The sequence below is a fragment of the Pseudodesulfovibrio senegalensis genome, assembly GCF_008830225.1.
Taxonomy (GTDB): domain Bacteria; phylum Desulfobacterota; class Desulfovibrionia; order Desulfovibrionales; family Desulfovibrionaceae; genus Pseudodesulfovibrio; species Pseudodesulfovibrio senegalensis.
In genome coordinates, this window is record NZ_WAIE01000003.1 from 170,008 (window position 1) to 225,443 (window position 55,436).

The following is a 55,436-nucleotide window of genomic DNA, read 5'->3' on the forward strand; positions in this document are numbered from 1 at the left end:
TTGTATTCCTCGGCGTCGAATCCCTTGACCCGGGTGAAGGCGAAGTCCCTGCCGAGCATGCCCGGCGCGCGGTTCAGGGCGATCATGGCCGCCTCGATGGCCAGCGTGCCCGAGCCGCACATGGGGGCCACAAAGGAACCTCCCTGCTCTGCGGCCTCGCGCCAGTTGGAGGCCAGCACGCATGCTGCGGCCAGTGTTTCCTGCATGGGCGCCTTGTGCGGCATGCGGCGGTATCCCCGGCGCGAGAGGCTCTCTCCGGTGGTGTCCAGATACAGGGTGGCCTGATCGTCCCGCCAGTGCAGGAACAGGCACACGCCCCGCGACTGGTCCGGGCCGGAATCGGGCCTGCGGCCCGTGCGCTGCATGAAGCGGTCGGCCACCGCGTCCTTGACCCGCACGTTGGCGAACCGGGAGTCGTTGACCGTGTCGTTGTATACGCTGGACGAGACCGACACGTAGCCGTCCGCGTCCAGAAGGTCTTCCCACGGCTCCTTGAGCAGGGTTTGGTACAGTGCGTCGGCGTCGACCGCGCGGAATCGGCGCAGCTCGAAAAGCACGCGGTGGGCCGTGTGCAGGTGCAGGTTCATGCGCATGCAGTCCTGCATGGTCCCCTGTGTTTCCACGCCGTTGTCCAGCGTGCGGCCCGGCTCAAGGCCCAGCGCCTCCATTTCTTCGGCAAGGAACGGCGGCAGGCCCAGCGGGCAGGTGGCCAGTAGGGTGGCGGTGTTTTCAAATACGTTCATGGTGGGATGGCTCTTATGTTGTTCGCGGGGCGCTGTCCAGCCCGCATGTCGGGGCATGGAACGGGGTCATGCGCGCGGCGGTCCGTTTTGCGTGGCCGTTGCCTGTGGCGCAAAGGCCGTGAACAGGGCCAGCCACAGCAGCACGGCCGGTCCGGGCGAAAAGAAGAGGTTCGTGCTGATGCCCTGGGCAATGATCACGGCCGCCAGCGTGGCGCCCATGCGCGATGGCCTGAACAGGAGCAGCCCGGCAAGGCCCAGCGTCATGCCGCAGGGGAACAGCATGCCCCAGCCCATGGTCACGCGCAGCCAGAAGGGGTGCAGTTGGGCCACCATCAATCCCTGCAGGGGCGAGGTGTCGGCAATGGATTGCCACACGCCCATGAGTCCCAGCGGCGGCACGATGGCCAGCGGGGCACTCAGGGGAAATCCCGTGTACAGGCTTTGGGGATGGGTCAGCAGCAGTTGCGCGCCTTCAAACCATAGCCAGTATTCAAGGTATTGCGCATTGGCCGAGCCCATGCCCACTTGCAGCAGAAATCCCCCGAGGCAGAGCGCCAGACAGAGCAGGGAATAGGGCAGCCGTTTCCATGCGCTGCCGCGTCCGAAAAAAAGGTGCGTCCATGCGGCCGTGATCAACCCGGTGCGCGAAAGCGTGGCCGCCAGCCCGGCCAATATCCAGAATCGATGCCAGCGGGTGGCTTTCTGGTCGGTGTCGTCATTGCGGCGGGGCCGCAGCGACGCACTCATGGCGATGAGCAACAGGGTGGCCAGCGTGTCGTGGTCGCCCAGCAGCCGTTGGGGCTGGGAAAAGGCCAGCATGCGCAGGGTGTCGCAGACCACCAGCAGCCCGAGCCACCCGCCCAGCCGTTGCAGGGTGTCGCGGTGCGGCAGGCCCCACGTCCATGCGCAGGCAAGGGCCAGCAGCCCGAAGATCAGGGGGGAAATTTCCGTGAGCAGGGGCAGGGCGCGGACAACAGCGGGGTGTGCGGCCAGTGCCCCCCGGCCATGCAGCAGGAGCAGTGCCACGGCCCCGCAGAACAGCGCGGCCCCGATCCCGCCGAATATGGTCCGGCCGGTCGTGCGGGGGCGGGCGTCGCCTGTTTCCAGCAGCAGCATGACCACGGCCACGCCGCAAAATGCCAGCCACAGTCGCAGTCCGACCCCGGCGTATTGCGCGGCCTGACCGGCCATGAACAGGGCGGCATACAGCAGCGGCCCGGCCAGAAAACCGAGGGCGGGCGCGATCACGGCGCAGGATTGCCGGGAATTGTGTGATGCCGAATGGACCATGGCGCACGGTACCGCTTCAGGCCCGGCAGGTAAAGTTCAATGGAAAGGCTTTAGCGCAATCCCTCGGTGGCCTGCTTCACAATGCGTGCATAAGTGCCGTCCTGTTTCATGGACCGCAGGGCGTGGGCCAGCGGTTCGAGCAGGTCCTGGTGACTCTTGTGCATGTACAGAAACATGTCCCGCACGCACAGGGGCGGTGACAGGGCGCGGATGTTGTTGAGCCCCAGTTCATGAAGTATTTCGTAGCCGGTCAGTTTGGCGTACAGGACCACGTCGAGCCGGTCCCGGTCCAGCATCCTGAACAGGGGGGGCGCTTCCACCTGATGCGTGACGTCCGGAAAATCCTTGGTGTTGCATTCCAGTATTTTCCAGCCGTTGACCATGCCGATGCGCAGGCCGCGCAGGCTCTCCCAGTCGGAGATGGAGATATCCCGGTTGGCAAAGGCCACGAACTGCATCTGCATGTTGGGTTCGGGCACGCGCACCAGATTGGGAAAGTTTTCTTCCATGCCCGTGATGCGGTTCAGTTCGCCGTCCAGAATACCGTCGTTCACAGCGATCAGGGAACGCTCGGCGGTCGTGAATACGATTTTGGCCCTGATCCCGATCCGGTGGAACGCTTCCTTGACGATGCGGTCCAGCATGCCGGTCTGTTCGGGCGTGGAAAGGAGGTTGCGATAGGAAGTGCTGATGCGCACGGTTCTTTCGGCTGCATGCGCCGGAACCTGGGCGCTCAGCAAAAATGCTCCGGCAATGAGTGCGCAAACGAATCTGTTCATGGTTTCCTTGTGCGTGGCTACAGCTCTTGTTCCTTTTTCTGATAAATGGAAACGATGTTTGTAGTCTGCTCTTCAGGTCGGATTTGTGCCATTAGAAATATGGCAAAAGCGGCGCCTCACCGCTCGGAACGGTTTGGTTTTTGGGGCAGTTCAAAAATTTGAACCGTCCGAGTGCAACCGTTTGTCGTAAAAGCCTTGTCATGAGCGGGTTTTTTTTGAAAAAAAATTGTGACAATACCGAGTCGCCCGAATTCACGCACTTTTTTAAGGCATTTTGTTTTGATGCTAAACACCTGAAAAGTATCAATAAAACAGTTTGACATTGTCGTTAAAAATCACCTGATTTACCCAAAGGTCTAAATTGTTTGAAAATATTGTCCGATGGAAAGAAATAGCGTATGGTGGCATCGTGTTGCGTGGGACAAAGTGTTTGCAAAACTCTTGTTTCGCCCCTTTTTACAGGTTCGGAGGTAGGGCATGAAATCCAACACGCTGGCTGGCTTCAGCAAATCGTTTTTCGCACTCGTTGCAGCGGGCATGATGGTGTTCGGCATGGGGGGCTGTGCCGTTGTGGGACCGTTGCTGACCTGCGGCGGAGCCATCTTCACGCCGCTGCAATACGCGTCCACCGCCTACACCATCGGCGAGTTTTCCTATGAATATGCGGCCAACGACCGCACCCCCGACGAAGTGATCCAGAACAAGGTGGACACAATCGTGGCCGTGTTTGACGACGACGATGATGCCGAACTGGCCCCGGCCGTGCAGGACGGGCCCAAGCCGGTCATGGTGGCGGATGCCGAAGGCGAGCGCATGGACTCCTTCCTCTATTCTTCCGGTTCGTACAAGACACAGCGTCGCATCGAGATGCGCAAGCTCCAGATGGAGCGGCTGGAAACCCGCAAGATGGCCTTTCTGGAAGCGCGTGAAAGCGATCTCTCCCTGCGGCAGGGCCATGTGCGTGCCATCGACCTTGGTCATGGCGCGGACGGCGACGTGACGCTGGTCAACTGATATTTCCCGTTCCATTGTTTGCAGAAGCGGCGGGTCGGCATGTCGGCCCGCCGTTTTTGCGTGCGTTTGACCTTGTCGACTCCATCCGTGTAGGAAAACACGTATGCATGATGGGTTAATCAGGACATATTGCCGGAGCCTGCCATGAAGCGCGTGCTGGAACGGTTTGCGCTCGGGCGCAGGCGGGGCCGCATGGGCGAGGACGCTGCGGCCCGGTATCTGCGCTCCGAGGGATACCGCGTGCTGGAGCGCAACTGGCGGAGCGGCCGGCTGGAGCTGGACCTTGTCTGCCGCCACGGCGACACGCTGGTCTTCGTGGAGGTCAAGACGCGGGGCGCAGGGTCGCGCGGCACCCCCGCGGACGGGCTGGACCGGACCAAGATGCGCAACCTTGTGCGCGCCGCGCACCTGTACCTTGCCGAACATGAATGCTGGGACGAGCCGTGCCGGTTCGATCTGGTTGCCGTGCTGGAAACCGGGGACGGGCTTGAGCTCGACCATGTCCCGGACGCGTTTCAGGCCTGAGGCCCTGATTCTCCTTCCGTCCCGGCTGCATCAGTGGTACATCCTGTGCCCATGAGTTCCCACGAATCCAATATGTCGGGCCCCCGACTGTGGGTGGTGGCCACGCCGCTGGGCAACGCGGGCGACCTTTCCCCGCGGGCGGCCGAGATCCTTGCGCGCGCAGAGATCATTCTGGCCGAGGACACCCGGCGTGCAGGCCAGTTGTTCAAGCGGCTGGGCATTGAGCGCAGCGGCGAACTGATCAGTTTTTTCGAGCACAATGAGGAAAAGCGTTTGCCCCGTGTCATGGGTCTGCTTGAAGAGGGGCGGGAGCTGGCCATGATCTCGGATGCCGGAACCCCGCTGCTTTCCGATCCGGGCTTCCGGCTGGTGCGCGCCTGCCGCGAGCAGGGCATTCCGGTTTCCCCGGTGCCCGGACCGAGCGCGCCGCTGGCCGCCCTGAGCGCCTGCGGCCTGCCGCCCCTGCCCTTTTCATTTCTGGGCTTTCCGCCGCGCGGCGAATCGCGCATGCACCGTTTTTTCGAGGTGCACCGGGATACCGGGGCCACGCTGGTTTTTTTCGAGCGCAAATCGCGCCTTGCCGCATCGTTGCAGGCCGCGCACGAGGCCCTGGGTGACCGTGAGTTCTGCATTGCCCGCGAGCTGACCAAGGATTTCGAGGAATTCATCTACGGCAGGCTGGGCGCGTTGCAGGGCGTGGACACGGACCTGCGCGGCGAGATCACCGTGGTCGTCGGTCCGGCGGCAAGCACCGGCCCGGCCGACGAGGCCGAGGTGTTGCGGCTGGTGGAGCAGGAGCGCGAAGCCGGCGGCAAACCCAAGGAAATCGCGCGACGCGTTGCCGGGCGCGTGGAAGGGTGGACCGCCAAGGCCATCTATGCGCTCATGCGGTGAGGCCTGACCATGACAAATCTATCCCTTGAGCATATTGCGGCCACGGCCCGCAGCGGGCAGGCCCTGAGCGACGCGCAGATTCGCGCCCTTGTTTCGCTGGATCCGGAACGCCTGCCCCAACTGCTGGCCCATGCCCACGCCATCCGCACGGTCCGGTTCGGCAATCGCATCTCCCTGTGCGCCATCGTCAATGCCCAAAGCGGCCGCTGTTCCGAGGACTGTTCCTTTTGCGCCCAGTCCGCGCACCACGGCGGCACCGAAAGCCCGGAATATCCGCTGCTTTCGCCGCAGGAGATCGGCGGCGCGGCCCGCACGGCAAAAGAGCACGGCGCGCACCGCTTCGGCATCGTGGCCAGCGGCAAGTTCGTGGGCAGCGACCTGCTCAAGGGCTTTGCGGCCGCGGTCCGCGCGGTTGCCGCGCAGGGGCTTGTTCCGGACCTTTCGCCCGGAATTCTGGAGCCGGAACAGTTCAGGGTCTTGAAAACAGCGGGCCTGAAGGGGTATCATCACAATCTGGAGACATCGGCCAGCCATTTTCCCAAGGTCTGCACCACCCACGCCTATGACGAGGACGTGCGCGCGGTGCGGGCGGCCATGGATGCCGGGCTGCATGTCTGCTGCGGCGGGATTTTCGGCATTGGCGAAAGCTGGGAAGACCGTGTGGAGCTTGCGCTTTTGCTGCGGAGTATGGGCGTGCGCTCCGTGCCCATGAATTTTCTGACCCCGATTCCGGGAACGCCGCTTGCGCACCGCGAGCCGCTTTCCCCGGAAGAGGCGCTGCACATCGTGGCCCTGTACCGTTTCCTGCTGCCGGAAAGCGCGTTGCGCATTTGCGGGGGGCGGCAAACGGTCTTTGGCTCCGGGCGCAAAAAGGAGCTGCTGGTCTCCGGCGCCAGTGGACTCATGGTGGGCGATTACCTGACCACCACCGGAGCAGGCATCGCCTCGGACCATGAAGAAATATCCCGGGCCGGGCTGAGCGTGAACCCGACAGCAGTCTAAGGAGACGCCATGAATCAATCGCTTCTCGACATGCATCGTCTGGTGTGGGTGTCCCTGATGGCCGCTGTGGTGGCTGCCAGTTCCTATCTGGTCATCCCCATCGGCCCCATTCCCTTTTCCCTGCAGCCCGTGTTCGTTTTTCTGGCCGGATACCTGCTTGGTGCGGCGCGGGGATTTTTTGTCATGTGCCTGTATCTTGCCGCCGGGATCATCGGGTTGCCCGTGTTTGCGGGCGGCGCAGCCGGGGTGGGGCACCTGATCGGACCCACGGGCGGATACCTCGTTGGTTTTCTGGTCTCGCCGCTGCTCACGGGCCGGGCCAGAGCCGAGAGCGAAAACGGATCCGTGCGCTGGATTTCCGGGCTGTTCTGGGGCATTATCGCCATTATCGTGACGTATGGATTGGGCTTTGTCTGGCTCAAGACGTTTGCGGACATCACCTGGGCGCGCGCCTTTGCCGTGGGAGTTGTTCCCTTTGCGCCATGGGACATGATCAAGATAGCGGTTGCCGTGGGGTGCTGTCGGTATCTGCAAAAATATAACCTTGCGCCGCGCTAGGCGTCCAGCGGAGTCCACAATTCCATCGCTGAAGACCATGAACCGTTCCGGAACGGATTCCCTGACCTTCGCCATGGTGCGCTGTTTTGCCCGCTGCCTGCTGGCCGGGGCCGCGTTCAATACGCGCGGCATGCAGAACATCAGTCTGGTCTTCTGCATGCAGCCCGGGCTGGAACTCATTCACCCGGACCCGCGTGAATACCGCAAGGCCCTGCGGCGCTATGTGCGCCACTACCAGTCGCATCCGTTCTGGATGCCCTGTCTTGTGGGACTTTTCCTGCACATGGAGCGCGCCATTGCCGCGGGGCGCATGCCCGCAGCCGCTTTGGCCAAGGTCAAGGACACCACGGCCTACACGCTTTCGGCCATCGGCGATTCGGTGTTTGCGGGCAGCCTGCTCATTTTCTGGGCGCTGGGGACCATCTGTCTGCTGTTGCAGGGGCACACCCTGCTGCCATTGCTGGCCGGAATCACATTTTTCACGGGCTTGCAATGTTTTCGGGCCTATACGTTCATGGCCGGGTTGCGGGGCGGGTTCCTTTTTCTGGAACGCCTCCGGCATTGGGACCTCATCAACTGGGGGACCCGGGTCAAATATGCCAACGCCATGCTGCTGCTCTGGCTCTGGATGTTGCTCTGGCCGCGGCCGCTGATCTGGTGGCAGTGGCTGCCGGCCGTGGTCGGGCTGATGCTTTTCGGCCGTTTCGTGCGTACCGGACTGGTTTCGCGCGTACTGGCGGCCATGGCGTTTCTGGCGCTGGTGCAGTTTTACCCGCTGGTGCGGGAGGGTATTCTGGACATCCTCGGGGCCATGGGGTAGGCGACAATGGCCGCGAGGACAAACTGATGACAACAAGGTTATCGAGCATGGATGAAAAGAGTGCGGTGAATATGACGGACGGCGAGGACGGCGAAAGCCTGATCCGGGAGGTCGTGGTGGCCAATCAGCACGGCCTGCACGCCCGGCCTGCCGGAAAACTGGCGCAACTGGCCCAGACCTTTGCCGCCGACGTGGTCATCACTCTGGATGAGCAGGAAGTGGATGCCAAGAGCATTCTGGACGTTCTGACCCTTGCCGCAGGGCAGGGAGCCATCCTTCAACTGCGCGCTTCGGGCAGTGATGCCGCTGAGGCGCTGGACCGGCTGGAAGCATTGATTTCCGGACGGTTCGAAGAGGAGTAAACGTGGCGGGCAAGGTGATATCCGGTATTCCGGTCGCTTCGGGCATTGCCATCGGCAAGGCCATTTTCGTGAACCGCAGCCACAAGGCCACTCTGCCGAGGCAGACCGTGGCCCCTGCGCTGGTGGAAAACGAAGTGGAGCGTCTGGAGGTGGCTTTTGCGAACACCGCGGAAGACCTTGCCTCCATTCGCGGGCAGGTGCCGGACGAGCTGCGCGAATACAGCATGCTCATCGACACGCACCTGCTCATGCTCAAGGACCCCCTTCTTCTGGGCGCTGCCTGCGACTACATCCGTTCACTGAGTCTCAACGCGGAATGGGCCCTGGAAAAGGCGGTTTCCGACCAGGCCGACAAGTTCGGTGCCGTGGACGATCCCTACATCCGCGAGCGCATGCAGGACGTGCGCGTGGTGGCGGACCGCGTCCAGAGCAAACTGGCCGGGCGCAGCAAGGATTTCAAGGCCATTCAGGGCCGTTTCGTGATCATGGCCCACGACCTCAGCCCCGCAGACACCGTGGAGCTGGAAGTGGACAAGATCATGGCCTTTGCCACGGTGCAGGGCGGCAAGACGTCGCATACGGGCATCATGGCCCGCACGCTGGGCATCCCCGCGCTGGTGGGGGTTTCCCGGCTGGAGGACGACGTCAATGACGGCGACCTTGTCATCATCGACGGGCTTGGCGGCAAGATCATCGTCAATCCGGGCGAGGACGAGCTGGCCGACTACAACGAACGCGCGGCCCAGTTCGAGCAGTACACCCGCAAGATCCGGCGGCATTGCCAGCTTCCGGCCGAGACCATCGACGGGTTCCGGGTTCAGGTGCACGCCAACATCGAATTGGTGGAAGAGGTGGCCGCTGTTCTGGACAACGGCGGCGAAGGCATCGGCCTGTACCGTACGGAATATGCCTACATGAACCGCACCGCACTGCCCACCGAGGACGAACTGGTGGAAAAGTATGCGGAACTGGCGTCCATCATGGCTCCGCAAAAGGTGGTCTTCCGCACCCTTGATCTGGGCGCGGACAAGGCCATGAACCAGTACGGCGACCTGAACGAGGCCAACCCGGCCATGGGCCTGCGCGCCATCCGGTTCTGCCTCAAGCACCCGCAGTTGTTCAAGACCCAGCTGCGCGCCATTCTCCGGGCCAGCGCCAACGGCAACGTGGCCATCATGTTTCCCATGATTTCCGGCATCCGTGAGGTGCGGCAGGCCAAGGCGTGGCTGGCGCAGGCCAAGGCGGAACTGCGCCGGGAAGGTTTTGAATACGACCCGGAAATGCCCGTGGGCATCATGATCGAGGTTCCGGCCGCGGTCATGATTGCGGATTTTCTGGCCCGCGAGGTGGATTTTTTCAGCATCGGCACCAACGACCTGATCCAGTACAGCATCGGCGTGGACCGCACCAACCACCACGTTTCCTACCTGTACCAGCCGCTGCACCCGGCCACGCTCAAGTCCATCAAGCTGGTGGTGGACGCCGCGCATCAGGCCGGCATCGAGGTCAGCCTGTGCGGCGAGGTGGCTTCGGACCCGTTCTGCGTGCCCATCCTCATGGGCATGGGCATCGATTCCATTTCCTTGACGCCGCAGGCCATTCCGGGCATCAAGCGCATCATTCGCCAGACCAAGATGCGCGACTGCCGCGAGCTGTTGCGCAAGGTGCTGGAATGCCGCACCGTGCACCGCATCAACGGCCTGGTCATGGAAAATATTTTTAACGCGTATCCCGAGGAGCTGGCCTTTTTTGCCTCGCTGCTCGAAAATGACGAAATATCGGCCTGACGCCGAACACATATCATGAGCAAGAAAAAGAAATCAGTTGTCAAGCCCGGGCAGAAACTCATTGCCCAGAACAAGCAGGCCCGCCGTCTGTTTGATCTTTCCGAATTCATGGAGGCCGGACTGGTGCTGCAGGGGTGCGAGGTCAAGTCCCTGCGCATCGGGCGTGTGAACTTCAAGGACGGCTACGTGCGCTTCTCCAATGGCGAGGCGTGGCTCGTGGGCGTGCATATCTCGCCCTATGAAAACACCGGCGTGCTGGCCCAGCCCGATCCCGAGCGGCCGCGCAAGCTGCTGCTGCATTCGCGCGAGATCACGGCGTTTCAGGCCAAGGCCGAGCAGAAGGGGCTGTCTGTCGTGCCCACCAAGATGTATTTCTCGGCCGGGCGGGTCAAGGTGCAGATCGCGCTGGGCAAGGGCAAGAACGTGCGCTCCAAGCGCGACGACCTCAAGGCCCGCGACATCGCCCGAGACACGGCCCGACAGCTCGCCGCCTACAAGTAGCGGGTTCCCCCGGTATATTCCTTTTAGGACGCGGAGAGTGATCCGCTGAACCGGCTCTTGCGCCGGGGTGCACTGGTGCGCTGTTCTGTCTGCGGCGAACCGGGTGCATGCGGCAGTGTATCTTCCGTCTTTCCGGTCGCCCGGGGTGGCGGCATCGTTTTTTCCCGACCATGAGGGCTCCGCTTGAAGGCGCCCGTTCACGCGAGCCTGTTCCCGGGCCTCACCGTGCGGCAATGTCGCCGTTCGCCGGTTATCGGCGGATGATGAGGGTCTGGCCGGGATGGATGGTGCTTTTGCGGGTCAGGTTGTTCAGCCGCAAAAGCTTGGTCAGCGACATGTGGTATCGCTGGGCAATGCGCAACAGCGTGTCGCCCCGGCGCACCTTGTGCACCTTGCCCTTGTGCGCGGCCCGGTATTGTTCGATGAGCGGCTTGTAGCGTTCGGCAAAGCCCTTGGCCGCGCCTTCGGGAATGAAGAGCATGTGCGTGCCGTGGGGCAGGCGGTCGCGGATGAACTGGGGGTTGAGGTCGCGGATGTTCTTGTAGGTGGTGTTCGCGGCCTTGGCCACGAGCATGAGCGGCGTGTAGCCCCGGCAGCGCAGCCGGATGCGGTCGAAGCGGATGGGTCGGTAAAAATCCTGCGGCACCAGCCGGAATCCGTAGCGGTCCGGATTGGAGAGCAGCATCTTGGCCGCGATGGCGCGGATCACGTAGCGTTCGGTTTCCGTGGGCAGATGCAGTTGGTAGTAATCGCGGATTTCCTGTTTCTTGATGGCTTTTTCCAGCCCGTTTTCACCCATGTTGTAGGCGGCCGCCGCCAGCGGCCACGACTTGAACTGGTCGTGCAGGTCCGAAAGATAGCGGATGGCGGCCTTGGTGGCCGAATAGAAATTGCGGCGCTCGTCAACGTAGCCGTCCACCTCCAGTCCGTACTTGCGGCCCGTGGAGCGGATGAACTGCCAGATGCCGCGCGCCCCACGGTTGGAGCCCACGCTGAGCCGCAACGCGCTCTCGATGACCGGCAGGTACTTGAGGTCGTCGGGCATGCGGTTGGCGCGCAGCAGGCTTTCGATGTGCGGGAAATAGCGGCCCGTGCGCTTGATCCAGAGCAGGGTTTGCGCCCGGTCCCAGTGCATGAGCAGGATTTCCTTTTCAATGCGTTCGCGCACGTCGGGCAGTTGCAGGGGCACGGGTTCGCCGCAAAATGTCAGCGGCCCCTGTATGCGCGCCACGGATTCCACGGACGGAAACTCCGCGGCAACAAGGGCTTGCGCCAGACGGGAGTCGTTCACGGCAACGGACTGCTGGCCGAGGGCGGGTACGGTCAGCAACAGAAAAATCACAAGGGCCGAGAGCAGACGCGGCAACCTGAGCATGAAATATGGCTTCCTTACGGCCCGACGGCCGGGCCGTCGGGTTTACAGTTTCGATTTGAGCACAATGTCCGTAATGGGACCGCGTGAACGGTCGCCCTTGAGCACCATGTGCGCATAGTTGGGGTAGCCCCGCAGCTTGCGCACGGTCCAGTTCAGACCGTTGTTGGACTCGTTGAGGTACGGATTGTCCACCTGACGGGTGTCGCCCAGACAGATGCACTTGACGTTTTCGCCCATGCGCGTGAGCAGGGCGCGGGTCTCGCTGCGCGAAAGGTTCTGCATTTCGTCCACGATGACCACGGCGTTTTCAATGTTCATGCCCCGGATGAAGGCCACGGGCTGAATCTCGAACCGCTTGGGGTTGAGCTTCAGGTTGTCCGCGGTCGGGTCCGCGAAAATGCGGTTGGCCGGGCGCATGTCGTGCAGCTTGATGAGCAGGTCCTGAATGTAGCGCACATACGGCAACATCTTTTCCTCAATGTCACCGGGAAGATACCCCATTTTTGCGCCGATCTCCACCACGGGTTTGACCAGGTATATCTTGCGGAACTGGTTGTCCTTGCGCTCCAGGGTCAGGTACAGGGCCGCGGCCAGCGCCAGAAAGGTCTTGCCGTAGCCGGCCTCGGACTGGATGGACATGAGATCGATGCCCGGATGCAGCATGAGTTCCAGCGCAAGGTTCTGGTACACGCTTCTGGGCTTCACGCCCCAGACCTCATGCTGGTAGGCCACGGGATGCGGGCCGTCCGGGCCGTGGAAAACCGGGGTGCCGCTTTCCCATCGGAAGCAGTTGGGCTGCACTTCCCCGCCTTCGTCCACAAAGCCGGTAAACTGCTGGCTCATGGACCGGAACGGGTCGGAGTCGCGGTATTCCTCGCAAGGAATGCCATACACCTTGGCCTTGATCTGCAGGATGCGGTCATTGGTTATGAGAATGGCATCCTCGGGAGCCATGTGCATGATTTCCTTGAGGATACGGTCGTCCATCCACTCGTCGTCAAGCGTGATGGCAAAATCCGGCGAAAACACGCGCACGTCGTCGTCGTGGAGAATGGCGCGCACTGCCTGGGACACGATGTGCCCGATGCGCGGGTCTTTCTTGAGCTTGTCCAGTTCGCTGAGAACCGTATAGGGAATGTGGATGATGTTTTCCTGCCCGTTGCGCAGGGCAGTGATGCTTTTGGGATTTTCCAGCAGGACGTTGGTATCGAGGACAAAATTTTTCTGGGCCATTAATCCCCCGTCCGTATAACCGTTAGATGTTGCTTGCGGGTGACTCCTGACATTGTTCCGCGCCATGCGGTCATCTGTTCGCCGGGTTCCGTTCGCATCCTCCGTTTCGGTGTATGGAACCACTGTGCGCAGTTTTCGAGAAAAAGTCTAGATCATTGATAGGACACGTTCGGCGGAAATTTCATGGCATCCTCGTGACGAATGCGTCATAAGGAACCGGAGTGGCCACGCGGCCCTGTGCCGGGTGCGGTGGTTGCCCTTGCGCGCCACACCCTGTATAGGCGGGAAAAAACAAGGAGACTTTCCATGAAATACATGGCTCTGCTCAATAAGGAAAAACACGGATTCGGCGTGAGTTTCCCGGATTTTCCGGACTGTACGACCTTTGGCGCGGACGAGGAAGAGGCCGTGGACATGGCGCACGAGGCCCTGGCCATGTTTGTGGAGCTGCAGCTGGAGTCCGGCATGGACCTGCCCGAGCCCATGAGTAAACAGGACGTGTTGGACCTGCCCGGAACCGGGGACAAAAAGATCTTCGGCGTCGAGGTTTCGGACGACGGCACGGATTTCGAAGCCGTGGAGCTGACCCTGCACCGCTACCTGCTGGAACGCATTGAACAGTATGCGGACAAATACGGCGTGGCTCCTGCAGATTTTCTGGCCGTTGCCGCGCGCGAGGCCATGCGCAAGGATGTATTCAAGGAATAGGCGGGGCTTTGGAAGCGCTGCGTTGGGCTATGCTTTTGTTGCGGCGCAGTTTTTTTTGTCGGATTGCTGCGGTTACGCGTAGCAGGACGATGCAGCTGTTTTTGTTGAAGGTTTCGTCCGGGAGGACGAAACCTTTTTTTTCGATCCGGTTCGTCCCGTGTCGCGTTCTTGAGGTGTTGCGCGGAAAAACGAGAATGAAGAATCGCGTTTTGTTCTCAATATCCCGTTATTATTCATATACTTCCCAGGAACATGGCCACGCCGAAAAGGGCGATGGCCAACGCCCCGCAGATGGAAAGGAAGGCGTAGACGCGATTGAACAGGGTGCGGTTCTTGCCCGAAATCCTGAGGGTCAGGCCGCGCGCGCTCACGGCGGCCCATGCGAACAGTGTGGTGGTCAGACCCATGCCCAGCGCCATGGCCAGCATGGCGGCAATGCCCGCTCCCACGATGTTCAGGCCCACGGCAAAGGCCAGTATCACGGCAGCGCCCGGACAGGGCACCACGCCGGTGACAAAGGAGACCAGCAACACGCTGCCCATGTGTTCGGAACGGGCGACCTCGCCCGCATCCACCGGACAGGCAGCGCCGCGCAGCAGCCCGCCTTTTCTGAGGTCCCGGATAATGGCCACGCACAGGCCGAGGCCCACGAGCGTGAGCAAGGCATAGCTGGCGGGCTGTATGATCTTGTCCGCGCTCTGGAAGCCGCCCATGCCCGAACCGAGCAGCCAGTAGGCCCCCATGACAACGATGGTGGCCGAGGCGACATGCACGAAGGTGATGGCGTGGCCCATGACGGCTCCGAGCCACAGGGAACCGGGCCGGGCCAGAAAATAGGAACAGACCACGGTCTTGCCGTGCCCCGGGCCGATGGCGTGCACGCCGCCGTAAAGAAAGGAGAGCAGCAGGAACATCCAGAAACCCTTGCCCAGCGGGTTTGTTCGAATGTCGGTGGCCAACGCCGTGAGTTTTTTCTTGATGGCTTTTTGCAGGGCCACAACCTGACCCATGAGCCGCTGCAGAAGGGAGGGCGTGGCGGATCCGGGCTGCGGTTCGGATATGTCTGCCTGCCGTGTTGCTCTGGAGGCGGGGGCGGGCATGGTTGATCCTGCGGGTTCGAGCCGGAGGGTGATGGCCTGCGGAATGACGAACCCGCCCCAGTAGGCCAGGTCCGGAGCCGGGGCAATGGAGTGGCTGACGCTGAACGGTCCGCCCACGTCAATGCCCAGTTGGTCCTTGAGCAGCAGCATGTCCGCGTAATATTCCCGGTCACAGATGGTGATGCGGATTGTCGCGGGGTGCTGCACAGGGATGTCCAGCGCAAGGAAAAAATCGTAGATCAGGCGGTTGTCGTCGGAGACCGAGGCGTGAAAGTCGCTGGTCTGTCCGGGCTTCAGGCGCTGGCCGTCCACCTGCACGATGGTGAAATACCCCACGTTTTTCAGGTTGGCAAAACCGCCGTCACGAATGGCTTCCTGTCCTTTCGGGGTCTTCAGGTCCGCCGGGGTCAGGCCCAGATCGGACAGCAGGGCCGCGGTGAACATGTCGTCGAAGAGCCAGTGGTGGCGAATTCCGGACAAACCGTCCTTGCCGATGACCAGTGTGGGGGTGGCGTCCACGAATACGTGCGGATGAGCCGGGGCCGGAGCCGCGTGGAGCAGCAGGGCGACCGGCAGCAACACGATCATGAGGGTTGCCATGCGGGAGATGATGCGCGCCATGGAGGGAGTATCTATCCGCATTGTGTTTTCGTGGCAAGGAAATCCATTCTAACACGATTGTCAGGAGCTCAGGTTTTCATTAATCAAGAGCAGGATGAAGTTTCTCGCGGAATAGGGGCTGTCCGGCGCGGCATGTTTCTGTTATCCTTCAAAGAGGTGAGGGCTTCGGTATCGAAGCTGCAACAATGCAGGGGCGGGGATGAGCGAAGAAAATCAAGGTGTGACCGATAAACGACCCATGTTCACGGCACGGGGCAGATCGCTTTCTCGCGACCTGACCGCCAGCCTTGTGGTCATCGTCGTCATGGTCGCCACCGCCATGTCCACCTACACGTATTGGCGCCAGTCCGAGGACATGACCCATTCCGCCGCGGAAAAGGCGGATGAGATCGTGGACCGTGTGGCCGAAATCCTGGCCGTTCCCATCTGGAACCTCGATTATGAAAATGCCCGGCTCATCGGTTCTGTGTATGCCCAAAACGACATGGTGCAGGGCTTTCGCATCTATGGCTCGCGCAACGAGGTCATCTACGCCCACGAAAAATTCATCGGCAGCAATGCGGATATCAAGCGCGTGCAGAAAATCGTCTTCGAGGGCCGCACCATCGGGCGGGCCGAAATCGATTTTACCCTGCGCGGCGAAAAGGAGCGGCTGGAGCGGCAGATGCTTGTTTCGGTCATGCTCATCATGGTTTCGGTGGTGGTCATCCTGGCGGTCACCGGCATACTGCTGCGCGTTTTTCTGGGCAAGCCGCTGGCCATCCTGCAACGGGGCATCGCCCGTGTTGCCAAGGGTGACTTTTCGTATGATTTCGGTGAGATTCATCATGCCGAGCTGTTGGACATAGCCCAGCGGTTCCGGCTCATGAGCACGGAAATCGAAGCGCGCGAGCGCAAGATGCAGGGATTGAACCGTACCCTGCAGGAGGCCGAGGAAAAATACCGCGGCATTTTCGAAAACGCTGTGGAAGGCGTTTTCCAGATGACCCCCGACGGAAAGATCACCAGCGCCAACCCGGCCATGGCCCGTTTCTTCGGGTGCGAGACCGTGGAGGAGTTTCTGTACAGCACAGAGGACCCTTCCACGTCCGTTTTTCCCGAACCCGGCCAGTTGAGGCGTTTTCTGGACACCGTGCGCGAACAGGGCAAGGTTTTGCGCTGGGAAAATGAATACAATCGCAGCGACGGACGCCGTTTCTGGGGCGCGCTCAATGCCCGGGCCACCTATGCGGATGACGGTGAACTGCGTTCCATCGAGGGCATGCTGGAAGACTTCACCGAGCGCAAGAAGGCCGAACAGGATCTTGCGGACCTGAACCGGCATCTGGAACAGCTGGTGCGCGCCCGCACCGAGGATCTGGTGCGCAAGGCCCATGAACTGGAGCAGGCCAACAAACGCCTGCGCGAACTGGACGAGATGAAGTCCGCATTCCTGTCCTCGGTTTCCCACGAGCTGCGCACCCCGCTCACATCCATTCTCGGGTTCGCCAAACTGCTCAAGAAAGATTTCATCAAGAATTTCAAGCCGCTGGCTGTGGGGCAGGATTTGTTGGAAAAGCGCGGTGCGCGCATTCAGGAAAACCTGTCCATCATTACCGAGGAAGGCGAACGCCTGACCCGGCTCATCAACGACGTGCTGGACCTGAACAAGATCGAGTCCGGCAGCATGGGCTGGCGCGACGAGGTCATTCAGTTGGGCGAGATTGCGGAAAAGACCGCCCATTCCCTGCAGGGCGTCTTTGCGCAGAAGTCCGAGGTGGACCTGATTTGCGAAGTGGAGCCGGACCTGCCCGAAATCGTGGCCGACCCGGACCGCATGCAGCAGGTGCTGGTCAACCTTCTGAACAACGCCGCCAAGTTCACGGAACATGGCAGCGTTATCATGCGGGTCAAGAAGGACAACGGGTATCTGCGCGTGGAGGTGGATGACACAGGCGTGGGCATTGCTCCGGAAGACCGGCTTACGGTCTTTGAAAAGTTCCATCAGTCCAATCTCAGCACCATGAAGGACAAACCGCAGGGAACCGGACTGGGCCTGACCATTTGTCGTGAAATCGTGGAGCATTACGGCGGGCGCATCTGGGTTCGTTCGGAACTGGACAAGGGCAGTTCCTTCATCTTCACCATTCCGGTGGAATCCCCGAACTGATTTTTTTCTGAATTCTGGAATTTTGAGAACCGACTTGCGGGGAGGATTGCCAATCAATCCTCCCCGCCGGTCTGTCTGCCGCTGCCCCGGAGGAGAGAACCGGGGCCGACACGGAGGAGGTTTGCGCTGCACGGGCAGCGCGGATGCTGTGAAGTATCTACTGCACGAGGTGCCAGTTGCCGTCCGGCCCGCGGTAGGCGTCCGCAAGGATGGTTTCCCTGCGGCCGTCGGGCATGGTGGCTCTCAGTTCCACTTCACGGAAATGTCTGTTTCGTTCATAACGGGCCGGGCGGGGCTCCGCTTCATAGTATACGCCGGTATCCGGATTCTTCCAGTGCTCCACGGACCCTGAAGGCGTGCTTTCCAGCGTCTGCGAAACGTGCATCCTGTCGGCCTTGTCCATTTCGTTTCCCACGATGTAGCCCACCAGCAACCCGGCCCCGGCACCCACGGCCGCTCCGGTGATCTTGTTGTTGAACGTCAGCGCGCCTAGCGTGGCCCCGGCCAGCGAACCGATGCCTGCGGAGCGCTGGGCATTGTTGCTCATGCATCCCGAGGTCATGAATATGGTCATCAGCAGCAGTATTGTGGTTCGCATGGTCTTCTCCGTCAGCTTTGTGCAGACAGAGGCAATACGTGTGCCAAACTTGCAAATGTTTGGATTTATTAATTTTGTGTGTTGGGTGGTGCAACGTTGCACGCGCGAGCGCACTTTTTTTGCGCAGGGGCGCGCAAATGCAGAACGGATGTCGCCATGATGGCGGCGACGGGCGGATGCGGCTAGTGCTGTTCGGTTTCGCGGTCGCGCACGCCGATGAGATAAAGGATGGAATCCAGTCCGAGGTTGCTGATGGACTGGCGCGCGCCTTTTTTGACCTTGGGTTTGGCATGGAAGGCTATGCCCAGCCCGGCAAGGTTGAGCATGGGCAGGTCGTTGGCGCCGTCGCCCACGGCAATGCATTGCTGCAGGCTGATGCCTTCCTTCTGGGCGATGGCGCGCAGCAGTTCGGCTTTCTTGTCTGCGTCCACGATGTCGCCAAGCGCGCGGCCCGTGAGCTTGCCGTCGCGGATTTCCAGCTGGTTGGCATAGACGTGGTCAACACCCAGACGCTCCCGCAGGCGTTCGCCGAAATAGGTAAACCCGCCCGAGAGAATGGCGATGCGGTAGCCCACGGACTTGAGAATGCGGATGAGCCGTTCGGCCCCTTCGGTCATGGGCAGGCGTTGGTGAACGCGCTCCAGCACGGCTTCGTCCAATCCTTCAAGCAGGGCCAGTCGTTTGGCAAGGCTCTGCTTGAAGTCCAGCTCGCCGCGCATGGCCCGTTCGGTGATGGCCGCCACCTGCTCCCCGACCCCGGCCTCCTTGGCCAGCTCGTCGATGACCTCGGCCTGGATCAGGGTGGAGTCCATGTCAAAGGCTACAAGGCGGCGGTTGCGCCGGAAGATGTTGTCTTCCTGAAAGGCGATGTCCGCTCCCAGCTTGCCGGAAAGCTCCAGAAGCTGGCTGCGGATGCCTGAGGCGTCCTCGGGTGCGCCGCGCACCGAAAATTCCACGCAGGCCCGGGACTGGGAAAGGTCGCTGTCCAGCGGCATGCGGCCGGAAAGCCGGTGGATGGTTTCGATGTTCAGGCCGTTGTCGCGCATGATGGCGGCAATGGCCGACACCTGTTCCGAGGAGATGTGGCGGGCCAGGAGGGTCACGATGTGCCGCGTGCGGTTGGCCGCGGCCACCCAGGCCTCGTATTTTTCCGGCTCCAGCGGATGCAGCTTCATGTTCACGCCCATTTCGTGGGCCGTGAAGAGCATGTCCTTGAGAACGGGTTGCGGATCCACGGGCAGGCGGATGAGTATGCCCAGCGTCAGGAAGTCGTGAATGATGGTCTGGCCGATGTCCAGAATGTCCACGCCGTAGTCCGCGAGGACCGAGGTCAGGCTGGCAGTCAGCCCCGGGCGGTCATGCCCGGTCACGTGTACGAGTATGATTTCTTCCTTGATTGCTGTCATGTCGGCTCCCTGTGGAATGTGCGCGCACCTTCGCACAATTTTCCGCGATGGTAAATCCGCCCCCTTCGTGATTTTCCGGTTGACGGGCCGTTGCTATTTGTCTATTTTGCCAAATAGACAAATTGAGCGGAACACATCGCTCCGCCGAAAAAAACGAAAAGGTGCGATTCATGGAAGCGATCATCACGGAACAACAGTTCGACGGCAGCGCGGCGGTGTTCAAGGCCTTGGGGCATCCCGCCCGGCTGCGCATGGTGCATGCCCTTGCCCGCGGCGAAATGTGCGTCTGCGAGTTGCAGGAGCTGGTTGGGCTGGACGTGTCCACGGTGTCGCGGCATCTGGCCGTGCTCAAGCGGGCCGGTGTGCTTTCGTCGCGCAAGCAGGGCAACTGGGCCTACTACGCCCTTGAGCTGGGCTGCGTGGCCACGCTGCTCGATTGCGTTTTGAACCGCACGGGAAATGAAGGGGAATAGGAATATGCAGGATTTGAAGATGGCGCCGTCCGAACCGTGCGCATGCATGGGCGGGGCACAGGCGCAGGAACAGCGGCAATGGAGTCTTGCCCGTATCATCGTCTTGACCGTGGCGGGTGTGGCCGTGTGGTTCGGGCTGTACATGCAGCTCAAGCCGTTTTCGCGCTGGTTTGCCGAAACCCTGCTCGGTCTTGAGGCCGGAACGCATCTGGGCGAGGCCGTGGCCTTTTTCGTGTACGACACGCCCAAGGTGCTCATGCTGCTGGTGCTGGTGGTCTATGGCGTGGGTATTCTGCGCTCGTTCTTCACGCCCGAGAACACCCGCCGCCTGCTGGCCGGGAAAAAGGAATCCGCGGGCAACGTGCTGGGCGCGCTCCTGGGCGTGGTCACCCCGTTCTGTTCCTGCTCGGCCGTGCCCCTGTTCGTCGGTTTTGTCACGGCGGGCGTGCCGCTGGGCGTGACCTTTTCCTTTCTCATCGCCTCGCCCATGGTCAATGAGCTGGCGCTGGTGCTGCTGTACGGCATGTTCGGCTGGAAGGTGGCCGTCCTGTATGCGGTGACCGGGCTGGGCGTGGCCATCGTGGCCGGATGGATCATCGGACGGCTGGGCATGGAGAACCAGTTGCAGGGTTGGGTGCGCAGCCAGCTTTCCATGGGGGGCGAGGCCCCGCGCGGCAGGATCACGCCTTCGGACCGCGTGCGCGCCGGATTGGGCGCAGTGCGCGACATCGTGGGCAAGGTCTGGCCCTATGTGGTGGCGGGCATTGCCATCGGCGCAGTGATCCACGGCTATGTGCCGCAGGAGTTCATGGCCAGCATCATGGGCCGCGAAGCGTGGTGGTCCGTGCCGCTGGCCGTGGTCATCGGCGTTCCCATGTACACCAACGCCGCGGGCATCGTGCCGGTCATCTACGCCCTGATCGGCAAGGGCGCGGCGCTTGGCACCTCGCTGGCGTTCATGATGTCGGTCATCGCCCTTTCCCTGCCCGAGATGCTCATGCTCAAGAAGGTGCTCAAGGTGCGGCTCATCGCCACGTTCGCCGGGGTCGTGGCTGCGGGCATCCTGCTGGTGGGCTACCTGTTCAACCTGTTCATCTGAGATTTTCCGGGGGCATCCTTGTCACCACGGCCATGCCGGGGTATATGATCGGGTAAAACCGACCATCCCACGGTCATGGAGGCGGCATGAAAACAACGGATGTCCCCGGAAACGACAGTGGTTCCAACGCGGATGCCCCGGAGGGCAGCAGCGGACCCCGTTCGGAAAACGACGTCTGTTTCATTTCCCCGGAAGCGCGCGCCGAATTCGTGGACAGGCGGATTCGGGGCAAAATGGACGATTATGCCCGGTATGATTTTTCGCCTTCGCAGGTGCGCGCCCTGAACATTTTTTTCGACCTGAGCCAGGAATTCCGCGGCAGGGAGCTTTTTTACGATACCTGCCTGTACATACCGCGCATCATGTTCGGGCTGGAATCCTGCCTGTATGTGCTGGAGGATGAGGATACCTTTGTGCTGGCCGCGCGGTCATCCGGCTTCGGCGAGGAATTGCCGAACATGCGCGGCTGGGACGAACAGGTCGGCCCCAACGTCGCGCACAGTGAAGGCTACCTGTTCCTGCCCGTGCGCTGCAATCCCGACTACAACGACCTGCTGCCCTTTTTGCCGCCGGACAACATCATCGGCAATTTCGTGTTCAAAACCGGCCCGGACCTGAGCGATTCGGACCGGTTGTTCATGGAAAAATACGTGAACCGCGTGGGCTTTCAGCTGCACAACCGCTTGTTGCGCGACCGAAACCGTGAACATCTGGGGTTCATTCGCAATCTTGTGGAAGACATCGGCCACAACGTCATTGTTCCCAATATGTATTTCAAGCTGTATTTCAACCAGTTGCGTCGCATGATCAACTCGTTGAAAACCGTGAGCGCCGACATGCGCAAATTGGGCAGGGAAAAGCTGGAGCCTGATTGCGCCGACTGCGCGGACCGGCTGCAAGCGGTCCACGGGAACATGAAGGAAAAGTTCGACGAGATATACCGTCACTATGTGCAGACCAGCATGTTCCTGGAGACCCTGTTGCGGCGCAGGCATTTCGAGGAAGGACGCTACGTTCTGGAAAAGCGTCCCTGCAACCTGCGCAGTCAGGTGGTGGAGCCGCAGCTCAGCCGCTACATGCCGCGGCTGGAGGAGCGTGGCGTGGAGCTGGACATGACCCTTGGCGGTGCGCCGCCGGATCAGGTCATACGCATCGTGGTGGACATCGGGCTGCTCTCGCAGGTTTTTGCCAATCTTTTTTCCAACGCGGTCAAATACACGCGCCAGGCCACGTTGCCGGACGGCCGCACCGGGCGGTTCATGTCCTATGGCTGGAAGCTGGTCAAGAATCATTTTTCCACGGGAGTGGACGGCATCCGCATGTATGTGTTCACCACGGGCAAGCCCCTTTCGCTCTTGGACCCCATGGAGGTTTTTCAGGCCGGGTTCAGGGCCATGAACGAGCCGGACGAGGCCGGCACCGGGCACGGGCTGTTTTTCGTGCGTCAGGTGGTGGAGCTGCACCGGGGCGAGGTGGGCTATGCCGCCCGGGAGTACGGGAATGAATTCTATTTCATTCTTCCGCTGGAGCTTGAAGGGGCTCCGTCTCCGGTGCTGCCGCCGCGCTGCCCGGACCCGAGCCGCTAGACCCGCGCAGGTACCGCCGGTAGTAGGCCAGGCAGAGCATGGTCATGGGCAGGGCCAGCAGCAGCCCCAGAAAGCCCAGCAGTTTTCCCCATACAGAGAGCGAAAGCAGGATCAGCCATGGCGAAAGCCCCATGGCCTTTCCCTGCAGCTTGGGCACGAGCACCATGTCCTGCAGGGTCTGGGCCACGGCAAAGACCACGGCCACCGGAAGCATGCCGTACAGGAATCCGTGGCCCGTGATGATGGCGTTGAGCCCGGCCAGCACAAAGGCCGGGATCAGCCCTGCGATCTGCAGGTAGGGCACGATGTTCAAAAGGCCCGTGAACATGCCCAGCACGATGGCCAGCGGCAGGCCCGCAATGCTGAAGCCCGTGGCAAAGATCACGCCCATGATCAGGGCGATGAGTATCTGGGTGCGGAAGTAGCGGTTCATGGCCCCGGTGAACTCGTCGAAGAATTCCGTGACCGAGGTGCGATAGCGGTCCGGGATGTAGTCGTGCCAGTTGTTGCGGAACTTGCCGAAGTCCATGAGAATGAAAATGAGATACAGGAGCACGGCCACCAGCCCGGCCAGCGCGAACAGCAGGTTGGCCGTGGAACTGAGCAGATGCCATGCGCCGGGCAGGGCCTTTTTTGCCGCGGATTGCAACAGCCCGGCCAGTCCGGATTCGCTGAAGAACCGGCGCACGTCCTCGCGGGCCGCGAAATCGCGTATGGCCTGCCACAGGTCCGGTGGCAGACGGTCGGCGGCGCGCTGGGCCACGGCCGAGTTGTTGATCAGTTCGGAGAGCGTTTTGCCCATGGACGCCAGTTCGGAGATGACCATGGGGATCAGCACCCATGCGGCCAGCACGGCCATTCCCAGCAGCAGGGCAAGGCTCAGGAACACGGCCAGCGGGCGCGAACGGACAATGCGCTGGGTGAATTCCACCAGCGGGTTGACCATGTAAGCCAGCACCAGCGCCGCCACAAAGGGCAGCAGGGCGTCGCTCAGGGAAGCTATCAGGCTGAAACCTGCCCAGAGCGCGGCCACGGTCAGGGTCAGCCGCACCACGCGGTCAAAGGTATAGGGCTTGCTGTCGTCAAACATGGACACCGCCGTGTTGCAGGGTTCTCCGGAGTTTCCATTAGGTAACAGGACGGCCCGTTTTTCTCAACTGCGCCGACCCCTTGCGTTGCAAGGCTGTTGCGTGGCAGTTTGTGCACGGAGGGATTTGCATGAATCGTCCGTCATTGGCTCGCCTGTTTTTCACCTTTTTGCGTCTCGGCACCACCGCGTTCGGCGGTCCGGCCATGATTCCCTTCATGCGTCGCGAGGCCGTGGACCGGTTCGGGTGGCTCAGTGAAAAGACCTTCGGGTTCGGCATGGCCGTGACACAGATGGTTCCCGGGGCAACCGCCATGCAGATGGCCGCCTACGTGGGTATGCGTTCGCGCGGGGCGCTCGGCGCCGTGGCCGCGTATGCCGGGTTTTCCCTGCCCGCGTTTCTGCTCATGCTCGGCCTGTCCTTTTTGTATTTCACCACAGGCAACGTGGCGTGGATCACCAGCATGTTCGGCGGTATGCAGGCCGTTGTGGTGGCGCTCATCCTGCACGCTTCCGTGAATTTTTCGCGCCGGTATCTGACCGGAATCATGGAACGGATGCTGGCGCTGGGAACCGCGCTGTGGCTGTTTTACGGCCATAATCCCATCATTGCGCTGGTGGCTGTCTGTGTTGTGGCCGTTTTCGTTTTTCGCGGTCAGGCGGATGCCGGGGCAGCCCTGTCCCAGGAAGAGGCGCCCTGCAACCATGTGGGCGCCGCCGTGATTCTGGCCGTGCTGACCGGGACGGGCCTCGGGTTGCTGTTCTGGTTTGCGCCGCAGCTGGGGGACATCGCCGCCCTGATGCTCAAGATCGATCTGTTCGCATTCGGCGGGGGCTATGTTTCCGTGCCGCTCATGCTGCACGAGGTGGTGGAGGCGCGCGGCTGGATGGATGCCTCCATGTTCATGGACGGCATCGCATTGGGCCAGATCACGCCCGGTCCCATCGTCATGACCGCCACCTTCGTGGGCTATGCAGTGCGCGGCCTTGTGGGCGCGTTCGTGGCCACGGTGGCCGTGTTCACGCCTTCCCTGTTCATTCTTCTGGCCAGCACACCGCTTTACGGACGGCTGGCGTCTTCCGGGGTTGCGCGTCGCGCGCTCAGGGGCAGCCTTGTTTCCCTTGTGGGGCTGATGGCTGCCGTTGCCGGGCGTTTCCTGCTGGAAACCCATTGGAATTCCGTGAGCGTTTTCATTGCCGCTGCCGCGTTCATGGCCTTGCGCCTGCGGTTGAACGTGCTGCTCGTGGTCGCTGCCGGGGCAGTGCTGGCCGCACTTCTTTCCTGATCCCTTCCATTTCGTATTCCCCCTTTTCGGGACGTATTTTTTCACCAATTAATTATAATGGTTTGACACTATCTTGCGCTCTCAGTAATAAATATAATTAGAAATATTTCTATACTTCCCGGTGAAGGCGGTTTTCCGCCGTGGGGGATGGGAAGCGAAAAAAAAAGCGAGGTAGTATGTCCCGATTCATGAAAATGCCATTTCAAACCAAGCTGATGGTCGGTACCATCGGGGTCGTGGCCCTGGCCATCGTGGTCATGGCTTCGGTAACGCAGGTTCAGGTCAAGAATTCGTTGATCGAAATGGGCGAAACCAACATGCAGTCCTTTGCGGACAGCATGTATCAGCTCATGGAGATGCAGCAGTCCCTGTTGGCGGACAAGGTCAAGACCGACCTGAACATCATGGACGCGGAAATTGAAAAGTACGGGGCGCCGTATCTCAATACGGGCAATACCATTACCACGCAGATCACCAACCAGGTCACCAAGAAGACGGAAACCGTGACCATTCCGACAATGCAGTTCGGCGGGTATGTGATCAACGGGAACTATGATCTGGTGGACAAGGTGCAAAAGCAGGTGGGCGGGACCACCACCATTTTCCAGGTCTTGCCCGGAAAGCTGCTGCGCATATCCACCAACGTGCTCAAGCTGGACGGCAAGCGCGCTGTTGGAACCTATATCCCCTCGGACAGCGTGGTCTACAAGACCGTGACTTCCGGCGAGACCTATTACGGCATCGCCTATGTGGTCAACGCCTGGTACCAGACCGCGTACAAGCCCATCAAGGATTCCTTCGGCAAGGTCGTGGGCGTCATCTACGTGGGCCGCAAGATCCTGACCCCGGCGTTCCGCAAGGCGGTTGAATCCGCGAAGATCGGTGGTTCCGGCTACGGGTTCATCTTCAATGGCGCAGGCAAGCTCATGCTGCATCCGACCATCGAGGGCAAGAGCCTTGAGGAGTATCCTTTCTGGCCGGAATTCGAAAAGCAGAAGAACGGTCTGGTGAAATATGAATTCAAGGGCGAGCACAAGGAAGTTTTCCTGCGTTATTTCAAGCCGTGGGGATGGTCATTCGGTTTTGCCCTGACCCAGGGTGAAGTTTTCCACGGCGTGGACAGGAAATTGCTTGTCTCCAATGCGCTGGTGGCGTTCGGAGCCATTGCCGCGGTGATCATCGTGCTTCTGCTGCTCATTCGAGTGGTCACCCGTCCGCTCAAGACGCTTTCCGATTTCACCGGCGAAGTGGCCCAGGGCAATTTCAATGCCGAGATAGCATACGAGGCCAGAGACGCCATCGGCGACACCATCGACTCGGTGCGGGCCATGATTCTGGAGCTCAAGACAAAACTCGGTTTTTCCGAAGGTCTGCTCAACAACCTGACCTATCCGTGCGTTGTTGTGGACCTGGAGGAAAACATCACCTTCGTGAACCAGCACGAGCTTGACCTGTTGCAGAAGTCGGGTCAGCCCAAGGACTACATCGGCATGAAGTTCGCGCAGTTCCTGTACGGCGACCCCAACCGGGAAACCCAGCTGGGCGTTTGCATTCGTGAACGCAGTGTGATCGTGGGGCAGGAAACCCGGGGCAAGGGCGAACAGGGCCGCGAATACGATATCCTCGTGGATACGGCCGTGCTGGAAGACATGGACGGCCATGTTATCGGCGCGTTCACCATCATTACGGATACCACCCAGATCAAGGAAAGCGAGCGGGTAGCCATGGAACAGCGCGAGCGCATCATGGGCGCGGCTCGTGACGCCGACGCCATTGCCGAACAGCTTTCCTCGGCGGCCGAAGAGCTTTCCGCGCAGGTGGAACAGTCCACCCGCGGCACGCAGGTGCAGCAGGAACGTGCAGGCGAGACCGCCACGGCCATGGAAGAAATGAACGCCACGGTGCTGGAAGTGGCCCGCAACGCTGCGGACGCCTCCACCAATGCCGACGAGACAAAGGAAAAGGCCGTGGAAGCCTCCGGGCTCGTGGAAGAGGTTATCGGAGCCATCGCCCAGGTGGACGCGCGTTCCGGGGAACTCAAGCAAAGCATGGCGCAGCTCGGCGAACAGACCGACAGCATCGGGGCCATCATGCAGGTCATCGAGGACATCGCCGACCAGACCAACCTGCTGGCCCTGAACGCGGCCATCGAGGCGGCGCGTGCCGGCGAGGCCGGGCGCGGATTCGCCGTGGTTGCGGACGAGGTGCGCAAGCTCGCGGAAAAGACCATGGACGCCACCGGGCAGGTGGGCAAGGCCATCACCGATATCCAGGACGGGGCGCAACGCAACGTCAAGGCCACGGACGTGGCCCGGGAGGCCGTGGGCAAGAGCACCATGCTTGCCCAGCAGTCCGGCGAGGCCATGGAAGGCATCAAGATGCTGGTGGAGCAGTCCGCGGACCAGGTGCGCAGCATTGCCACGGCAGCGGAACAGCAGTCCGCCACCAGTGAGGAAGTCAACCGGGCCACGGACGAGATCAACGTGATTTCCTCGGAAACGGCCACGGCCATGCAGCAATCGCAGGTGGCCATCGAGGCCCTTGCCAAGCTGGCTTCCGAGCTCAAGGAACTTATCACGCGGATGCAGCAATAGCTGGTTGGCGCACAACGAAAACAAGGGGCCGGGCAACCGGCCCTTTTTTGTTGGGCCGGCCGCAGCAGGGCGGTTTTTCAGGGAGAGGGGAAGCACAAGAACCTTCGCATGCGTGACCGCGGGAGCATGGCCCCTTGCTGCGTCTGCCGGGGCGTTCCGGATGCGTGCGCATGTACTTGCCCGGTCCTTTCTGGTAACTTTTGGGACATTCCAACACGAGGTGCGGCATCATGGCTTTGCGTGTTATCGAAATAGTGACCCCGCGTTCGGACAAGGACGACGTTGTCAGGTCCCTTGAGGAACACCGGACCGACGAAGGGTATGTGTTCTGGGCTTCACCCCTGGAAAGGGGCGAGGGAATTTCCTTTCGCATGATTCTCGATGTTCAGGATACCGAAAACGTACTGGACAAGTTCGAACAGCTTTTTGCGTGGACCGACAAGTACCGGATCGTCGTGTATCCGGCGGAGGCCACCATCCCCCGGTTGGACAAGCTTGCCAGCGAAGACAAGAACGAGTTCACGCCTGCCCCGAAAGAGAGCGAACCCAAGAAGAACAGGATAAGCCGGGAGGAACTCTACGCAGACGTTCTCGACACCACGCTGCTCTCCAGAAATTATGTCATTCTCGTGCTGCTGTCGTCGCTGGTGGCCATCATCGGGCTTTTGCGCGGCAACGTGGCCATCATCATCGGGGCCATGGTCCTTGCGCCGCTGCTCGGTCCGAACGTGGGGCTTTCGCTGGCAACCACGTTGGGAGACAAAAAGCTGAGCATGGAATCGCTGAAGACCATGACCGTCGGCATCGCCCTCTGTTTTTTCCTTGCGGCGGCCGCCGGGCTGTTGCTGGGAATTCCCCATGTCACGGACGAGCTCGCGGCACGAAGCGTCATTTCCTATTCGGATATCATACTCGCCATCGTGTCGGGCGCTGCGGGCATCGTCACCGTGACCCAGGGCGTGCCCACGTCGCTGGTCGGCGTGATGGTGGCCTTGTCGCTGCTGCCGCCCCTTGTGGCAAGCGGGCTTTTTTTTGGTGCCGGCATGATGCCCCATGCCCTGGGTGCGGGCATGCTTTTTCTGGCCAACGTCATCTGTCTCAACCTTGCGGGCGTCGTCACCTTCATTCTTTTCGGAATTCAGCCGCTTTCGTGGTGGGACAAGGAACAGGCCAAGAACGGGGCATGGCGTGCCGCCATCCTGTGGACCCTTCTTCTCGCGGCCCTTGTGGTCCTCATGGTGTACGAAGGACGATAGATGCGGTCGGCTGCTGCGCCATGCCGCGTTGCGCGTTCGGCCGCGGCAGGTTGCCGGAGCGTTTCTTCGTGTGCCAGCGCAGAACCGTCCCCGCCCGTGGCACAAAGGCAGGGGCGATCAGCGGCGCAACCCGGCCAGCAACCGCGCGGGCCGGAGCAACAGGTCCAGCCCGTTGTCTATGCTCGTGGCCACCATGTCCGCTGCCGCAATGGTCTGCGCGCAGGCACATTCCGTCTGCACCACGGCCACGCCCAGCGCACAATCCTTGAGCATGAGGCCGTCGTTGGCTCCGTTGCCGAAGGCCGCACAGCGCTCTGCGCCCAGTGAGCGCACGTATTTCAGCTTGGCGTGGGCTTCGTCGCCCGCGCCGATGACCGATACCCGGCAGGGCAGGCCGTTGAGTTTGTCTGCGCAGGTGCCGTGGGTGTCGGCCGTGACAACGCACACGTTCATGGTTTTGGCCAGAGCGCGGATGCGTTCGGCAACCCCGGGCAGCAACTCGCCGTCTTCGGCAATGGTGCCGTTGAAGTCCAGCACCACGTGGTCGAGGTCCAGTGTGCCGAAACCCGGGATGTCCATGCGCACGGCTATTCTCCGTCCTGTGGTGCGCCGCCGCCTGCCAGCGCGGCCAGCCCGCCCTTGAAGATGAGCTTTGTGGCCAGCTCATCGGCCTGCTCGCCCAGTTCCATGAGCTTTTCCAGAAAGTCGAGGATGGCCAGCCTGCGTTCCTCGTCCCCGTTGTCGAATTCGAATTGGCAGTCCCCGTCCTTGAAATAGGTTTCCAGTCGATTCAGGTAATCCGTATCCAGCATGATGTCCTCGCTTGTGTGCGGCCTGCGGGCCGTCAGTCGTGGTGATAGGGCATGTTGCGCATGATGGTGCCTGCCCGGTAAATCTGTTCCAGCAACACCAGCCGCGCCAGCTCGTGGGGCAGGGTCATGTCGCTGAGGCGCACGGTCTTGCGCGCCGCGTTCTTGACCTCGTCGGAGAGTCCGAACGGGCCGCCGATGACGAACGTGGGCCGCAGGTTCGGGTCGTCGGTCCATTGCTGCAGATGGGCGGCCAGCTTGCGGGAGGTCAGCCGTTCGCCGAATTCATCGAGGATGATCAGCATGTCCGAGGGGTTGGCTTTGGATATGATGCCCTTGCCCTCTACCTCGTTGCGCTGGGCCGCCGGGAGTTTGCCCGGCCCGTCCTTGATCACGCTCTGTTCCAGCTTGAAGAAGCGGGAGAGTTTTTTCCAGTAGTGCTCGCATCCTTCGCGGTAGAATTTTTCCTTGGGCTTGCCCACCCAGATGAATCCCACTGCGCGCATTTACACGTTCTCCAGCCGGGCCGAAAGCTGGCCGTTGGCGAAGTCTATGCGCACGTAGCCGCCGCCCGCGGCCATGCCGGGGTTGATGACCATGGTTTGGCCCACGATGTCGGTGCCGCCGGATTCGTGGATGTGGCCGGTGATGACCAGTTCGGGCATGGCGCGTTCGATGAAGCGGCGCACGGCCATGCTGCCCACGTGCTGCCCGTTGCCGAGCACGTCCAGTCGGCTCTGGCCCGGAGGCTCGTGAACGACCACGATGAGTTTCTCGAACCGCCCGGCCTGGGCGTGGGTCTGGTCCAGCCACTCGGCAAGGACCTCCTCATCCACTTCGCCCGGCGTGTTGAACGGGGTGGGGGTGGAATAGCCAACGCCCATGATGCCCAGCCCCGGGGCCAGTTCGTGGACGCGGCAGTGCAGGTCGATGCCTTCCTCGCGCAGCAGCTCGGCCACGTCTTCGGTGTCCATGTTGCCGGGCTGGGCCAGCAGGTTGGGGTTGTGCCGACGCAGGGCGCTGAGCACGGACCGCGCCGCGGCCGGGGTGCCCCGGTTGGTGATGTCGCCGGTGATGATCACTCCCCGGGCCGTGTCCAGGTCCGGGATTTCATCAAAGATGCTTGTTGATTCGTGAATGTCGCCAAGGGCTATCCAGTGCATGTGTCCTCCTGTGCATCTGGGCTGTGCGTCCGGGCAGGATACGGGGAAACGTCCGGGCTTTCAAAATATTTTTGCCGGGATCAGAGCCAGCGGTTGCGCAAAAAGAGCATCAGCATGCCCACGGCCGTCACCCCCATGGCGCCAAGGGTTATGAAGTAGCCGTATCGCCATTTGAGTTCGGGCATGAACTCGAAGTTCATGCCGTATATTCCGGCGATGAACGTCAGCGGTATGAAGATGGTGGACACCAGCGTCAGGATCTGCATGATGCGGTTGGTCTTGAGACCGGCAAGGGATATCTGCAGTTCGATCATGCCGGCCATGATGTCTGCCAGCGCCAGAACCGAATCCCCGGTCTGGGTGGCGTGGTCGCCCACATCGCGCAGATAGGCTTCCGCCGATGGCGGCAACTCCGCCTGCGGGGCCGAGCAGAGCTCCCTGAACACCTCACGCATGGGCAGCAGGGCGTTGCGCATGACCACGGCTTCGCGCCGGAGCGTATACAGGGCGTTCAATCGTTTTTCGGTTTGCCTGTCCTGCAGGGAATCTTCCAGTTTCTGGGCCTGTTCGCTCATGGCGTGGAGCGTGGCAAAATGGTTGTCGATGATCGCGTCGATCAGGGCCACGGCCAGATAGTGCCCGCCTGCGCCTCGCATTTTGCCGCTTCCCGTGCGGATTCGTTCCATGACGCCCCGGAATCGGCGGGTGTCGGTTTCCTGAAACAGCAGGACCATGTCGTCGTTCCAGAACAGGGAAATCTGCTGCTGGCTGAGCGTGTTGGTCGGTTCGTCAAAGGACATGTCGCGCAGGATCACGAAGATGCCGTTTTCCAGCCATTCCAGTTTGGGGCGCTGGGCCGTGTTCATAACGTCTTCTAGCGTGATGGACGGTATGGATGCCACCGAGCCCATGCTGCGTATCGTGGCCGGGTCATGGACGCCGATGCAGTGCAGGAGCGTGGTGGTTCCCGGCGCAATGCGCACGTTTTCGAAAACGGCCGGCGAGGATTCCCGGATAATGCCGTCCGCATTGTAGGCCAGTTCGGAAACCACGGGGTCGAAGTCGCGCTTTTTCCCGGCGTAGATGAGGCTGCCGGGGGCGATGTCCCGCTTCAGGGTGAACCATTTCAGGGATTCAAGCATTGTTGCCTCCGGCCATGTGCACGGTGCGGGTGGGGAAGGCGAATCCTATGCCCTCGGCCTCGAATCGCCGAACAAGAGCCAGATTGATGGCCTGCTGCGTGTCCATGTAGTCGTTGTATTCCGGCGATTCCACGTAATAGACCACCTCGAAATCCAGACTGGAATCCCCGAAGCGGTGGAAGTGCACGCGGTCCAGCGTGGCCAGCGGCAGTTCGTCCACGATGGCGCGCACCATGTCCGGGATGGCCTCCAGCTTGTCCGAACCCGTGGAATAGAGAACCCCGAAGCCGAAGCATATCCTGCGCCGCCGCATGCGGCGGTAGTTTTTCACGCGCGAGCCCGTGAGGTCCGAGTTGGAGATGATGATCTGTTCGCCGTCAAGGCTGCGCAGCCGGGATGTTTTCAGCCCCGTGTGTTCCAGCGTTCCGCGCAGGTTGTCCACGATGATGAAGTCGCCGATGCGGAAGGGTTTGTCGAACAGGATGGCGAAATAGCTGAACAGGTCGCCCAGTATGGCCTGTGCCGCAAAGCCCACGGCAACGCCCGCCAGTCCGAGACCGGCCATGATGGTGCCGATCTTGACCCCGAAGTTGTCCAGTATGAAGGCCAGCCCGAGCAGCCACGCCGTGCCCTTGATGATGGGCAGGATGGCGCGCCCCCGGTGTTCGGGCAGGGTCGTGCCCTTGCGCCGCAGGTTGGTGTCCAGCGCCAGCTTGAGCGTGTCCACGGACAGGGACACCAGCAGGAACGTGAACAGGATCAGGAAGATGTTGCCCCCGGCGGATTCCACGCCTTTGCTCAAAGGCAGGGATCGGAAAAAGGCGAATGCGGCGGCCGTCCACAGGGTCCAGCGCAGCGAGGTGAGGGTCTGGTCGAGGAATTCCGGGTCAACCCGGATGCCGGAAACACGTTTCAGGCGGTTGTTCAGTATGCGGCAGAATGCGGAAACGGCCACGAGGCCGAGGATCAGCAGCACCGCGCCCACGGCAATTTCCGTGGTGTGCGGGTTGGCAAGGATCGATGACGCGGTGGTCTTCATGGTGGCAAGGAGTTTCATGCCCTTATGGATAGCACATTGCCTTGCGGAGGCAAATATCGCGGGATCAGGTCCGGGGTGCGGGAGCCACCAGAATGACCACGCGCCTGTTTTTGGCCTGGTTTTCCGGTATGGAGTTGCCCTTGTTGTCCGTGTTCGGGGCCAGCGGGCGGGTGTCGGCCAGACCGGTGACCTTGATGCGCTCGGGCGGGAAGCCGTTGGCGATCAGGAAACGGGCCACGGACGAGGCCCGGGCCGAGGAGAGTTCCCAGTTGGAGGGAAACTTGTCCGAATGGATGGGCAGGTTGTCGGAATGGCCCTCGATGGTCAGGCGGTAGTTCTGGTTGACGAGCGGCTTTGCCAGCTTGTCCAGAATGATCACGGCCCGGGAGGTCAGGGTGGCGTCCCCGGACTTGAAGAATGCGGCGCCCTTGAGGTTCACGGCCACGGCGTCCGGCCGCAGCTTCAGGGAGAGCGCCTCGGTCTCGTTGCCGATGAGCTTCGCCAGTTCCAGTTGCAGCTCGAAGAGGTTCTTTTTTTTGGCTTCCGGCGTGACCGGGGCGTTCTTTTCGCGGATGGAAGGCGCGTCCTTGCCTTTCATGGCCTCGGCCATGATGGAGGAAACCGCCTCGTACCGGGCCGGGTCCACCTTGGAAACCGTGAGCATGAGTACGAAAAAGCAGAGCAGCAGGGTCATCATGTCCGCAAAGGAGAGCGCCCAGTTGGAGGGCTCTTTCTTGCGGTGGTGCGGTGCGGGTATGAAGGGGCGCTGCATGGCGTGCTCCGTCAGCGGGCCGTGATGGACGACCATTTTCTGGGCGGCAGGTAGCCCTTGAGCTTGTCTGTGATGATGGCGGCCGGGGTCTTGTCCTTGATGTGCAGGATGCCGTCGCGGAACACGCACATGAGGATGGTGCGTTCCTCCACCCTGCGTTCCACCTTGGTGGCGATGGGCAGGTAGATGAGGTTAGCGAAGAGCACGCCGTAGAGCGTGGTGGTCAGGGCCGTGGCCATGCCCGGGCCGATACGCGTGATGTCGTCGCCCATGGCCTGCATCATGGCGATGAGCCCGATGAGCGTGCCGATGATGCCGAACGCCGGTGAAAGCGCGGCCATGGTCCGGTAGATGCCCGTGGCAAAGAGTTCCTGATCGTGGTATTGCTGTATGCGATTGTCAAGGATTTCGCGCAGTTCTTCTTTGCTGTATCCATCAACCAGCATTTGCAGGCCGTCGCGCAGGAATTCGTTGTCGATTTTCTTGATGGAGCGTTCCAGCTGTTCGTCGCCCTTGCCGGCCACGTTCTTGGAAATCTGCACCAGCACCTTGATGTAGTTGGCGATGGGCAGTTCCTCGGCCGTGAACGCGGTCATGAACAGGGCGAACACGCGCATGACTTCCCGCAGAGGATAGCAGATGAAGGTGGCCGCGATGGTGCCGCCCAGCACAATGGCCAGCCCGGGCAGGTTGATGAAGACCTGCACCGAGTCCGTGGCAAAGAAGGTGGCCGTGCAGAGCACGCCTATGCCCGCCACGATTCCGAAGATGGTCGCGATGTTCACGAGGCCTTGCCTCCCTTGACGGTCCTGATCAGTTCAATGAGTTCGTCCTGCACGTCCTCGGCCTCGGCGTCCTCCACCGTGGCGCGGTTTTCCGCTTCCTCGCGCACGATGCGGGCGATCTTCTTGGCCAGGTTGGCGTCGATCTTCTTGCGGGCGTCCTCGTCCGCAAGGGTCATGAGTACGCCCAGCTTGTAGTAGCCTATTTGCGAAAACACCTGCTTGAGCGTGGTGTTGTCCACGAAAACGATGTCGTTCACGTCTTCCAGCTCTTCCAGTTTCTTGCGTTTGCGCTTGACCTTTTTGAAAAAGTCTTCGGGCTGTTCCGAAGCCCAGGTCAGCGCGCCCTGTTTGTGGAAGAAAAACAGGCTTTCGGGGATCTCCCCGGCCGCGATTTTCTTGTACAGGATTTGGGGATCGGCCTGCACGTCTTCGGCAAAGTCGAAGATGTCCACGTATTCCAGTTCAGGTTCTGGCGTGCTGTTGCGGCTCAGTTCCTTGTGCAGGTTGGAGGCCACATGGAAGAAGTTGTCCGCGTCCTTGATGCGGATGAACATGTCTTCAAAGGCCTTGGCGCTTTTGGTGCGGGTGCAGTCCACGAGCTTGAGCCGGTAGAGTTGGTCCACGGCCGAGCGGATGTCCGCCTCCGAGACCAGCAGGATATCCTTGATCTCGCGCGAGAGGTCGGCAAGACGCATGCCCTGCTTGTGGTTGGGCGTGCGCTTGGCCTGTGCCGGCGGCATGTTGGCATGGGCGCGCCACGCCAGTTCCAGTATGCGGCAGATACTCAGGAACGTGCTGCGGCATACATTGGCGTTGCTGATGCGGGCCTGTTTTTTGAGCCGTTCGATGAGCAGGCGCGTGAGGTGCTGTATGGTCTTGGGGCAGCGGTCCAGCAGGGTTTGGATGATCTGTTCGGTGAGGATCATCAGTTCGCAGTATTCCGCGGCTTCTGCCGAAGAACTGCGTACCGAGCCGGTCAATGCACCCTTTTCCCCGAAGATTTCGCCCTTGCCAACGCGGTCCAGCACCACCTTGCGGTTGCCGTCCGTGCGGTAGAGGGTCACTGTGCCTTTTTTGACCATGTAGGCGTGTCCTGCCTGCTGGCCTTCCCGGAAAATACTCTGGTCCTTGTAAAAGACCTTGATGTTGCGAACATTCTGCTTGGTGGTCATGATCTCCCCTTGATCATCCCGTGCGTTATGGCCGAACCGTAAGAAAGATTCACTATGCTATCCATTATTTAGAAAAAGTACAATCGCATACAGGGGAAAACGTCTGTTGGAAATATTCCGCTCCGGTTGGTGTGGACGTTGTCCTGTGGCGAACGGGCGCAGAATCGCGTCAAAAAAAGCAAGTCTCTTGTGGACAAAGCTCACGGCTGTATATAGATTCCACATCACGAAGCTGTAGCCATATATTATTCACTATCAGTACAGAGTTCAGGTCGGCGTGTCGAAATTTCGGCGCGTTCCGGTCGCATGCGAGGTTCACACATGGCACTTTTCGGAAAGAAAAACGGTAATGAAGTCAACCACGGGGAGCTGAACGCCTTTCTCGGGGTCGGCACGGAATATCGCGGCAAGCTTGACTTTGTCGGCACTGTCCGTATAGACGGCTCCTTTGAAGGTGAGATTTCCACGGACGGAACCCTTGTGCTGGGGCGCGAAGCCTCCATCAAGGGTGTTGTGCGCGTGGGCGAACTGAATTCGTGCGGCCGCATCGACGGCGATGTCGAAGTCCGCGGCAAGGCGGTTCTCCAGAAGACATCCGCGCTGGACGGCAGCCTTGTTGCCGAGAAGCTGGTGGTGGAGCAGGGAGCCGTTCTTGACGGCAATATCTCCATGGCCGGCTCCGGAGTGAGTTTCCCGGCCACCAACGTGGTTCGCGCGGATTTCTCGACCACCGCCGATTCGTTTGAAGGAACCGACGAATCCGTGGACGATCAGGAACAACAGGCCGTATCCGGCGTACAGTAGCCGGAACAGGCAGGAGGGTTTTGATATGTATGAACTGGTAGTCATTGTGAATGGACGGGAACGTCCGGTTTTCAAGGCTGAAAATCGTCTGGATGTGGAACTGGAACGCCAGCGCCATATCCGTTCACTTTCCGAAGGTGTTGCCGAGATTCGCGAGATCAAGCAGGGCAAGAAGAAGTAGTTTTTCGTTCCCTGGATTTTTTGAAAAAGGGCGGTTTGCTGACCGCCCTTTTTTTTGTGCTCTTTTTTTGCTGGCGGCAGAGGCGAAAAAAGAAACAGGCCCGGGCGGGCCTGTTTCGTATGAAGGGGAGGGGATTATTGGCGATGGCCGATGTACGGCCTTGTTCGGGAGACCGCCCCGCTGGGCGGCCCGGCAGGTTCGGATGCCGGACCGCCGCGATGCGGGCTTTCTTATGACCTGTGCCGCATGCCGCAGCGTACCCGGTTGCAAGCGTACCGGTTGGGGAGTTGTCCGACACGAGGGGAGGGTGGGGAGGTTCGGACAGGTACGCCCACGAGGGGGCAATGGACGCCGAGGCGTTCTGCGGTGCGGGAACAGGTCCCCGTTGCAAGAACGAGCGTGCATGCACGTTTTTTCTGCCGGAATGAGAGGGGCCGGCTCTGAAAAAACGTACGCAACCGGAGGGCCGCGTTGATCAGTATGTTGGGTGCTGATTTCATGCCTTGTTCGTCCTTGTTGGAATCACATAAGCATGGCGCGTGCCAAACATTATAATCTTTTTATTTCAAGTGTTTATTGATTCATAATCTGCGCACTTGTGCAAAGTTTTCTGCATTTTTTTGCACAATGGTGTGCACATGTGTGCACGAAGTGCGCTAGCCCGGATAGACCAGCAGCAGGTAGCCGATGGCCAGCAGGGTGATGCTTGCGGCGCGCAGGGTCTGGTTGAAGACGATGAGCTTGAGGCCCATGCGCGGCCGGAAGATTCCGGCGTAATACGGGAACTGGTGGCGCACGGCCCGCATGGGGGACGAGAGGATGTTGGCCACCAGCATGGCCAGTATGACCTGCGGCGCGGTGAGCACGCCTTCGCCCAACAGGGCCGCGGCAAGGGTCAGGCTGCCGTGGATTTCACCCAGCAGTTGCACGGCGATGATGCTCAGGGCCTCGGGAGGCAGAAAATCGAGCATGCCCATGTTTTGGCCCAGGCTTTGTTCGATGTAATGAAAAAGCCCGTAGTGCCGGGCAAAAAAGATGGCCGTGTAGATGGGGATGGTGATGAAGGCGATCTTGGGCAGCCGTTTGCGAAAGCGTTCCCAGGCCAGCAGCAGCGGATGCTTTTTGCCGCGTTTCTTTTCCGCCTCTTCCAGCCGGCAGGGGATGCAGCCTTCATCCAGCGGCGGCAGGGCGAAGTGGCCCACGAATACGATGACCAGCGTGCGCAAGAATGCGGCCGAAAGCGTGATCCCCACATAGGTCCAGCCCACGTGCGGCGTGGCGCTGAAATACCCGAGGATGATGCCGTAGAGGCTGGGCAGGTGCTGGCAGAAGACCGGAAAACTGTTGAACAGGTTGGAAAAGACCAGCTCCTTGTCCGAAAGCTGCTTCTTGTCGTAGGCCTCGGCCAGCATGTTGTTGGCCGTGAATCCCGAGAAAAAGGCCATGGAAAAGCTGGCCGCGGCAACGTCCTTGAGGCGGCCGAACCGGGCGATGGGCGCAGCAAGGATGGCCATGAACCGCGTCCAGTTCAGCGTCTCGATGAGAATGCCCACGAACAGGCCCGCGCTGATGAACAGCACGAGCCGGGAAAGGGGCATCAGCAGGCCTTTGTAGACGATGGCCCAGGTCAATGGTTCCATGGGCCTACTTGCGCTTGCGGATTTTGATCTTTTTCATGGCTCCGGTTTCCTCTTCGGCCATGTGCGAGGTGTGCTTTTCCGCGGGGAAGCGGTGGTAGCGAACATCTTCGCAGTAGCGGGTCAGGGCTGCCGTGGCATCCTTGCCCAGCTCCGCGTAGGTGCGTACGAACCTCGGGGTGAAGCGGTCGAACATGCCCAGCACGTCGTGCCAGACAAGAATCTGTCCGTCCGTGACGTTGCCTGCGCCGATGCCGATGGTGGGAATGCCGACGTGCTCGGTGACCAGTTCGGCCGCCTCCACGGGCATGGCTTCCAGCACCAGCGAGAATGCGCCCGCCTCTTCCAGGGCCATGGCGTCGTCCAGCAGTTGCTGTACGTCAGCGGCGTTTTTGCCCTGCATCTTGAAGCCGCCGAAGCGGTTGACGTGTTGCGGAGTCAGGCCCAGATGGCCCATGACCGGAATGCCCGCATCCACAATGGCGCGTATTTTTTCGACGACCGTGCCGCCGCCTTCCAGTTTGACAGCCTTGGCGCGGCCTTCCTGTACCAGTCTCCCGGCATTGGCCACGGCCTGTTCCACGCTCAGGTGGTAGGACATGAACGGCATGTCCGCCACCAGCAGTGCTTGGCTTACCCCGCGCGAGGCCGCTCGGGTATGATGGATCATCTCGTCCATGGTCACGGACAGCGTGTCCTCGTGGCCGAGGACTACCATGGCCAGAGAATCGCCCACCAGAATCAGGTCCGCACCCGACTCGTCCGCGGTGATTCCCGTGGCGTAATCATATGCGGTCAGGCACGCGATCTTGCGGTCCGAGCCTTTCATGGCCGTGATGCCGGGGGCGGTGATCGCCTTTTTGGGGGCGTTGCCGCCGTAGGGCTTGTCCTGTGCTTTGTCCTGAGACACTGATTCCTCCGGAAGGATGGGGGCGCAATGGCCCGATGATTGAAAAGACGATCATAGACAAATGGGAGCCGTGTGGCAAAGGAGAAAACTTGAGGTTGCCGAGAAAGGGCCCATGGCGGCATTGGTGCAAAAAGAGCGACCCCTCGCGTATGTTGTTGTACGCGTCGGACCGGTTCTTTCCTTACGCCCTGCCCCTTTTTCGGCAACCTGCCGGACCAGGGGGGCTTGCCCCAAAAAAACGCCGCCACCCGTGCGGGCGGCGGCGTCTGCCGTTTGTTGAAAGAGGGTGCGTTCCCTACATGGGGGCAAGGTTCTGGAGTACCCAGATGACCCGGCCCAGGGTGCGTTCGGCCATTTCTTCGGCCGGAATGGTCAGGTCGCTGTGCTGGGGGTTGTCCGCCTTGAGCAGAAATTCACCGTCGCGCAGGTAGGCTCTGCGGATCATCAGGCCCTGATGCGGGAAGTGCACGGCCACGATGTCGCCGTCCGGATGCTGTTTCTGGGCCTGATCGATTCCCACGAATGCGCCTCGGGCAATGACCGGCTCCATGTTTGCGGAATCCATGCGGATCACCTGCAGCTGCGGCCGGAAAAAGGATTCGGGGATGGACAGTTCCTCAAGGGGCTGGGGAGCCCATGTGTTGCTTTCGGTCTGTGCGCCCGCAACCGAGGAAACAGAAACAACGCGACCGCGGGAGTTCATGCGGCCATAGGGCGTGGGCGCTTCGCGCAGGATGGTGTCCGCAGGGATTTTGGCCTTGCTGGCGTTGATGTAGACAGGCTCAACGCCGTCAGCCAGCCAGTCCGGGTCCAGCCCATGGCTGCGGTAGAGTTTGAGGAACCACTCCGCCGGAATGGAGCAACGGCGTTTTGCGTCGGAAATGCTGGACTGGCGGACGTCGAGCACTTCGGCCAACTGCACCTGGGTGCGGGCGCCGGTGGCCTTTTTGATACGCTCAAGCGCATCTTCGAACCATTTGCGTTGGGCCTCGTCGCATTTTTTCTTTTGTTTGGGCATAATCTTTACTCCTGAATGTGACGTTTCTCGATATGGAAACGTCTTGTGCGTATTTTTTTAGGGTGCCGTCGTCTGTACTGCTCCCTGCATAAAATGGGTGCCAGTGGCGACATTTCTTGGCCTTGCCGATACACCCTTGGGGGAAACCCCTAGTACAGATTGGGGGAAAGTCCTAGGCATGTCAAGACCAGGAACGGCTATTGAAACAGAAAAATGCATTAAAAACGGGGCAATCTATTCGATCGCCCCGTTTTTAATGGAATTTATACTATATGTGTATGCTTTATAAATTTATTGGAAGTATTTCAGGAACGGAGATTCCGGTGTGAAAATGAACCGGGATTTATCCTTGAAGCTCTTCCGGTAGGCATCGAGACTGCGCATGAATCCATAGAATTCCGGAGACTGACCAAGGGCTTCGGCATAGATTGCCGTGGCCTTGGCGTCGCCCTGCCCGCGCTGTTCTTCGGCCTGTTTTTCCGCTTCGGCAAGGATGATGCTGCGTTCCTTGTCCGCCTTGGCCTTGATGCGTGCCATGGCTTCCTGACCTTCGGAACGGTACTGCTTGGCCTGCCGTTCGCGTTCGGCCTTCATGCGGCCGAAGATGGCGGTGGCGTTTTCCGGGGGCAGGTCCGTGCGTTTGATGCGCACGTCAATGACCTCGATGCCGTAGGGTTCCAGCTGTTTCTTGGTCCGGGCGGTCACGTTGGTCATGATCTCGGGGCGCTTGCGCGAAACCACCTCGATGAGCGTATAGCGGCCGAGGCTCACGCGCAACTGGGAGCGGATGATGTCGTCCAGCCGTGCCTGCGCGCCGGGAATGGTGCGCACCTTCTGGTAGAAGACCAGCGGGTTGGCGATGCGCCATTTGGCGAAGCTGTCGATGTTCATGTATTTCTTGTCTTCGGTGGTGATTTCCTCGGGCTTGGCGTCATAGTCCAGTATGCGCGAGTCGAAATAGACCACGTCCTGCACCAGCGGCAGCTTGAAGTGCAGCCCGGGACCGAGCGGGTCCGGGTACACGGGCTTGCCCAGTTGCAGAACAAGGGCTTCTTCGGTCTGGTCCACGGTGAAGACGCTTTGCGTCAGGACAATGGTTCCCACCAATATGAGTATGATCAGCAATGCGGATTTTTTGTTCATGTAGGCACCTTCTCCCTATTGCTTGGCCGTGTCGGCGGTTTTGCCTCGGCGGACCGTGTCCAGCGGCAGATAGGGAATGGATTTCTTCAGCGCGTCGTCGGAAAGGATCAGCTTTTCCGCGTCCGGGTTGGAGAGAATGGACTCCATGGTTTCAAGATAGAGTCTGCGCCTGGTGATGTCCTTGGCCTTTTTGTACTCCTTGAGCACAGCCAGGAAGCGGGACGCCTCACCCTGAGACCTGCGGATCTTGGCTTCGCTGTAAGCCTGCGCCGCGTTGGTGATGCGGGCCGCCTGTCCCCGGGCCTTGGGCAGGATGTCGTTGCTGTAGGCCTGTGCTTCGTTGATGAAGCGGCTCTTGTCCTCGCGGGCCGAGGCCACGTCCTTGAACGCGTCCACCACCTGATCCGGCGGATGCACGTTCTGCATCTGCACGGCCACGATGCTGATTCCGGATTTGTAGAGGTCCAGAATGTGTTGCATGAGTTCGCGGGTGGATGCCTGGATTTCCTGCTTGCCCGTGGTCAGCGCGTCATCGATCTTGCTCTTGCCGATGACCTCGCGCATGGCCGCGCTGGCCGCGTTCTTGATGGTGGCCTCCACGTCCTTGACGTTGAAGAGGTAATCCTTGGCGTCCTTGATCAGATACTGGACGATGAACTGCACGCTGACGATGTTTTCGTCGCCGGTGAGCATGAGCGATTCATCCGGCACGCCGCGTTCCTGTCCCTGCCTGAACGGCACGGACCGGTTGCGGGTCATGGAGCGGAACCCCATTTCTATGCGGCGGATCTGGGTCACTTTTGGTGTGAGCACACTTTCCACCGGATAGGGAATGTGGTAGTGCGGCCCGGATGTGGTGATGCGCGAAAACGCGCCAAAACGTTTGACAACGCCCACTTCGTCCGGCTCTACTATGTAGATGCCGGAAAGCAGCCACAACAGGGCCACGGCAAGGAGAACGATCTTCCCTCCGGGCAGCTTGAAGCTTTTGAGCTTTTTGAACTGTTCGTTGAAGTCGTCAAAACCGGGGGGCGTACCGCCGGTGTTCCCCTGCCGCTGCTTTTGGAGTTTTTCCCAGTCCCAATTCATAATACTGAATAAGTAGGCGTTCACATGGCGCAGGTCAAGAAGTCCCGTGAACAATAATACGAAAATTGCAAATGCATTTTGCTTCTGGCCGGTCTGGGGCTTTGTTGACGGAGGACGGAAATGAGTCTGTACCATGCCTCCCGCGGTTTTTTCCGTTGGGTGCGGGCCAAAGTGCTGCGCAGCGAAGTGCGCATCGCCGGGCATTGCCTCATGTGCGGGCGCTGCTGTCGCGATCTGCGTATCATGGACCACGGCGAGTGGGTCACCTCGCGTCGCCAGCATGAATCCATGGTGCGCGAAAGCCCCGAATACGACCGGTTCGAGATCATCGGCAAGGACGATGCCGGCTGCCTGACCTATTCCTGTTCATGCGCGGGCGAGGACGGCCTGTGCACGGATTACGAAAACCGGCCGTCCATTTGCAGTAGGTATCCTTCCCCGACATTATACTACAGAGGAGTGGACCCGCCCGGCCACTGCGGGTATCGTTATGAGGCCCTGACGTTTCGGACGGCGCTGCGGTGCCTGCTGGGCAGGGAGCGTTCCTTTGACATGATCTTGCGGCAGGAGCGGAAGCGGATGAGCAAACAGGGGAAGAAGGCATGAAAAAGACCATTGTCATCGTTGTAATGCTGGCGGCGCTGGGAGCCGGGGCCTACTTTATGTTCCGGGATCGGGCCGAGCCCGTGCGCATCATCAGTACGGCCCCGGTGGAAAGGACTGCCGTGCGCAAGGTGCTGCAGGCCACGGGCATCGTCAAGGCACAGGTGGGCGCTCTCATCAAGATCGGGGCCAGGGCAACGGGCATTTTGCAGCAGGTGTTGGTCAAGGTGGGCGACACCGTCAAAAAGGGCGACCTCGTGGCCGTTGTGGATGACCGCGAATTGCGTGCGAAAATAGCCGAGGCCGAGGCACGGCTCAAGCTCGCGCAGGCCAAGCGGACATATGCGGCCAAGACCCTGCCCCGCAAGCGGCAGCTGGTGCAGAAGAAGCTGGAAGCACAGGATTCCCTGGACATGGCGCTGCAGGACGAGCGGGTGGCCAGTTTTGAGGCGGCCGCGGCCAGGGCTGCGCTGGAGACCCTGCGTGTGCAGAGTACCTATTACAAGATCTACAGCCCCATGGACGGCATCGTCAGTCAGGTGGCCGCGCAGGAGGGTGAAACCATCGTTTCCGGGCTGAACGTGTCCAATCTGGTCACCGTGCTGGACCCGGAGCGGCTGGAGATGTGGATATACGTGGACGAGACCGACATCGGCCGTGTGCGCGTCGGCCTGCCCGTGGAGTTTTCCGTGGACGCCCATGCGGACCGCATTTTCCGCGGCCGGGTGGACCGGGTTTATCCCGAGCCCGAAGTCAGGGACAATATCGTCTACTACCGTGCGCTGGTGAAGGTGGACCCCCATCAGGCCGATTTTCTGCGGCCCGAAATGACCACCCAGTGCAAGATCATCGTGGAAACCCGGGACAACGTGCTCAGCATCCCCAATGCCGCGCTCAAGTGGGTTGCCGGTCGGCAGGTGGTCTTTGTGGGCGAACCCGATGCGGGCGAGCCTCGCGAGGTCACCCCGGAACTGGGGCTGCAGGGTCTGGAACGCAGCGAAGTGCTTTCCGGGCTTGAAGAGGGTCAGCCGGTGGCCGTGCAGCTGGTCATTCCGGGCAGGAAGCTCGGCAACAAGGGCATATGACATGACAGGGTCTGTAAACGCGATTGATATTCCGGGCGTGGATGTGGCCATCCATATGCGGGACATGACCCGCACCTTCTGGCAGGAACCCGAGCAGGAGGGCGGCGAGCGCCGCGGCGTGAAAGTGCTCAAGGGCATCTCGTTGGACATTGCCTCGGGCGAGTTCGTGGCCCTGCAGGGGACATCCGGTTCGGGCAAGTCCACCCTGCTGCAGCTCATGGGCCTGCTGGACCAGCCCACATCCGGTTCATTTACACTCATGGGGCATGACGTGGCCGGGCTGGACGACGATGACCGTTCCGACCTGCGCAACTGTTGCCTGGGGTTCGTGTTCCAGAGTTTCTATCTCATTCCCTACGCCACGGCGCTGGAGAACGTGATCCTGCCCGGCCTGTATTCGGGGCGACCCCGTTCGGAAATGCGCTCCCGTGCGGTTTCCCTGCTGGAGCGCGTGGGGCTTGGCGACCGCATGGACTTCAAGCCTTCGAGCCTGTCCGGTGGCCAGCAGCAGCGTGTGGCCATGGCCCGGGCGCTGGTCAACGAACCGGACATCATCCTTGCGGATGAACCCACGGGCCAGCTGGATTCCGCCACCAGCGAAGAGATAATGGAATTGTTTCTCGACGTGAATTCCACGGGCAAGACCATCGTGCTGGTGACCCATGACGAAGCCGTGGCCGCAGGCGCGCAACGGACCATCCATCTGAAGGACGGCCGCATCGCGGACTGATTTTTCCATGCGGCTCCGCCCTTGGGGGGCCGTTGACCCATGACCCGGCCTGCGGGCCGCGAGGCAGGAAGCATGCGATTCATACGGTTGCTCCCGCATATACAGGGCATGGCCATGGAGGCCCTGTGGGCCTACAAGCTCCGGTCGCTGTTCGTGATCATGGGCGTGGCCATGGGCATTGCCTCGCTGACACTCATTGTCACGGCCGTGGACGGGGCCAACCGCAAGGCTCTGGAGATCGTGGAGATGTTCGGGCCGGACGCGGCCTTCGTGTTGGGCGGCAACATCAAGAAACGGGCGGTGGGCATGCGCACCCTGACCCTGAGCCATGACGACGCCCGGCGCATCCGGCAGTCCCTGCCCGGCGCCTACCTGGTGGTGCCCATGCGTGCCAAGGGCGGGCTGACCATCCGCTACCGCAACAAAAATTACCAGGACGTGTTCGTGGTCGGAGCCACCGAGAATTATGCCACTGTCTGGAACTGGCCCTTGCAGGAGGGACGCGACATCCGCCCCGACGACGAGCGCACGGGAGCACGCGTGGCGTTGTTGGGGTCCAAGCCCGCGCGCGAGCTGTTCGGGCAGCAGTCCCCGGTGGGCAAGACCGTGTTCGTGGGCGGCATTCCCTTTCAGGTTGTGGGCCTGCTTTCGTATCGGGGCATGACCGGTGGCGGCGGGGACATCGACAACCGCGTCATCATTCCCCTGTCCACCCTGACCTCGCGCTTCAATCTGGACCGCAAGTATTTCCGCGCCCTGCGCGTCAAGTTTTACGAACCTGCCTACATGGACGCCCATACCGAAAACCTGCGCTCCCTGTTGCGCCATCTGCACGAGCTTGCGCCGGAAGATGATGACGACTTCACCATCCTCACGGCCGACGAAGTGCTCAAGTTCTTGTCCATGTTCAAGGGCGGGCTGGCCGTGTTTCTTGGCGTGACCGCTACCATAGCCATGCTTGTGGGCGGGTTCGTGCTGGCCAACCTGTTCACCATCAGCGTGAGCGAGCGCAGCGAGGAAATAGGGCTCAAACGGGCCATGGGCGCGCACCGCAGCGCCATCATGGGGCAATTTTTGCTGGAGGCCTCCCTGCTCACGCTGGTGGGCGGGGTGCTCGGGCTGCTTCTGGGCCTTGGGCTGGGGCAGCTGCTTTCCCGGCTGGACATTCTGGTGATCCGTTTTTCATGGAAGGCCTTTGCCATGGCCATGGGCAGCGCGCTGGCCGTGGGACTGGTCTTCGGGCTCAAGCCCGCACGCCATGCCGCAAGCCTTGATCCCATAAAAGCGCTCAAGGGCATGGACTGATCCCTTTGCCTCCTGCCGCGTGCGTGGCGACTTCATGTTTCGGCCCGTTCATGGTATGCCCGGCAAACGATTTCGGGCAACGTGAGAGGGAGAATTCATGACGACCGACAGCAGAAAGGCGCATCATCGTGCGCTGGTGATCAATGTATTGCTGATACTTGCGGCCGTGGCGCTGCTGTTTTTGTTTTTCAGCATGAACCTGTTTCAGGGCGGGGGCGATCTGTTCAACAAGGAGGCCGCTCGCAAGCTGCACTTCAAGGGTGACGTGAGCTTTCGCGACATGAGCGTCAAGCAGCGGACGCATCTGGCCAAAATTCTCAACAAGTACGAACAGGCCCTGGAGCGCGTGGAGGTTGTGGTTTCCAAGCAGGATTCCTATGCCGAGCTCCAGAAAGGCACACAGATGCTGTACGAGATCAGGATCCGGCTGCAGGGCGGCGGGCGCATGAGTTCGCCTGTTCGCCGGACCACCTGGGAACGCCTCGGCAAGGACGTGGCCGCCAAGGTGGACAAGGATCTCAAGGGATATGCCGCCATGCATGGCGGGCGCCTCAAGACCGGCAGCGGCAATCTCATCATCAACAGCATGTAGCAGGTCAGCCCGCCATAATATGTTGGACTACGGTCCGCAAATGCCGTAAAAGACCTACGCCTGCGACCCCGGCAACACGTTGACCGGAGGCGTATGAGTGCGTCTGCGGCATTTCGCCGTTTCCTCAGCCCAAACGACGAACATGAAGACAGAAAATATAAGAAATTTCAGCATAATCGCGCACATAGACCACGGCAAGTCCACCTTGGCCGACCGTATCCTTGAGCTCACGGGCATGGTTTCCGACCGTGACAAAAAGGATCAGTATCTGGACAAGATGGAACTGGAGCGTGAGCGCGGCATCACCATCAAGGCCCAGACCGTGCGTATCCCCTACAAGGCGGCGGACGGTCAGGAGTACGTGCTCAATCTCATCGACACCCCGGGCCATGTGGACTTTAGCTACGAGGTCTCCCGCTCGCTGGCCGCCTGCGAGGGGGCGCTGCTGGTGGTGGACGCCACGCAGGGTGTGGAAGCCCAGACCCTTGCCAACGTCTATCTTGCACTGGACAACGACCTTGAGGTCATCCCGGTGCTGAACAAGATCGACCTGCCCAGCGCGGACACCGAGGCCATTGCCGCAGAGATCGAGGAAGTCATCGGGCTGGACTGCTCCGATTCCCTGCATGTTTCCGCCAAGACCGGCCTGAACGTGGACAAGGTGGTTGAAGCGGTCATCGAACAGCTGCCCGCGCCTGAAGGTTCGGCCGACGCGCCGCTCAAGGCCCTGATTTTCGATTCGTGGTACGATTCCTACCAGGGCGTGGTGGTGCTGTTCCGCATTCTGGAAGGAACCCTGAAAAAGGGCGATACCATCCGCATTTTCTCCACGGGCAAGGATTTCGACGTGACCCGTTTGGGCGCGTTCTGCCCCGAGCCCGCGGATTTCAAGACCATGGGGCCGGGCGAAGTCGGATTCATGTGTGCCAGCATGAAGGAGCTGGGGGATGCGCCCGTGGGCGACACCATCACCCATGCCGAGCGCCCCACATCCGAGGCCTTCCCCGGTTTCAAGCCGGTCAAGCCCATGGTTTTTGCCGGGCTGTATCCCATCGAGCCGTCCGAATACGAGACCCTCAAGGCCGCGCTGGAAAAGCTGCAGCTCAACGACGCGGCCTTCACCTACGAGCCGGAAACCTCGCAGGCATTGGGTTTCGGGTTCCGTTGCGGCTTTTTGGGCCTGCTGCACATCGAGATCATTCAGGAGCGGCTGGAACGCGAGTTCGACGCCAAGCTCATCACCACGGCTCCGTCCGTGGTTTACAAGGTCGATACCGTGGACGGGGAGTCCCTGGTCATCGACAACCCGAGCAAGCTGCCGGACCCCACGCGCATCGAGGCCATTCATGAACCTTACGTGCGCATGGACATTCACGTTCCCAACGAATACGTCGGCCCGGTGCTGGCCCTGTGCGAGGAAAAGCGCGGCATCCAGAAGAACATGGGCTATCTCACGCCCACCCGCGTCATGATCACTTACGAGATTCCCTTCGCCGAGGTCATGTACGACTTTTTCGACAAACTGAAGTCCAGCACCAAGGGATACGCCTCCCTTGATTACGAGATCATCGACTACCGCCAGGCAGACATGGTCAAGCTGGACATCCTCATCAACGGCGACCCGGTAGACGCCTTCTCCTGCATTGTGCACCGTGAGAATTCCGCCCGCCAGGGCCGTTCCATAGCCCTGAAGCTCAAGCGCTCCATTCCGCGGCAGATGTTCGAGGTGGTCATTCAGGCCGCCATCGGGCGCAAGATCGTGGCCAAGGAACGCAACGCTCCCTTCCGCAAGGACGTGACCGCCAAATGCTACGGCGGCGACATCACCCGAAAGCGCAAGCTTTTGGAAAAGCAGAAGGAAGGCAAGAAACGCATGCGGCGCATGGGCAATGTGGAGATTCCGCAGGAAGCGTTTCTGGCCGTGCTCAAGGCCGATGAGGATTAAAACAAACCGGCCGGGGGCGTGCCGCCTTCCCGACTCGTGAAGGACATTCCATGAGCAGAGACATCGTCAAATCCGTGCGCGAGACGTTCGAGATCCTTGTGGTCGCATTGGTTCTGGCCTTTTTTATTCGTACCTTCGTGGTGCAGGCCTTCAAGATTCCCTCGGGTTCCATGCTCGAAACCCTGCAGATCGGCGACCATTTGCTGGTCAGCAAATTTTTGTACGGCATCAAGTTGCCGTTTTCCGACCATGTCCTGATTCCGATTTCCGATCCCCAGCGTGGCGACGTGATCGTGTTCAAGTATCCGGAAAACCCGGATGTGGATTTCATCAAGCGCGTGGTGGCCGTGCCGGGCGACACCGTGGAGATTCGCGGCAAGAAGCTTTACGTAAACGGCAAGCTGGATAAAAATCCCCACGCCAACCACAAGGACCCCACGGTCTATCCCAAGGCCGCCCGTTTTCCCGACAGGCTTTCCCCGGACCAGTTCGACGCCTATTTCAACGGTTCGGGCCACATGTCCAAACGCGACAACATGCCGCTGTTGACCGTGCCCAAGGGCAAGTATTTCGTCATGGGCGACAACCGCGACGGCTCGCACGATTCCCGGTTCTGGGGATTCGTGGACCGCGAGGCCATCATCGGCAAGGCCATAATCATCCACTGGTCGTGGGCCAGCTTCACGGATGTGCGCTGGAGCCGAATCGGTACGCTGGTGAAATAGCGTTCCCACACATGTGAATTCTGTGAATTCCCAAGCCGAACGCCGCTGAAGCAGGCCGTCTGTTTCAGTGTTGTGTTCGGCAATCATTCAAACGACTGTTTACAGCCAAACTCCGACGAATTGGAGTAGAGCGATGCGAATCGACGTACATACCCATGCCTTTGCCCCCAAGATTGCGGACAGGGTGCTGCACCAACTGGAAGGACACTACGGGGTGCACCCGGTCGGAACAGGCCAGGCCGACGACCTGATCGGACAAATGGACAAGGCCGGGCTGGACAAGGCCGTGGTGCTGCAGGCCGCAACAACTCCCGAGCAGGTCGTGCCGGCCAACGACTGGGCCATCAGCCTCAGGAGGAACAACCCCCGGTTCATCCCTTTCGGGACGCTGCATCCGGATTTCGAGCGCAATGCCGAAGAACTGGATCGTCTTGAAGAGAACGGCATTCAGGGCTTGAAGTTCCACCCGGACTTTCAGGGCTTTCGCATGGACGATGCCGGATTCTATTCGTTGATGGAACTGGTGGGCGACAGATTCATCTGCCTTTTTCATGTGGGCGACACCATGCCCCCGGAAGAGAATCCGTCCTGCCCGAAAAAGATGGCCGCACTGCACAGGGATTTCCCGGAAACAACCATGATCGCGGCCCACATGGGCGGCTACCGCCAATGGGAATATGCCCTTGAACATCTCGCCGACAGCGGAATTTATGTCGACTGCTCCAGCGTTCTCGAATTCGTGGACGACGACCTGCTGGCGAAGCTCTATGACGTATACCCGGAAGACAGGGTGTTGTTCGGGAGTGACTATCCGCTGTATGGCGCCGCGTCCGAAATCGAGGAGCTGACCCGCCGGTTGCAGTTGAGTAACGAACAACTGGACAGGCTCCTGAGCCGCGCCGGGGATTTGTTCGAGTAGCGGACGTGTTTATCCGGCCCTTTCCCGGCAGCCTGCCGGAATGGGTTTTCCAGTCAGATTTCGCGGGAGCATCGTTGGATGCTTCCGCGTTTTTTTGTGGGTAGACATGAAAAAAGCCGCCCTTGGGCGGCTGTGCTATTCGTTCGGAATCTGAGAGGGCCGTCAGGCCATGGCGCTGAAGACATGCGCCTGTGGTGCCGCTGCGGGCTGGGCGTAGGTCGCAAGGGCCTTGTTCACGGTTGCGGGTCCGGCATTCGCCGCGGTGAGCGCTTCGGGCGACAGCTCGGCTTCAAGCTGCTGGGAGAGCGATTGCAGTTCGGACTGTTCTTCCAGGTCCTTTTGCATGGCTTCCAGCAGTTCTTCGGTGGGGTCGATCGGCTTTTCGCCGTCCGCGGCTTCGACCTGTGCGGTCTGGATGAACATGCGGCTGGTGATGCTGCCGGCCTGTTCTCCGCTCTGTTCCGGGCTGACTGCATGAAAGACTTCCTGCGAACCGTTGTCGAAGAAGCTGTTCAGCTCCGTGTTCACGCCGCTGTTGAATTTGGCCATGGCCGCGTCGCCCGCGTTGACGCCGAAATTGCGGTCGATCATCTTCAGGGTGTTGAGCAGGCCGTCGCCGATGGCCTGTTCGCTCTGCCCGGAGGCGGCGGACTGCACCACCATGCCCATGGCGGCGGTGGCCGCGTCCTTGCCGTATTGCTCCTCGATCCAGCGGACCGTGTCTTCCAGCGAATCCACCAGCCCCGTGGAATCTTTTTCCGTTCCTTCCTCGTCCGTGAATCCCTTGAGATAGGAATCCATGAGCGAGCCGAACGCGTCCACGCGGTCGTTCATGACCGGTGCGGACGCCTGCAGGGCGGCCGGGCGGGCAATGGTCAGTTGCGGCGATGTGGAGGCAGCCTGCGCACTTTGCTTGTTCTGCGCGGACGCGCCGAACAGCGAACCGAATCCGGACTGCTGGTCCGAACCCTGATTTTGCTGCACGAATGCGCTGTTGAGATGGCTTGCCTGTATGATCATTGTTGCTCCGCAATTGTTGCCGATGCATATCTATCGGCTTGCACATGGAATAACTTTACGTTGCAGGGGGCATTTTGTTAGATTCGCCTACCAAAACGATAAAGGAGGAAAGCGCTGTGGCCGAACTCAGGCTTGTGAACACCGTGAAAGCGGCGGGTTGAGCCGCCAAGATCGCTCCGGGTGATCTGGAGCGGGCTCTTTCCGGGTTGAAAGGGCTTCACGACCCCAGAGTGCTCGCCGGTATGGGCGGCGACAATGAAGATGCGGTGATCATGCGCTTTCCTGCGGGCAAGGCGCTGGTTCAGACCGTGGACTTCTTTACGCCCATCGTCAACGACCCGTTCAAGTTCGGGCAGGTGGCCGCGGCCAATGCGCTTTCCGATGTCTACGCCATGGGCGGTGAACCGTGGGCGGCCATGAACATCGTCTGTTTCCCGGCCAAGACCATGCCCGGCACCATTCTGGAACGCATCATTTCCGGCGGGCTGGACAAGGTGCAGGAATCAGGGGCCGTGCAGGCGGGCGGACACAGCGTGGAAGACGACGAGATCAAGTTCGGTCTTGCGGTTTCCGGGGTGGTGGACCCGGACAACTTCGCCTCCAACCGGGGCGTGCGCCCGGGCGACGAGCTCTTGCTGACCAAGCCCATTGGCACGGGCGTGCTGGCCACGGCGGTCAAGGCCGAATGGCAGGACTGCGACCGACTGGAAGATATTTTGTATACGTGGGCCTCGCGCCTGAACAGGGGCGGCGGCGACGTGATCCGTGAGCTGGGCCTCAAGGGAGCCACGGACGTGACCGGCTTCGGGCTGGGCGGGCATCTTGTGGAGCTGGCGCAGGCCAGCGAGGTGCGCATTGAGCTGCACACGGACCGGGTGCCCTTCATTCCCGATGCCGTGGAGCTGGCGGGCATGGGCCTGTTGCCTGCGGGCAGCCTGTGCAACCGGGATTATTTCATGGGCCGCACGCAGCTGGGCGACAATCTCGACCCGGTGCTGCGCGACCTGACTTTCGACGCCCAGACTTCGGGCGGGCTCGTGCTGGCCGTGCCTCCGGGCAAGCTGGAGCAGGCCCGCGCCATGCTGGAAGCCTCCGGGGATCTGGCCGCCCATGTGGGCACGGCCGTGGAGCCGGGCGCATCCGAAGACGCCGCCGTATTGATCGTGACATAAGGCCGGGCTATCCCCGGCATCCGTATATATACCTAAGGAGAAACAACAATATGCCTGTCCGTGAAAAGGACGATTTTCTTGTTTTCGGCTCCCCGCTGGTGGGGGAGGAAGAAATAGCCGAGGTGGAACAGAGCCTGCGCAGCGGCTGGCTGGGGACCGGCCCCAAGGTGGCCCGGTTCGAAAAGGATTTTGCCGCCTATGCCGGGGGCGAGCACGCTGCTGCCTGCAACTCCTGCACGGCGGCCCTGCACTTGGCGCTGGTGGCCCTGAACCTGAAGCCCGGGGACGAGGTCATCACCACGCCCCTGACCTTTTGCGCCTCGGTCAACGCCATTATCCACGCCGGGGCCACCCCGGTGCTGGCGGACGTGGACCCGGTGTCCGGAAACATCGACCCCGAACGTGTCCGCGAAAAGATAACGGACCGCACCCGCGCCATCCTGCCCGTGCACTATGCGGGCCGCGCCTGCGACATGGACGCCGTCATGGCCATTGCCCGCGAGCATGGCCTTCGTGTGGTGGAAGACTGCGCTCACGCCATCGAGACCACCTACAAGGGTCGCCATGTGGGCACCATCGGCGATTTCGGGTGCTTCAGCTTTTACGTGACCAAGAACGTGATTACGGGCGAGGGCGGCATGGTGCTGGCCCGCGAGCAGGAAAACATCGCCCGCATCAAGGTGCTGGGGTTGCACGGCATGAGCGCGGACGCGTGGAAACGTTTCGGCGACGAGGGCTACAAGCACTACATGGTCGTGGAAGCCGGGTTCAAGTACAACATGATGGACATCCAGGCCGCCATCGGCATCCATCAACTGGCCCGCGTGGAAGAGAATCTGGTGCGGCGCAACGAGATATGGGCCGCATACGACAAGGCCTTTGCCAATCTGCCTTTGACCCTGCCCGCGCCCGAAGAGCCGGACACCCGCCACGGCAGGCACCTGTACACCATATTGGTGGACGAGGACGCCTGCGGCGTGAAGCGCGATGTCATGCTGGAGCGCATGACCCGCGAGGGCATCGGCGTGGGCGTGCACTATTTGAGCATTCCCGAGCATCCCTACTACCGGGAGCGTTTCGGCTGGAATCTGGAAGACACGCCCGAGGCCGTGCGCATGGGCCGCCAGACATTGAGCCTGCCCTTGTCCGCCAAGCTGGCGGACCGGGACGTGGACGACGTGGTGCGGGCCGTGAAACATTGTCTGGGTGCGGAGTAGTCATGCGCGTGGTGGTGGTCGGCAGCGGCGGGCATGGCGCGGTGGTGCTGGACGCACTGCTGCGCATGCGCGAGGCCGGGGCCGACATGGTGCCCGTGGGCATTGTTTCCCGCCGGGACCACGGCAGCGAGATTCTGGGCGTGCGCGTGCTGGGCGATCATGACGCGCTGGAAACGATGGAGCATGACGCGGTGGTGCTGGCCATCGGCGACAACCGCACCCGCTGCCGGGTGGCGCAGGAATTGTCCCAGAGCGCTTTTTGCAGCGTGGTGCATCCTGCGGCCGTTGTGGCCCCGGACGTGGAAATCGGCCCGGGGGCCGTGGTCCTTGCCGGGGCCGTGGTCAACACCCGCACGCGTCTTGGCGCGCACTGCATCCTGAACACGGGCTGCACCGTGGACCACGACTGCGAAATCGGCCCGTTCTGTCACGTTGCGCCGGGCGTGCATCTGGCGGGCAACGTGCGGCTGGAACAGGGCGCGTTCATGGGCATCGGCTCATGCGCGGTTCCGGGCGTGCGCGTGGGCCAATGGGCCGTTGCCGGGGCCGGAGCCGCCGTGGTTGCGGATGTTGCGGATCATGCCACGGTAACGGGCGTTCCGGCCCGGACCACAAGTCAAAGCTGATATGCGACCGGCCCTTGCGGGCCGTGGGAGAGCCGCGTGAGCAACAGGCGCATATTTCTTTCTCCACCCCATATGGGGGGCAGCGAACTCGAACAGGTGCACGCCGTGTTCGATTCCAATTATATCGCCCCTGCCGGGCCGCACATCGAGCGGTTCGAGCAGCGCATGGCCGAATACACGGGATTCGGGCATTGCGTGGCCCTGAGCTCGGGCACGGCCGCCATCCATCTGGGCCTGCGCCTGCTGGGCGTGCGGCCCGGCGATCTGGTCATCGCCTCCACCCTGACGTTCATTGCCTCTGTTTCCCCGGCCCTGTGGCTGGGGGCCGAGCCGTTGTTCGTGGACAGCTGTGAGCAGACATGGACCATGGACCCGGCCCTGCTGGAGCGCGCGCTGGAACAGGCGCACCGTGACGGACGGCGCGTGGGTGCGGTGGTGCCCACGGACATTTACGGCCAGTGCGCGGACTATGACCGCATTCAGGACGTGTGCCAACGCTTCGGCGTTCCCCTGCTCACTGACGCGGCCGAGGCCCTTGGCGCGCGCTATGGGGAACGCTCCGCGGGGAAGGGCGCGCAGGTGGCGGCGTTTTCCTTCAACGGCAACAAGATCATCACCTGCTCGGGCGGGGGCATGCTGGCTACGGACAACAGGGAACTGGCCGAACACGCGCGAAAGCTTTCGCAGCAGGCGCGCGAGCCGTTCGTGCACTACGAGCATGTGGAAATGGGCTACAATTACCGCATGAGCAACGTGTGCGCGGGCATCGGGCTGGGCCAGATGGACGTGCTGCACGAGCGCGTGGCGCAGCGCCGCGAGATATTTTCCCTGTATTCCCAACTGCTGGGCCGCGTGTCCGGCATATCCTTCATGCCTGAGGCCGCCTATGGCCGCGCCAGCCGCTGGCTGACCGTGATGCTGCTGGACCCGGAACGCTGTGCCGCGAGTCCGGAGCAGGTGCGTCTGGCCCTTGAGGCCGAAAACATC

55 protein-coding genes (2 of these 55 only partly in view) are annotated in these 55,436 nt (G+C 61.0%); 31 read left to right on the forward strand and 24 right to left on the reverse strand.

What is annotated here, in order from left to right:
* From F8A88_RS09070 to F8A88_RS09080, 3 genes are all read right to left on the reverse strand, one after another.
* Window positions 1-743: the 5' portion of a THUMP domain-containing class I SAM-dependent RNA methyltransferase gene (locus tag F8A88_RS09070; protein WP_151150826.1), read on the reverse strand. It extends 439 nt beyond the left edge of the window; 743 of the gene's 1,182 nt are visible here — the first part of the coding sequence; it begins with the start codon at window positions 741-743; its stop codon lies beyond the left edge, outside the window.
* A 66-nt stretch (window positions 744-809) separates the two neighbouring features.
* On the reverse strand, window positions 810-2,033 hold the full coding sequence (locus F8A88_RS09075) for a hypothetical protein (protein WP_151150827.1): 1,224 nt from the start codon (window positions 2,031-2,033) through the stop codon (window positions 810-812).
* A gap of 50 nt (window positions 2,034-2,083) precedes the next feature.
* Window positions 2,084-2,812, reverse strand: a complete 729-nt coding sequence (locus F8A88_RS09080) for a substrate-binding periplasmic protein (protein ID WP_151150828.1) — start codon at window positions 2,810-2,812, stop codon at window positions 2,084-2,086.
* 477 nt (window positions 2,813-3,289) lie between these two features.
* Between F8A88_RS09080 and F8A88_RS09085 the strand changes: the two genes are divergently transcribed.
* The 9 genes from F8A88_RS09085 to smpB all read left to right on the forward strand — a co-directional run bounded on the left by F8A88_RS09085 (window position 3,290) and on the right by smpB (window position 10,275).
* A complete protein-coding gene (locus tag F8A88_RS09085) occupies window positions 3,290-3,826 on the forward strand; it encodes a hypothetical protein (protein WP_151150829.1) in 537 nt (178 codons plus the stop codon).
* Between the two features lie 144 nt (window positions 3,827-3,970).
* Entirely contained in the window at window positions 3,971-4,351 is a 381-nt protein-coding gene (locus F8A88_RS09090; RefSeq protein ID WP_151150830.1) for a YraN family protein, read from the forward strand.
* A 72-nt stretch (window positions 4,352-4,423) separates the two neighbouring features.
* Complete coding sequence (gene rsmI, locus F8A88_RS09095; protein ID WP_151150831.1) at window positions 4,424-5,245, forward strand: 16S rRNA (cytidine(1402)-2'-O)-methyltransferase; 822 nt, start codon at window positions 4,424-4,426, stop codon at window positions 5,243-5,245.
* Between the two features lie 9 nt (window positions 5,246-5,254).
* Window positions 5,255-6,247 carry a biotin synthase BioB gene (bioB, locus tag F8A88_RS09100; RefSeq protein WP_151150832.1) on the forward strand — a complete coding sequence of 331 codons (993 nt, stop codon included), beginning with the start codon at window positions 5,255-5,257 and terminating at the stop codon, window positions 6,245-6,247.
* 9 nt (window positions 6,248-6,256) lie between these two features.
* On the forward strand, window positions 6,257-6,805 hold the full coding sequence (locus F8A88_RS09105) for a biotin transporter BioY (RefSeq protein WP_151150833.1): 549 nt from the start codon (window positions 6,257-6,259) through the stop codon (window positions 6,803-6,805).
* Window positions 6,806-6,842: 37 nt separating this feature from the next.
* Complete coding sequence (locus F8A88_RS09110; RefSeq protein ID WP_151150834.1) at window positions 6,843-7,625, forward strand: PTS system mannose/fructose/sorbose family transporter subunit IID; 783 nt, start codon at window positions 6,843-6,845, stop codon at window positions 7,623-7,625.
* A 47-nt stretch (window positions 7,626-7,672) separates the two neighbouring features.
* Complete coding sequence (locus F8A88_RS09115) at window positions 7,673-7,987, forward strand: HPr family phosphocarrier protein (protein ID WP_151150835.1); 315 nt, start codon at window positions 7,673-7,675, stop codon at window positions 7,985-7,987.
* A gap of 2 nt (window positions 7,988-7,989) precedes the next feature.
* Window positions 7,990-9,774, forward strand: coding sequence for a phosphoenolpyruvate--protein phosphotransferase (gene ptsP / locus F8A88_RS09120; protein ID WP_151150836.1), 1,785 nt, complete (start codon window positions 7,990-7,992; stop codon window positions 9,772-9,774).
* 15 nt (window positions 9,775-9,789) lie between these two features.
* Entirely contained in the window at window positions 9,790-10,275 is a 486-nt protein-coding gene (smpB, locus tag F8A88_RS09125) for an SsrA-binding protein SmpB (protein WP_151150837.1), read from the forward strand.
* A 250-nt stretch (window positions 10,276-10,525) separates the two neighbouring features.
* Here the strand turns inward: smpB and F8A88_RS09130 are convergent, their stop codons facing one another.
* Window positions 10,526-11,650 carry a lytic transglycosylase domain-containing protein gene (locus F8A88_RS09130; RefSeq protein WP_151150838.1) on the reverse strand — a complete coding sequence of 375 codons (1,125 nt, stop codon included), beginning with the start codon at window positions 11,648-11,650 and terminating at the stop codon, window positions 10,526-10,528.
* A gap of 42 nt (window positions 11,651-11,692) precedes the next feature.
* Window positions 11,693-12,883: a PhoH family protein gene (locus F8A88_RS09135; protein ID WP_151150839.1), complete on the reverse strand. Its 1,191-nt coding sequence runs from the start codon at window positions 12,881-12,883 to the stop codon at window positions 11,693-11,695.
* A gap of 306 nt (window positions 12,884-13,189) precedes the next feature.
* On the opposite strand from F8A88_RS09135, the gene F8A88_RS09140 reads away from it, so the two are divergent.
* Window positions 13,190-13,591: a type II toxin-antitoxin system HicB family antitoxin gene (locus F8A88_RS09140; protein WP_151150840.1), complete on the forward strand. Its 402-nt coding sequence runs from the start codon at window positions 13,190-13,192 to the stop codon at window positions 13,589-13,591.
* 233 nt (window positions 13,592-13,824) lie between these two features.
* Here F8A88_RS09140 and F8A88_RS09145 read toward each other — a convergent pair whose 3' ends face one another.
* A complete protein-coding gene (locus F8A88_RS09145) occupies window positions 13,825-15,333 on the reverse strand; it encodes a HoxN/HupN/NixA family nickel/cobalt transporter (RefSeq protein WP_241667403.1) in 1,509 nt (502 codons plus the stop codon).
* Window positions 15,334-15,511: 178 nt separating this feature from the next.
* On the opposite strand from F8A88_RS09145, the gene F8A88_RS09150 reads away from it, so the two are divergent.
* Window positions 15,512-17,461: a sensor histidine kinase gene (locus F8A88_RS09150; RefSeq protein ID WP_151150841.1), complete on the forward strand. Its 1,950-nt coding sequence runs from the start codon at window positions 15,512-15,514 to the stop codon at window positions 17,459-17,461.
* Window positions 17,462-17,618: 157 nt separating this feature from the next.
* Here F8A88_RS09150 and F8A88_RS09155 read toward each other — a convergent pair whose 3' ends face one another.
* Together F8A88_RS09155 and serB are read right to left on the reverse strand one after the other, a co-directional pair.
* Entirely contained in the window at window positions 17,619-18,059 is a 441-nt protein-coding gene (locus F8A88_RS09155) for a glycine zipper domain-containing protein (protein ID WP_151150842.1), read from the reverse strand.
* 182 nt (window positions 18,060-18,241) lie between these two features.
* Window positions 18,242-19,465, reverse strand: a complete 1,224-nt coding sequence (serB, locus tag F8A88_RS09160) for a phosphoserine phosphatase SerB (RefSeq protein WP_151150843.1) — start codon at window positions 19,463-19,465, stop codon at window positions 18,242-18,244.
* Window positions 19,466-19,635: 170 nt separating this feature from the next.
* Between serB and F8A88_RS09165 the strand changes: the two genes are divergently transcribed.
* The 3 genes from F8A88_RS09165 to F8A88_RS09175 all read left to right on the forward strand — a co-directional run bounded on the left by F8A88_RS09165 (window position 19,636) and on the right by F8A88_RS09175 (window position 22,623).
* A complete protein-coding gene (locus F8A88_RS09165; protein ID WP_151150844.1) occupies window positions 19,636-19,938 on the forward strand; it encodes an ArsR/SmtB family transcription factor in 303 nt (100 codons plus the stop codon).
* 4 nt (window positions 19,939-19,942) lie between these two features.
* Window positions 19,943-21,037 carry a permease gene (locus F8A88_RS09170; RefSeq protein WP_151150845.1) on the forward strand — a complete coding sequence of 365 codons (1,095 nt, stop codon included), beginning with the start codon at window positions 19,943-19,945 and terminating at the stop codon, window positions 21,035-21,037.
* Window positions 21,038-21,123: 86 nt separating this feature from the next.
* Window positions 21,124-22,623: a sensor histidine kinase gene (locus tag F8A88_RS09175; protein WP_151150846.1), complete on the forward strand. Its 1,500-nt coding sequence runs from the start codon at window positions 21,124-21,126 to the stop codon at window positions 22,621-22,623.
* Here the strand turns inward: F8A88_RS09175 and F8A88_RS09180 are convergent.
* Window positions 22,550-23,713 carry an AI-2E family transporter gene (locus tag F8A88_RS09180; RefSeq protein WP_151150847.1) on the reverse strand — a complete coding sequence of 388 codons (1,164 nt, stop codon included), beginning with the start codon at window positions 23,711-23,713 and terminating at the stop codon, window positions 22,550-22,552. The two genes, F8A88_RS09175 and F8A88_RS09180, sit on opposite strands and share 74 nt — an antisense overlap.
* A 128-nt stretch (window positions 23,714-23,841) precedes the next feature.
* Between F8A88_RS09180 and chrA the strand changes: the two genes are divergently transcribed.
* The 3 genes from chrA (at window position 23,842) to F8A88_RS09195 (ending at window position 28,846) form a co-directional block, all read left to right on the forward strand.
* Window positions 23,842-24,996 (forward strand): chromate efflux transporter, encoded by a 1,155-nt coding sequence (chrA, locus tag F8A88_RS09185; RefSeq protein ID WP_151150848.1) that lies wholly within the window; start codon window positions 23,842-23,844, stop codon window positions 24,994-24,996.
* Window positions 24,997-25,184: 188 nt separating this feature from the next.
* Entirely contained in the window at window positions 25,185-27,590 is a 2,406-nt protein-coding gene (locus F8A88_RS16050) for a methyl-accepting chemotaxis protein (protein WP_161598368.1), read from the forward strand.
* A 230-nt stretch (window positions 27,591-27,820) separates the two neighbouring features.
* On the forward strand, window positions 27,821-28,846 hold the full coding sequence (locus F8A88_RS09195; protein ID WP_151150849.1) for a TIGR00341 family protein: 1,026 nt from the start codon (window positions 27,821-27,823) through the stop codon (window positions 28,844-28,846).
* Window positions 28,847-28,963: 117 nt separating this feature from the next.
* On the opposite strand, the gene F8A88_RS09200 is transcribed toward F8A88_RS09195, so the two are convergent.
* The 9 genes from F8A88_RS09200 to F8A88_RS09240 all read right to left on the reverse strand — a co-directional run bounded on the left by F8A88_RS09200 (window position 28,964) and on the right by F8A88_RS09240 (window position 35,728).
* Window positions 28,964-29,425: an HAD family hydrolase gene (locus tag F8A88_RS09200; RefSeq protein ID WP_151151009.1), complete on the reverse strand. Its 462-nt coding sequence runs from the start codon at window positions 29,423-29,425 to the stop codon at window positions 28,964-28,966.
* Window positions 29,426-29,433: 8 nt separating this feature from the next.
* A complete protein-coding gene (locus F8A88_RS09205) occupies window positions 29,434-29,658 on the reverse strand; it encodes a hypothetical protein (RefSeq protein ID WP_151150850.1) in 225 nt (74 codons plus the stop codon).
* 32 nt (window positions 29,659-29,690) lie between these two features.
* Entirely contained in the window at window positions 29,691-30,161 is a 471-nt protein-coding gene (locus F8A88_RS09210) for a 23S rRNA (pseudouridine(1915)-N(3))-methyltransferase RlmH (protein WP_151150851.1), read from the reverse strand.
* Window positions 30,162-30,818, reverse strand: coding sequence for a metallophosphoesterase family protein (locus F8A88_RS09215; RefSeq protein ID WP_151150852.1), 657 nt, complete (start codon window positions 30,816-30,818; stop codon window positions 30,162-30,164).
* 80 nt (window positions 30,819-30,898) lie between these two features.
* A complete protein-coding gene (corA, locus tag F8A88_RS09220; RefSeq protein ID WP_151150853.1) occupies window positions 30,899-31,960 on the reverse strand; it encodes a magnesium/cobalt transporter CorA in 1,062 nt (353 codons plus the stop codon).
* Window positions 31,953-33,017 carry a mechanosensitive ion channel family protein gene (locus F8A88_RS09225; RefSeq protein WP_151150854.1) on the reverse strand — a complete coding sequence of 355 codons (1,065 nt, stop codon included), beginning with the start codon at window positions 33,015-33,017 and terminating at the stop codon, window positions 31,953-31,955. Before F8A88_RS09225 ends, corA begins: the two co-directional genes overlap by 8 nt.
* Window positions 33,018-33,063: 46 nt before the next feature.
* Window positions 33,064-33,771 (reverse strand): OmpA/MotB family protein, encoded by a 708-nt coding sequence (locus tag F8A88_RS09230; RefSeq protein WP_151150855.1) that lies wholly within the window; start codon window positions 33,769-33,771, stop codon window positions 33,064-33,066.
* Between the two features lie 11 nt (window positions 33,772-33,782).
* Complete coding sequence (locus tag F8A88_RS09235; RefSeq protein WP_151150856.1) at window positions 33,783-34,556, reverse strand: motility protein A; 774 nt, start codon at window positions 34,554-34,556, stop codon at window positions 33,783-33,785.
* Window positions 34,553-35,728 carry a cyclic nucleotide-binding domain-containing protein gene (locus F8A88_RS09240; protein WP_151150857.1) on the reverse strand — a complete coding sequence of 392 codons (1,176 nt, stop codon included), beginning with the start codon at window positions 35,726-35,728 and terminating at the stop codon, window positions 34,553-34,555. The genes F8A88_RS09235 and F8A88_RS09240 overlap by 4 nt, the downstream gene beginning before the upstream one ends.
* A gap of 321 nt (window positions 35,729-36,049) precedes the next feature.
* On the opposite strand from F8A88_RS09240, the gene F8A88_RS09245 reads away from it, so the two are divergent.
* On the forward strand, window positions 36,050-36,532 hold the full coding sequence (locus F8A88_RS09245; RefSeq protein ID WP_151150858.1) for a bactofilin family protein: 483 nt from the start codon (window positions 36,050-36,052) through the stop codon (window positions 36,530-36,532).
* A 25-nt stretch (window positions 36,533-36,557) separates the two neighbouring features.
* A complete protein-coding gene (locus F8A88_RS15875) occupies window positions 36,558-36,713 on the forward strand; it encodes a hypothetical protein (protein ID WP_170283787.1) in 156 nt (51 codons plus the stop codon).
* 656 nt (window positions 36,714-37,369) lie between these two features.
* Here the strand turns inward: F8A88_RS15875 and F8A88_RS09250 are convergent.
* The 5 genes from F8A88_RS09250 to hflK all read right to left on the reverse strand — a co-directional run bounded on the left by F8A88_RS09250 (window position 37,370) and on the right by hflK (window position 42,510).
* Window positions 37,370-38,353 carry a hypothetical protein gene (locus F8A88_RS09250; protein WP_151150859.1) on the reverse strand — a complete coding sequence of 328 codons (984 nt, stop codon included), beginning with the start codon at window positions 38,351-38,353 and terminating at the stop codon, window positions 37,370-37,372.
* A 4-nt stretch (window positions 38,354-38,357) separates the two neighbouring features.
* Window positions 38,358-39,260 carry a 3-methyl-2-oxobutanoate hydroxymethyltransferase gene (gene panB, locus F8A88_RS09255; RefSeq protein ID WP_277752583.1) on the reverse strand — a complete coding sequence of 301 codons (903 nt, stop codon included), beginning with the start codon at window positions 39,258-39,260 and terminating at the stop codon, window positions 38,358-38,360.
* A gap of 295 nt (window positions 39,261-39,555) precedes the next feature.
* Window positions 39,556-40,278 carry a LexA family transcriptional regulator gene (locus F8A88_RS09260; RefSeq protein WP_151150860.1) on the reverse strand — a complete coding sequence of 241 codons (723 nt, stop codon included), beginning with the start codon at window positions 40,276-40,278 and terminating at the stop codon, window positions 39,556-39,558.
* 291 nt (window positions 40,279-40,569) lie between these two features.
* Window positions 40,570-41,421: a protease modulator HflC gene (gene hflC, locus F8A88_RS09265; RefSeq protein ID WP_151150861.1), complete on the reverse strand. Its 852-nt coding sequence runs from the start codon at window positions 41,419-41,421 to the stop codon at window positions 40,570-40,572.
* A gap of 15 nt (window positions 41,422-41,436) precedes the next feature.
* Complete coding sequence (gene hflK / locus F8A88_RS09270; RefSeq protein ID WP_151150862.1) at window positions 41,437-42,510, reverse strand: FtsH protease activity modulator HflK; 1,074 nt, start codon at window positions 42,508-42,510, stop codon at window positions 41,437-41,439.
* A 120-nt stretch (window positions 42,511-42,630) separates the two neighbouring features.
* Between hflK and F8A88_RS09275 the strand changes: the two genes are divergently transcribed.
* The 8 genes from F8A88_RS09275 to F8A88_RS09310 all read left to right on the forward strand — a co-directional run bounded on the left by F8A88_RS09275 (window position 42,631) and on the right by F8A88_RS09310 (window position 50,414).
* Complete coding sequence (locus F8A88_RS09275; RefSeq protein ID WP_151150863.1) at window positions 42,631-43,116, forward strand: YkgJ family cysteine cluster protein; 486 nt, start codon at window positions 42,631-42,633, stop codon at window positions 43,114-43,116.
* A complete protein-coding gene (locus F8A88_RS09280; protein ID WP_151150864.1) occupies window positions 43,113-44,198 on the forward strand; it encodes an efflux RND transporter periplasmic adaptor subunit in 1,086 nt (361 codons plus the stop codon). Before F8A88_RS09275 ends, F8A88_RS09280 begins: the two co-directional genes overlap by 4 nt.
* Window position 44,199: 1 nt before the next feature.
* Window positions 44,200-44,928 (forward strand): ABC transporter ATP-binding protein, encoded by a 729-nt coding sequence (locus tag F8A88_RS09285; RefSeq protein ID WP_421958103.1) that lies wholly within the window; start codon window positions 44,200-44,202, stop codon window positions 44,926-44,928.
* A 72-nt stretch (window positions 44,929-45,000) separates the two neighbouring features.
* The gene (locus F8A88_RS09290) at window positions 45,001-46,233 is read left to right on the forward strand and encodes an ABC transporter permease (RefSeq protein ID WP_151150865.1); all 1,233 of its coding nucleotides are present in this window, start codon (window positions 45,001-45,003) and stop codon (window positions 46,231-46,233) included.
* A 97-nt stretch (window positions 46,234-46,330) separates the two neighbouring features.
* On the forward strand, window positions 46,331-46,825 hold the full coding sequence (locus F8A88_RS09295) for a hypothetical protein (RefSeq protein ID WP_151150866.1): 495 nt from the start codon (window positions 46,331-46,333) through the stop codon (window positions 46,823-46,825).
* A 142-nt stretch (window positions 46,826-46,967) separates the two neighbouring features.
* The gene (lepA, locus tag F8A88_RS09300; RefSeq protein WP_151150867.1) at window positions 46,968-48,770 is read left to right on the forward strand and encodes a translation elongation factor 4; all 1,803 of its coding nucleotides are present in this window, start codon (window positions 46,968-46,970) and stop codon (window positions 48,768-48,770) included.
* 50 nt (window positions 48,771-48,820) lie between these two features.
* Window positions 48,821-49,495 carry a signal peptidase I gene (lepB, locus tag F8A88_RS09305; RefSeq protein WP_151150868.1) on the forward strand — a complete coding sequence of 225 codons (675 nt, stop codon included), beginning with the start codon at window positions 48,821-48,823 and terminating at the stop codon, window positions 49,493-49,495.
* Window positions 49,496-49,628: 133 nt separating this feature from the next.
* On the forward strand, window positions 49,629-50,414 hold the full coding sequence (locus tag F8A88_RS09310; RefSeq protein WP_151150869.1) for an amidohydrolase family protein: 786 nt from the start codon (window positions 49,629-49,631) through the stop codon (window positions 50,412-50,414).
* Window positions 50,415-50,576: 162 nt separating this feature from the next.
* Here the strand turns inward: F8A88_RS09310 and F8A88_RS09315 are convergent, their stop codons facing one another.
* Window positions 50,577-51,434: a hypothetical protein gene (locus F8A88_RS09315; RefSeq protein ID WP_151150870.1), complete on the reverse strand. Its 858-nt coding sequence runs from the start codon at window positions 51,432-51,434 to the stop codon at window positions 50,577-50,579.
* Window positions 51,435-51,550: 116 nt separating this feature from the next.
* Between F8A88_RS09315 and selD the strand changes: the two genes are divergently transcribed.
* The 4 genes in view from selD to F8A88_RS09335 are tightly spaced (at most 50 nt apart) and all read left to right on the forward strand, a layout consistent with a single transcriptional unit that may run on beyond the window.
* Complete coding sequence (gene selD / locus F8A88_RS09320) at window positions 51,551-52,606, forward strand: selenide, water dikinase SelD (protein WP_151150871.1); 1,056 nt, start codon at window positions 51,551-51,553, stop codon at window positions 52,604-52,606.
* A 50-nt stretch (window positions 52,607-52,656) separates the two neighbouring features.
* Window positions 52,657-53,823 (forward strand): DegT/DnrJ/EryC1/StrS family aminotransferase, encoded by a 1,167-nt coding sequence (locus F8A88_RS09325; RefSeq protein ID WP_151150872.1) that lies wholly within the window; start codon window positions 52,657-52,659, stop codon window positions 53,821-53,823.
* 2 nt (window positions 53,824-53,825) lie between these two features.
* The gene (locus tag F8A88_RS09330) at window positions 53,826-54,449 is read left to right on the forward strand and encodes a NeuD/PglB/VioB family sugar acetyltransferase (RefSeq protein WP_151150873.1); all 624 of its coding nucleotides are present in this window, start codon (window positions 53,826-53,828) and stop codon (window positions 54,447-54,449) included.
* A gap of 36 nt (window positions 54,450-54,485) precedes the next feature.
* Window positions 54,486-55,436, forward strand: the 5' portion of a protein-coding gene (locus tag F8A88_RS09335) for a DegT/DnrJ/EryC1/StrS family aminotransferase (protein WP_277752584.1). The gene runs 180 nt beyond the window's last position; only the first 951 of its 1,131 coding nucleotides appear in the window; its start codon is at window positions 54,486-54,488; its stop codon lies off the right edge, out of view.

What these genes read in the sequence shown, in the direction of transcription:
- F8A88_RS09075 (WP_151150827.1), bottom strand. Translation starts at nt 2,033, where the DNA reads ATGGTCCATTCGGCATCACACAATTCCCGGCAATCCTGCGCCGTGATC.
- F8A88_RS09080 (WP_151150828.1), bottom strand. Translation starts at nt 2,812, where the DNA reads ATGAACAGATTCGTTTGCGCACTCATTGCCGGAGCATTTTTGCTGAGC.
- F8A88_RS09085 (WP_151150829.1), top strand. Translation starts at nt 3,290, where the DNA reads ATGAAATCCAACACGCTGGCTGGCTTCAGCAAATCGTTTTTCGCACTC.
- F8A88_RS09090 (WP_151150830.1), top strand. Translation starts at nt 3,971, where the DNA reads ATGAAGCGCGTGCTGGAACGGTTTGCGCTCGGGCGCAGGCGGGGCCGC.
- rsmI (WP_151150831.1), top strand. Translation starts at nt 4,424, where the DNA reads ATGTCGGGCCCCCGACTGTGGGTGGTGGCCACGCCGCTGGGCAACGCG.
- bioB (WP_151150832.1), top strand. Translation starts at nt 5,255, where the DNA reads ATGACAAATCTATCCCTTGAGCATATTGCGGCCACGGCCCGCAGCGGG.
- F8A88_RS09105 (WP_151150833.1), top strand. Translation starts at nt 6,257, where the DNA reads ATGAATCAATCGCTTCTCGACATGCATCGTCTGGTGTGGGTGTCCCTG.
- F8A88_RS09110 (WP_151150834.1), top strand. Translation starts at nt 6,843, where the DNA reads ATGAACCGTTCCGGAACGGATTCCCTGACCTTCGCCATGGTGCGCTGT.
- F8A88_RS09115 (WP_151150835.1), top strand. Translation starts at nt 7,673, where the DNA reads ATGGATGAAAAGAGTGCGGTGAATATGACGGACGGCGAGGACGGCGAA.
- smpB (WP_151150837.1), top strand. Translation starts at nt 9,790, where the DNA reads ATGAGCAAGAAAAAGAAATCAGTTGTCAAGCCCGGGCAGAAACTCATT.
- F8A88_RS09130 (WP_151150838.1), bottom strand. Translation starts at nt 11,650, where the DNA reads ATGCTCAGGTTGCCGCGTCTGCTCTCGGCCCTTGTGATTTTTCTGTTG.
- F8A88_RS09135 (WP_151150839.1), bottom strand. Translation starts at nt 12,883, where the DNA reads ATGGCCCAGAAAAATTTTGTCCTCGATACCAACGTCCTGCTGGAAAAT.
- F8A88_RS09140 (WP_151150840.1), top strand. Translation starts at nt 13,190, where the DNA reads ATGAAATACATGGCTCTGCTCAATAAGGAAAAACACGGATTCGGCGTG.
- F8A88_RS09145 (WP_241667403.1), bottom strand. Translation starts at nt 15,333, where the DNA reads ATGCGGATAGATACTCCCTCCATGGCGCGCATCATCTCCCGCATGGCA.
- F8A88_RS09150 (WP_151150841.1), top strand. Translation starts at nt 15,512, where the DNA reads ATGAGCGAAGAAAATCAAGGTGTGACCGATAAACGACCCATGTTCACG.
- F8A88_RS09155 (WP_151150842.1), bottom strand. Translation starts at nt 18,059, where the DNA reads ATGCGAACCACAATACTGCTGCTGATGACCATATTCATGACCTCGGGA.
- serB (WP_151150843.1), bottom strand. Translation starts at nt 19,465, where the DNA reads ATGACAGCAATCAAGGAAGAAATCATACTCGTACACGTGACCGGGCAT.
- F8A88_RS09165 (WP_151150844.1), top strand. Translation starts at nt 19,636, where the DNA reads ATGGAAGCGATCATCACGGAACAACAGTTCGACGGCAGCGCGGCGGTG.
- F8A88_RS09170 (WP_151150845.1), top strand. Translation starts at nt 19,943, where the DNA reads ATGCAGGATTTGAAGATGGCGCCGTCCGAACCGTGCGCATGCATGGGC.
- F8A88_RS09175 (WP_151150846.1), top strand. Translation starts at nt 21,124, where the DNA reads ATGAAAACAACGGATGTCCCCGGAAACGACAGTGGTTCCAACGCGGAT.
- F8A88_RS09180 (WP_151150847.1), bottom strand. Translation starts at nt 23,713, where the DNA reads ATGTTTGACGACAGCAAGCCCTATACCTTTGACCGCGTGGTGCGGCTG.
- chrA (WP_151150848.1), top strand. Translation starts at nt 23,842, where the DNA reads ATGAATCGTCCGTCATTGGCTCGCCTGTTTTTCACCTTTTTGCGTCTC.
- F8A88_RS16050 (WP_161598368.1), top strand. Translation starts at nt 25,185, where the DNA reads ATGAAAATGCCATTTCAAACCAAGCTGATGGTCGGTACCATCGGGGTC.
- F8A88_RS09195 (WP_151150849.1), top strand. Translation starts at nt 27,821, where the DNA reads ATGGCTTTGCGTGTTATCGAAATAGTGACCCCGCGTTCGGACAAGGAC.
- F8A88_RS09200 (WP_151151009.1), bottom strand. Translation starts at nt 29,425, where the DNA reads ATGGACATCCCGGGTTTCGGCACACTGGACCTCGACCACGTGGTGCTG.
- F8A88_RS09205 (WP_151150850.1), bottom strand. Translation starts at nt 29,658, where the DNA reads ATGCTGGATACGGATTACCTGAATCGACTGGAAACCTATTTCAAGGAC.
- F8A88_RS09210 (WP_151150851.1), bottom strand. Translation starts at nt 30,161, where the DNA reads ATGCGCGCAGTGGGATTCATCTGGGTGGGCAAGCCCAAGGAAAAATTC.
- F8A88_RS09215 (WP_151150852.1), bottom strand. Translation starts at nt 30,818, where the DNA reads ATGCACTGGATAGCCCTTGGCGACATTCACGAATCAACAAGCATCTTT.
- corA (WP_151150853.1), bottom strand. Translation starts at nt 31,960, where the DNA reads ATGCTTGAATCCCTGAAATGGTTCACCCTGAAGCGGGACATCGCCCCC.
- F8A88_RS09225 (WP_151150854.1), bottom strand. Translation starts at nt 33,017, where the DNA reads ATGAAACTCCTTGCCACCATGAAGACCACCGCGTCATCGATCCTTGCC.
- F8A88_RS09230 (WP_151150855.1), bottom strand. Translation starts at nt 33,771, where the DNA reads ATGCAGCGCCCCTTCATACCCGCACCGCACCACCGCAAGAAAGAGCCC.
- F8A88_RS09240 (WP_151150857.1), bottom strand. Translation starts at nt 35,728, where the DNA reads ATGACCACCAAGCAGAATGTTCGCAACATCAAGGTCTTTTACAAGGAC.
- F8A88_RS09245 (WP_151150858.1), top strand. Translation starts at nt 36,050, where the DNA reads ATGGCACTTTTCGGAAAGAAAAACGGTAATGAAGTCAACCACGGGGAG.
- F8A88_RS15875 (WP_170283787.1), top strand. Translation starts at nt 36,558, where the DNA reads ATGTATGAACTGGTAGTCATTGTGAATGGACGGGAACGTCCGGTTTTC.
- F8A88_RS09250 (WP_151150859.1), bottom strand. Translation starts at nt 38,353, where the DNA reads ATGGAACCATTGACCTGGGCCATCGTCTACAAAGGCCTGCTGATGCCC.
- F8A88_RS09260 (WP_151150860.1), bottom strand. Translation starts at nt 40,278, where the DNA reads ATGCCCAAACAAAAGAAAAAATGCGACGAGGCCCAACGCAAATGGTTC.
- hflC (WP_151150861.1), bottom strand. Translation starts at nt 41,421, where the DNA reads ATGAACAAAAAATCCGCATTGCTGATCATACTCATATTGGTGGGAACC.
- hflK (WP_151150862.1), bottom strand. Translation starts at nt 42,510, where the DNA reads ATGAATTGGGACTGGGAAAAACTCCAAAAGCAGCGGCAGGGGAACACC.
- F8A88_RS09275 (WP_151150863.1), top strand. Translation starts at nt 42,631, where the DNA reads ATGAGTCTGTACCATGCCTCCCGCGGTTTTTTCCGTTGGGTGCGGGCC.
- F8A88_RS09280 (WP_151150864.1), top strand. Translation starts at nt 43,113, where the DNA reads ATGAAAAAGACCATTGTCATCGTTGTAATGCTGGCGGCGCTGGGAGCC.
- F8A88_RS09285 (WP_421958103.1), top strand. Translation starts at nt 44,200, where the DNA reads ATGACAGGGTCTGTAAACGCGATTGATATTCCGGGCGTGGATGTGGCC.
- F8A88_RS09290 (WP_151150865.1), top strand. Translation starts at nt 45,001, where the DNA reads ATGCGATTCATACGGTTGCTCCCGCATATACAGGGCATGGCCATGGAG.
- F8A88_RS09295 (WP_151150866.1), top strand. Translation starts at nt 46,331, where the DNA reads ATGACGACCGACAGCAGAAAGGCGCATCATCGTGCGCTGGTGATCAAT.
- lepA (WP_151150867.1), top strand. Translation starts at nt 46,968, where the DNA reads ATGAAGACAGAAAATATAAGAAATTTCAGCATAATCGCGCACATAGAC.
- lepB (WP_151150868.1), top strand. Translation starts at nt 48,821, where the DNA reads ATGAGCAGAGACATCGTCAAATCCGTGCGCGAGACGTTCGAGATCCTT.
- F8A88_RS09310 (WP_151150869.1), top strand. Translation starts at nt 49,629, where the DNA reads ATGCGAATCGACGTACATACCCATGCCTTTGCCCCCAAGATTGCGGAC.
- F8A88_RS09315 (WP_151150870.1), bottom strand. Translation starts at nt 51,434, where the DNA reads ATGATCATACAGGCAAGCCATCTCAACAGCGCATTCGTGCAGCAAAAT.
- F8A88_RS09325 (WP_151150872.1), top strand. Translation starts at nt 52,657, where the DNA reads ATGCCTGTCCGTGAAAAGGACGATTTTCTTGTTTTCGGCTCCCCGCTG.
- F8A88_RS09330 (WP_151150873.1), top strand. Translation starts at nt 53,826, where the DNA reads ATGCGCGTGGTGGTGGTCGGCAGCGGCGGGCATGGCGCGGTGGTGCTG.